Annotated in this window: 52 protein-coding genes and 2 pseudogenes (1 of these 54 running past the window's edge); 32 read left to right on the forward strand and 22 right to left on the reverse strand. The window is 71.6% G+C overall.

All coding sequences use genetic code 11. From position 1 onward, the window contains the following. The 3 genes and pseudogenes from ACLHRZ_RS31275 to ACLHRZ_RS31285 form a co-directional block, all read left to right on the forward strand. Positions 1-212: pseudogene (locus tag ACLHRZ_RS31275) on the forward strand (flavodoxin-dependent (E)-4-hydroxy-3-methylbut-2-enyl-diphosphate synthase); the annotation flags it as partial. Positions 213-362: 150 nt separating this feature from the next. Beyond that, on the forward strand, positions 363-1,208 hold the full coding sequence (locus ACLHRZ_RS31280; RefSeq protein ID WP_490421954.1) for a GNAT family N-acetyltransferase: 846 nt from the start codon (positions 363-365) through the stop codon (positions 1,206-1,208). Positions 1,209-1,248: 40 nt separating this feature from the next. Next, the gene (locus ACLHRZ_RS31285; RefSeq protein WP_490421955.1) at positions 1,249-1,782 is read left to right on the forward strand and encodes a GNAT family N-acetyltransferase; all 534 of its coding nucleotides are present in this window, start codon (positions 1,249-1,251) and stop codon (positions 1,780-1,782) included. Between the two features lie 94 nt (positions 1,783-1,876). Here the strand turns inward: ACLHRZ_RS31285 and ACLHRZ_RS31290 are convergent, their stop codons facing one another. From ACLHRZ_RS31290 to ACLHRZ_RS31300, 3 genes are read right to left on the reverse strand one after another with little or no spacing between them, the layout of a single operon-like run. Next, positions 1,877-2,794: an aminoglycoside phosphotransferase family protein gene (locus ACLHRZ_RS31290; RefSeq protein WP_490421956.1), complete on the reverse strand. Its 918-nt coding sequence runs from the start codon at positions 2,792-2,794 to the stop codon at positions 1,877-1,879. A gap of 29 nt (positions 2,795-2,823) precedes the next feature. After that, positions 2,824-3,240 carry a ferritin-like domain-containing protein gene (locus ACLHRZ_RS31295; protein WP_490421957.1) on the reverse strand — a complete coding sequence of 139 codons (417 nt, stop codon included), beginning with the start codon at positions 3,238-3,240 and terminating at the stop codon, positions 2,824-2,826. Then, entirely contained in the window at positions 3,237-3,767 is a 531-nt protein-coding gene (locus tag ACLHRZ_RS31300) for a hypothetical protein (RefSeq protein ID WP_490421958.1), read from the reverse strand. Before ACLHRZ_RS31300 ends, ACLHRZ_RS31295 begins: the two co-directional genes overlap by 4 nt. A 162-nt stretch (positions 3,768-3,929) precedes the next feature. Between ACLHRZ_RS31300 and rimP the strand changes: the two genes are divergently transcribed. The 10 genes from rimP to ACLHRZ_RS31350 all read left to right on the forward strand — a co-directional run bounded on the left by rimP (position 3,930) and on the right by ACLHRZ_RS31350 (position 18,578). Beyond that, positions 3,930-4,451, forward strand: coding sequence for a ribosome maturation factor RimP (gene rimP, locus ACLHRZ_RS31305; RefSeq protein ID WP_490421959.1), 522 nt, complete (start codon positions 3,930-3,932; stop codon positions 4,449-4,451). Positions 4,452-4,453: 2 nt separating this feature from the next. Then, complete coding sequence (nusA, locus tag ACLHRZ_RS31310; RefSeq protein ID WP_490421960.1) at positions 4,454-5,446, forward strand: transcription termination factor NusA; 993 nt, start codon at positions 4,454-4,456, stop codon at positions 5,444-5,446. Between the two features lie 147 nt (positions 5,447-5,593). Further along, positions 5,594-5,869, forward strand: a complete 276-nt coding sequence (locus ACLHRZ_RS31315) for a YlxR family protein (RefSeq protein ID WP_490421961.1) — start codon at positions 5,594-5,596, stop codon at positions 5,867-5,869. Positions 5,870-6,046: 177 nt separating this feature from the next. Continuing rightward, on the forward strand, positions 6,047-9,103 hold the full coding sequence (infB, locus tag ACLHRZ_RS31320) for a translation initiation factor IF-2 (protein WP_490421962.1): 3,057 nt from the start codon (positions 6,047-6,049) through the stop codon (positions 9,101-9,103). Between the two features lie 140 nt (positions 9,104-9,243). Further along, on the forward strand, positions 9,244-9,540 hold the full coding sequence (locus tag ACLHRZ_RS31325) for a DUF503 domain-containing protein (RefSeq protein ID WP_490421963.1): 297 nt from the start codon (positions 9,244-9,246) through the stop codon (positions 9,538-9,540). Between the two features lie 54 nt (positions 9,541-9,594). After that, positions 9,595-10,041, forward strand: a complete 447-nt coding sequence (rbfA, locus tag ACLHRZ_RS31330) for a 30S ribosome-binding factor RbfA (protein WP_490421964.1) — start codon at positions 9,595-9,597, stop codon at positions 10,039-10,041. Continuing rightward, positions 10,038-10,940, forward strand: coding sequence for a tRNA pseudouridine(55) synthase TruB (gene truB / locus ACLHRZ_RS31335; RefSeq protein ID WP_490421965.1), 903 nt, complete (start codon positions 10,038-10,040; stop codon positions 10,938-10,940). The genes rbfA and truB overlap by 4 nt, the downstream gene beginning before the upstream one ends. Positions 10,941-11,162: 222 nt before the next feature. After that, positions 11,163-15,647, forward strand: a complete 4,485-nt coding sequence (locus ACLHRZ_RS31340; RefSeq protein WP_490421966.1) for a trypsin-like peptidase domain-containing protein — start codon at positions 11,163-11,165, stop codon at positions 15,645-15,647. Positions 15,648-15,697: 50 nt separating this feature from the next. Then, a complete protein-coding gene (locus ACLHRZ_RS31345; protein WP_490421967.1) occupies positions 15,698-16,663 on the forward strand; it encodes a bifunctional riboflavin kinase/FAD synthetase in 966 nt (321 codons plus the stop codon). Between the two features lie 130 nt (positions 16,664-16,793). After that, a complete protein-coding gene (locus ACLHRZ_RS31350) occupies positions 16,794-18,578 on the forward strand; it encodes an acyl-CoA dehydrogenase (protein ID WP_490421968.1) in 1,785 nt (594 codons plus the stop codon). A gap of 61 nt (positions 18,579-18,639) precedes the next feature. Here the strand turns inward: ACLHRZ_RS31350 and ACLHRZ_RS31355 are convergent, their stop codons facing one another. The 3 genes from ACLHRZ_RS31355 to eccE all read right to left on the reverse strand — a co-directional run bounded on the left by ACLHRZ_RS31355 (position 18,640) and on the right by eccE (position 23,754). Further along, complete coding sequence (locus tag ACLHRZ_RS31355) at positions 18,640-21,342, reverse strand: SCO5717 family growth-regulating ATPase (RefSeq protein ID WP_490421969.1); 2,703 nt, start codon at positions 21,340-21,342, stop codon at positions 18,640-18,642. A 316-nt stretch (positions 21,343-21,658) separates the two neighbouring features. Continuing rightward, positions 21,659-22,393 (reverse strand): hypothetical protein, encoded by a 735-nt coding sequence (locus ACLHRZ_RS31360; RefSeq protein WP_490421970.1) that lies wholly within the window; start codon positions 22,391-22,393, stop codon positions 21,659-21,661. Then, complete coding sequence (gene eccE / locus ACLHRZ_RS31365; protein ID WP_490422003.1) at positions 22,393-23,754, reverse strand: type VII secretion protein EccE; 1,362 nt, start codon at positions 23,752-23,754, stop codon at positions 22,393-22,395. Before eccE ends, ACLHRZ_RS31360 begins: the two co-directional genes overlap by 1 nt. 169 nt (positions 23,755-23,923) lie before the next feature. Between eccE and eccB the strand changes: the two genes are divergently transcribed. The 5 genes and pseudogenes from eccB (at position 23,924) to ACLHRZ_RS31390 (ending at position 28,817) form a co-directional block, all read left to right on the forward strand. Further along, entirely contained in the window at positions 23,924-25,498 is a 1,575-nt protein-coding gene (gene eccB / locus ACLHRZ_RS31370; protein WP_490421971.1) for a type VII secretion protein EccB, read from the forward strand. 18 nt (positions 25,499-25,516) lie between these two features. Next, entirely contained in the window at positions 25,517-26,746 is a 1,230-nt protein-coding gene (gene mycP, locus ACLHRZ_RS31375) for a type VII secretion-associated serine protease mycosin (RefSeq protein ID WP_490421972.1), read from the forward strand. Positions 26,747-26,777: 31 nt separating this feature from the next. Continuing rightward, positions 26,778-27,578, forward strand: coding sequence for an outer membrane protein assembly factor BamB family protein (locus ACLHRZ_RS31380; RefSeq protein ID WP_490421973.1), 801 nt, complete (start codon positions 26,778-26,780; stop codon positions 27,576-27,578). 54 nt (positions 27,579-27,632) lie between these two features. Continuing rightward, positions 27,633-27,914: pseudogene (locus tag ACLHRZ_RS31385) on the forward strand (hypothetical protein); the annotation flags it as partial. Positions 27,915-27,989: 75 nt separating this feature from the next. Further along, positions 27,990-28,817: an outer membrane protein assembly factor BamB family protein gene (locus ACLHRZ_RS31390; RefSeq protein ID WP_490422004.1), complete on the forward strand. Its 828-nt coding sequence runs from the start codon at positions 27,990-27,992 to the stop codon at positions 28,815-28,817. A gap of 40 nt (positions 28,818-28,857) precedes the next feature. Here the strand turns inward: ACLHRZ_RS31390 and ACLHRZ_RS31395 are convergent, their stop codons facing one another. Then, entirely contained in the window at positions 28,858-29,103 is a 246-nt protein-coding gene (locus ACLHRZ_RS31395) for a DUF397 domain-containing protein (RefSeq protein WP_490421974.1), read from the reverse strand. 172 nt (positions 29,104-29,275) lie between these two features. Here ACLHRZ_RS31395 and ACLHRZ_RS31400 point away from each other — a divergent pair, with 172 nt between their 5' ends. Genes ACLHRZ_RS31400 through ACLHRZ_RS31420 form a run of 5 tightly spaced genes read left to right on the forward strand, consistent with a single transcriptional unit; the run spans position 29,276 to position 33,265 of the window. After that, positions 29,276-29,722, forward strand: a complete 447-nt coding sequence (locus ACLHRZ_RS31400; protein WP_490421975.1) for a DUF2563 family protein — start codon at positions 29,276-29,278, stop codon at positions 29,720-29,722. 14 nt (positions 29,723-29,736) lie between these two features. Then, positions 29,737-31,275, forward strand: coding sequence for a WXG100 family type VII secretion target (locus ACLHRZ_RS31405; protein WP_490421976.1), 1,539 nt, complete (start codon positions 29,737-29,739; stop codon positions 31,273-31,275). A 35-nt stretch (positions 31,276-31,310) separates the two neighbouring features. Next, a complete protein-coding gene (locus tag ACLHRZ_RS31410) occupies positions 31,311-32,522 on the forward strand; it encodes a S8 family serine peptidase (RefSeq protein WP_490421977.1) in 1,212 nt (403 codons plus the stop codon). Positions 32,523-32,573: 51 nt separating this feature from the next. Further along, on the forward strand, positions 32,574-32,924 hold the full coding sequence (locus ACLHRZ_RS31415) for a WXG100 family type VII secretion target (protein ID WP_490421978.1): 351 nt from the start codon (positions 32,574-32,576) through the stop codon (positions 32,922-32,924). A gap of 35 nt (positions 32,925-32,959) precedes the next feature. Further along, the gene (locus tag ACLHRZ_RS31420) at positions 32,960-33,265 is read left to right on the forward strand and encodes a WXG100 family type VII secretion target (RefSeq protein ID WP_490421979.1); all 306 of its coding nucleotides are present in this window, start codon (positions 32,960-32,962) and stop codon (positions 33,263-33,265) included. Positions 33,266-33,511: 246 nt separating this feature from the next. On the opposite strand, the gene ACLHRZ_RS31425 is transcribed toward ACLHRZ_RS31420, so the two are convergent. After that, positions 33,512-34,000 carry an ATP-binding protein gene (locus ACLHRZ_RS31425; RefSeq protein WP_490421980.1) on the reverse strand — a complete coding sequence of 163 codons (489 nt, stop codon included), beginning with the start codon at positions 33,998-34,000 and terminating at the stop codon, positions 33,512-33,514. 282 nt (positions 34,001-34,282) lie between these two features. Here ACLHRZ_RS31425 and ACLHRZ_RS31430 point away from each other — a divergent pair, with 282 nt between their 5' ends. Next, complete coding sequence (locus ACLHRZ_RS31430; RefSeq protein WP_490421981.1) at positions 34,283-35,134, forward strand: helix-turn-helix domain-containing protein; 852 nt, start codon at positions 34,283-34,285, stop codon at positions 35,132-35,134. A gap of 232 nt (positions 35,135-35,366) precedes the next feature. Here ACLHRZ_RS31430 and ACLHRZ_RS31435 read toward each other — a convergent pair whose 3' ends face one another. The 8 genes from ACLHRZ_RS31435 to ACLHRZ_RS31470 form a co-directional block, all read right to left on the reverse strand. Beyond that, positions 35,367-35,867: a hypothetical protein gene (locus tag ACLHRZ_RS31435; protein WP_490421982.1), complete on the reverse strand. Its 501-nt coding sequence runs from the start codon at positions 35,865-35,867 to the stop codon at positions 35,367-35,369. 44 nt (positions 35,868-35,911) lie between these two features. Further along, positions 35,912-36,403 (reverse strand): hypothetical protein, encoded by a 492-nt coding sequence (locus tag ACLHRZ_RS31440; RefSeq protein ID WP_490422005.1) that lies wholly within the window; start codon positions 36,401-36,403, stop codon positions 35,912-35,914. A 35-nt stretch (positions 36,404-36,438) separates the two neighbouring features. Continuing rightward, positions 36,439-37,746, reverse strand: a complete 1,308-nt coding sequence (locus tag ACLHRZ_RS31445; protein ID WP_490421983.1) for a hypothetical protein — start codon at positions 37,744-37,746, stop codon at positions 36,439-36,441. Positions 37,747-37,784: 38 nt separating this feature from the next. After that, positions 37,785-38,258, reverse strand: a complete 474-nt coding sequence (locus ACLHRZ_RS31450) for a hypothetical protein (protein ID WP_490421984.1) — start codon at positions 38,256-38,258, stop codon at positions 37,785-37,787. Between the two features lie 457 nt (positions 38,259-38,715). After that, positions 38,716-39,552 (reverse strand): M55 family metallopeptidase, encoded by an 837-nt coding sequence (locus tag ACLHRZ_RS31455; RefSeq protein WP_490421985.1) that lies wholly within the window; start codon positions 39,550-39,552, stop codon positions 38,716-38,718. A 30-nt stretch (positions 39,553-39,582) separates the two neighbouring features. Then, positions 39,583-40,359 (reverse strand): TetR/AcrR family transcriptional regulator, encoded by a 777-nt coding sequence (locus ACLHRZ_RS31460; protein WP_490421986.1) that lies wholly within the window; start codon positions 40,357-40,359, stop codon positions 39,583-39,585. Positions 40,360-40,380: 21 nt separating this feature from the next. Beyond that, on the reverse strand, positions 40,381-40,794 hold the full coding sequence (locus ACLHRZ_RS31465; protein ID WP_490422006.1) for a thiol-disulfide oxidoreductase DCC family protein: 414 nt from the start codon (positions 40,792-40,794) through the stop codon (positions 40,381-40,383). A 5-nt stretch (positions 40,795-40,799) separates the two neighbouring features. Next, entirely contained in the window at positions 40,800-41,231 is a 432-nt protein-coding gene (locus tag ACLHRZ_RS31470; protein ID WP_490421987.1) for a hypothetical protein, read from the reverse strand. 273 nt (positions 41,232-41,504) lie between these two features. On the opposite strand from ACLHRZ_RS31470, the gene ACLHRZ_RS31475 reads away from it, so the two are divergent. Then, the gene (locus ACLHRZ_RS31475) at positions 41,505-41,870 is read left to right on the forward strand and encodes a hypothetical protein (RefSeq protein WP_490421988.1); all 366 of its coding nucleotides are present in this window, start codon (positions 41,505-41,507) and stop codon (positions 41,868-41,870) included. A gap of 88 nt (positions 41,871-41,958) precedes the next feature. Here ACLHRZ_RS31475 and ACLHRZ_RS31480 read toward each other — a convergent pair whose 3' ends face one another. The 4 genes from ACLHRZ_RS31480 to eccCa all read right to left on the reverse strand — a co-directional run bounded on the left by ACLHRZ_RS31480 (position 41,959) and on the right by eccCa (position 48,071). Beyond that, a complete protein-coding gene (locus ACLHRZ_RS31480; RefSeq protein ID WP_490421989.1) occupies positions 41,959-42,486 on the reverse strand; it encodes a DinB family protein in 528 nt (175 codons plus the stop codon). 80 nt (positions 42,487-42,566) lie between these two features. Then, on the reverse strand, positions 42,567-43,379 hold the full coding sequence (locus ACLHRZ_RS31485) for an SAM-dependent methyltransferase (RefSeq protein WP_490421990.1): 813 nt from the start codon (positions 43,377-43,379) through the stop codon (positions 42,567-42,569). Then, entirely contained in the window at positions 43,376-44,053 is a 678-nt protein-coding gene (locus ACLHRZ_RS31490) for an HAD family hydrolase (protein WP_490421991.1), read from the reverse strand. Before ACLHRZ_RS31490 ends, ACLHRZ_RS31485 begins: the two co-directional genes overlap by 4 nt. A 58-nt stretch (positions 44,054-44,111) precedes the next feature. Then, on the reverse strand, positions 44,112-48,071 hold the full coding sequence (eccCa, locus tag ACLHRZ_RS31495) for a type VII secretion protein EccCa (RefSeq protein ID WP_490421992.1): 3,960 nt from the start codon (positions 48,069-48,071) through the stop codon (positions 44,112-44,114). A 184-nt stretch (positions 48,072-48,255) separates the two neighbouring features. Between eccCa and eccD the strand changes: the two genes are divergently transcribed. From eccD to ACLHRZ_RS31525, 6 genes are all read left to right on the forward strand, one after another. Next, complete coding sequence (eccD, locus tag ACLHRZ_RS31500; protein WP_490421993.1) at positions 48,256-49,680, forward strand: type VII secretion integral membrane protein EccD; 1,425 nt, start codon at positions 48,256-48,258, stop codon at positions 49,678-49,680. A 255-nt stretch (positions 49,681-49,935) separates the two neighbouring features. Continuing rightward, positions 49,936-50,223, forward strand: a complete 288-nt coding sequence (rpsO, locus tag ACLHRZ_RS31505) for a 30S ribosomal protein S15 (protein ID WP_336417128.1) — start codon at positions 49,936-49,938, stop codon at positions 50,221-50,223. Between the two features lie 263 nt (positions 50,224-50,486). Next, positions 50,487-52,709 carry a polyribonucleotide nucleotidyltransferase gene (locus tag ACLHRZ_RS31510; protein WP_490421994.1) on the forward strand — a complete coding sequence of 741 codons (2,223 nt, stop codon included), beginning with the start codon at positions 50,487-50,489 and terminating at the stop codon, positions 52,707-52,709. After that, positions 52,706-54,082 carry a M16 family metallopeptidase gene (locus ACLHRZ_RS31515; protein WP_490421995.1) on the forward strand — a complete coding sequence of 459 codons (1,377 nt, stop codon included), beginning with the start codon at positions 52,706-52,708 and terminating at the stop codon, positions 54,080-54,082. Before ACLHRZ_RS31510 ends, ACLHRZ_RS31515 begins: the two co-directional genes overlap by 4 nt. Positions 54,083-54,123: 41 nt before the next feature. Further along, on the forward strand, positions 54,124-54,876 hold the full coding sequence (gene dapB / locus ACLHRZ_RS31520; RefSeq protein WP_490421996.1) for a 4-hydroxy-tetrahydrodipicolinate reductase: 753 nt from the start codon (positions 54,124-54,126) through the stop codon (positions 54,874-54,876). 4 nt (positions 54,877-54,880) lie between these two features. Next, positions 54,881-55,333, forward strand: a complete 453-nt coding sequence (locus ACLHRZ_RS31525) for a hypothetical protein (RefSeq protein ID WP_490421997.1) — start codon at positions 54,881-54,883, stop codon at positions 55,331-55,333. Positions 55,334-55,432: 99 nt separating this feature from the next. On the opposite strand, the gene ACLHRZ_RS31530 is transcribed toward ACLHRZ_RS31525, so the two are convergent. Together ACLHRZ_RS31530 and ACLHRZ_RS31535 are read right to left on the reverse strand one after the other, a co-directional pair. Next, the gene (locus ACLHRZ_RS31530; protein ID WP_490421998.1) at positions 55,433-55,978 is read right to left on the reverse strand and encodes an SCO5741 family PH domain-containing membrane protein; all 546 of its coding nucleotides are present in this window, start codon (positions 55,976-55,978) and stop codon (positions 55,433-55,435) included. 116 nt (positions 55,979-56,094) lie between these two features. Next, complete coding sequence (locus ACLHRZ_RS31535) at positions 56,095-56,340, reverse strand: hypothetical protein (RefSeq protein ID WP_490421999.1); 246 nt, start codon at positions 56,338-56,340, stop codon at positions 56,095-56,097. A gap of 219 nt (positions 56,341-56,559) precedes the next feature. On the opposite strand from ACLHRZ_RS31535, the gene thyX reads away from it, so the two are divergent. Continuing rightward, positions 56,560-56,576, forward strand: the 5' end (the start) of a protein-coding gene (thyX, locus tag ACLHRZ_RS31540; protein WP_490422000.1) for an FAD-dependent thymidylate synthase. It continues 733 nt past the right edge of the window; the window shows 17 of its 750 coding nt (coding positions 1-17); it begins with the start codon at positions 56,560-56,562; the stop codon falls past the right edge of the window.

Consider the following 56,576-nt stretch of genomic DNA (forward strand, 5'->3'; position numbering starts at 1 on the left):
GTGTCGTCAATGGTCCGGGCGAGGCCCGTGAGGCGGACCTGGGTGTCGCCTCCGGCAATGGCAAGGGGCAGATCTTCGTCAAGGGCGAGGTCATCAAGACCGTGCCCGAGTCGAAGATCGTCGAGACCCTCATCGAAGAGGCGATGAAGCTCGCCGAGCAGATGGAGAAGGACGGCGTCGCCTCCGGCGAGCCCGAGGTCAGCGTCGGCTGACGCTCCTCCCGTACGCACCGGTGCCCCGCCCCCGTGGCGGGGCACCGCCATATCCGTACACAAGGGAGGTGCACGGAGGAGACGGGAGGTACAGTTCCAGGACCTGTTTCCCCTGGCCTCCGGCCCCGTGACGGTGAGGCAATCCGCGAAGTGCTGACGACGACCACCACCAAGGTCCTGGAGCCCGGCGAGCTCGACGCCGCACTGGGCGTGCTCGACCGGGACCCCGTCGCCAACGCCTTCGTCGCAGCCCGCGTCCGCATCGCCGGACTCGACCCCTGGCGGCTCGGCGGCGAGATGTGGGGCTGGTACGCGGGCGGCCGCCTGGAGTCCATGTGTTACGCGGGCGCCAACCTCGTCCCCATCGGCGCCGGCCCCGAGGCCGTACGGGCCTTCGCCGACCGCGCCCGCCGGGCCGGCCGCCGCTGCTCCTCGATCGTCGGCCCCGCGGGCCCGACCGCCGAGCTCTGGTCGCTCCTCGAACCGCACTGGGGCCCGGCCCGCGAGGTCCGCTCCTGCCAGCCGCTGATGGTCACCCGCGGCATGCCCGCCGGCATCGAGCCCGACCCGCTGGTGCGCCGCGTGCGCAGGGACGAGATAGACGTCGTCATGCCGGCGTGCGTGGCCATGTTCACCGAGGAGGTCGGGGTCTCCCCGCTCGCCGGGGACGGCGGCCTGCTCTACCAGGCCCGCGTCGCCGAACTCGTCGGCTCCGGGCGCTCGTTCGCCCGCTTCGAGGACGGCCGGGTGGTCTTCAAGGCCGAGATCGGCGCCGCCACGCCCCAGGCCTGCCAGATCCAGGGCGTGTGGGTGGCCCCCGAACACCGCGGGCGGGGGCTGTCCGTGACAGGCATGGCAGCCGTGCTCCGTTACGCGCTGCGCGAGGTCGCGCCCGTGGTGAGCCTGTACGTCAACGACTACAACACCGCGGCCCGGGCCGCGTACCGGCGCGTGGGCTTCGAGGAAGTCGGCGCGTTCATGAGCGTGCTCTTCTGACCGCAGGTCCCGGGCCGTACGGGCGGGTAGCCTCCCGGACATGGATGACATCGCGGTCGGACCCCTCGACCTCGCCGCGCGGGTGGACGACGCGCTGGCCGTACAGGCGGTCGCCTTCGGCCTCAGCGTCGAAGAGGTCGGCGTACGGCGCCACATCGTGCTCAGGCACCTCACCTGTCCCGGTGCGCGTGCGCTGGGGGCCACCACCGGGGACGGCCGGCTGGTGGGCTTCGTCTACGGCATGCCGAACGACCGCATGCACTGGTGGTCGACGGTCGTCGAACCGTATCTGCGGGGGACCGGGTGCGAGGACTGGCTCGACGACTCGTTCGTCATCACCGAGCTGCACGTGCTCCCGGCGTTCCAGAACCGGCGGATCGGGCGGACGCTGATCACGTCCATCACGGGGGACGCGGACGAGCCGCGGTCGATCCTGTCCGCAATCGACCGCGAGAGCCCGGCGCGGGCGCTGTACCGGAAGCTGGGGTATCACGACTTGGCGCGCCAGGTGATTTTTCCGAGCGCGCCGATGCCGTATGCGGTGATGGGGGCGAAGTTGCCGCTGCTGGGGTGACGGCTCCCCTGCGGGCCGGTGGGGCTGATCGCGCCCACGCGGCAGAGCCGCATGATTCAACAGCCCCGCGCCCCTTACGGGGCGCACCCCCGGGCTACAGCAACCCCGCGAATTCCAGCAGCAGTTCACCCTGTGCCCGGTAGCCCGCGGCCAAGCCGCGTACCCCCGCCTCCGCCGACCGGAACACCGCCCAGCCGCGCAGGCGTTCACGGTCGACGTCCAGGGAGTCGGCCAACTTCGCCACCCTGCGCCGCGCGGCGGCCGCCGCTCCCGGCGAGGCCAGCAGCGTGTCGAGCCGGTCCCGCACCATCCACGCCACGTCGTACGCCCGCTCCCCGACCACCGGTCGGGGAGCGACCGTCAGCCACGGCGCCCGGTCCCCGGCGAGGACCTTCCCCTGGTCGAAGGCGCCGTGCAGCAGCACGGGTTCCTCGCCGGCGTCGCCGGCCAGCGCCTCGCGCAGCGACAGCGCCTCGTCCACCACCGCCCACGGCTCCTCGCAGAGTTCCCGCAGGCCGCCCGCCAGGGCCCCCGTGTGCTCGGCGACCCCCGCGAACGGGTGGCCGGAGGGCGCCGGCACCCACAGCCGCTGCAGTGTCGCCGCGGCCTCCAGCTGCGCCTTCGGCTCCGCCAGCGACCGCAGGCTCACCTCGCCGTGCAGCCGCTCCAGCAACAGCGCCCCGGCCGCGGGGTCCGCGTCCAGGACCCGTACCGCGCAGCGGCCGTCCCAGTGGACGAGGGCCGCGTGCTCGCGGACGGGCGTGCCGTCCGGCAGGCCGAGCTTGAGCGCGGCGGGCGTGCCGTCGGACCGGCGTACCAGGACGACCAGGCTCGTCCGCCCGCCCGGTGTCCGTACCCGTTCGGGCGTCAACTCCCAGCGCTCCAGATACTCCTGAACGGTGATCGGCAGCCGGGCCAGCCACTGCTGTGCCGCCTCCCCGTACGCGGGGTCGGAACTCAGGGTGCGAACCAGCCGCTCCGGCGGTTCGAGGCGGTCGTGCACGTTTGCCATCCCTGGGCTGTCCTTTTCGTCTTCGCTGGTCAGGCCCGCTCGGCGAGCCCAGGGAAGGTTACGCTGCCGCCCCGCCAGCGCGCCGCGCGCACCGCCGCCTCGCGCAGTGCCGCCGCCGCTTCGGCCCGCAGGGAGCCGTCGGCGGCGCGGACGAGATCGGCGTAGACGCCCGCGACCCGGCTCTCCAGGTCGGTCGCGAGCCGCACCGCCGCCGGCGCGTCCTGCACCGGGAAGGGGAGGGAGTACGCGGCGGACGCCGCCTGCGGGGTGCCGCCGAGGTCCCGTACGGCGCGGTCCATGGCGTCCCGCCGGGCGCGGTGCGCGTCGTAGGCCTCGCGGGCCTCCGTGGCCCGGGACTCCTCGACGCGGCTGCCGACCACCCCGTACCCGTACACGGCGGCGTGCTCGGCCGCGAGCGCGGCCTGTGCCGCTTCGAGCGCGGTCACGCCGCACCACCTCCGGAGCCGAGCAGGTAGGCGTGGACCGCGCCGGCCGCGGCGACGGAGGCGAGCAGCCGGGCGAGTTCCGGCGGGGCCGTGACGAGCGCGGCGGTCCGGGCGTCCGCGGTTCGCCGCTCGGCGTCGGCGAGGGCGGCCAGGGCGGCCTTCTCGTCCGCGGGGACCTGCACCCGCGGGGCGGCGGCGGAGGGGGACGGCGACGGAGTCGGCCGCGGTCCGAACGCCTCGGCGTGCCGGGCCACTTCGGCCCGCAGCGGCCGCAGCCGCGCCGCCGGCCCGGGATGGGCGGCGATCGTCGCGTCGTACCGCTCCAGCAGCGCCGCGGAGTCGCGCCCCGCGCGTATCCGCAGTCGCTCCGCGGCCGAGGTGTGCTCGGCGTCCGGGCCGCCGGCGCAGCCGCCCAGCAGCGCGGCGGCGCCTCCGGTCAGCAGGGCCGCGGCACCCCCCGCCAGTACCCTGCGTCTGTGCGGGCCGACTGCGCCTCGCGTCGTCGTCGTGAGCGGCACGGTCCTCATTTCCGGCTCGTACGGGCCTGGTCACCGCACGCGAGCGTACCGGCGCGCGGCAGGGCGGCCGCGGACCGGGCACCGAATCGTCAGCCGGCTGCCGGAACAGATAGGCTTTGACCTGACACGCGACTTTCCCACAACAGCACACGCGGCCGAGGAGTCACCCGGATGAGCACCACCCAGAGCGAGAGGCTGCGCGAGCTGCTGGCCCCTCTCGTCGACGCGCGAGAGCTGGATCTGGAAGAGGTCGAAGTGACTCCGGCCGGCAAGCGGCGTGTGCTGCGCATCGTGGTCGACGCCGAGGACGGCGTCCAGTTGGACGAGTGCGCGGAACTGAGTCGCGAGGTCTCCGCGAAGCTCGACGAGTCCGATGTCATGGGTGGCGCCCCGTACGTCCTGGAGGTCACCTCTCCCGGCGCCGACCGCCCCCTCACCCAGCACCGCCACTACGTCCGTGCCACGGGCCGCCTGATGAGGGCGCAGCTCACGGAGGGCGGTGAACTCGTCGCACGGATCCTCTCCGTGGACGAGGACGGGCTCGATCTGGAGGTGCCGGGCGTGAAGGGCCGCAAGCCCACCGCCCGCAGGCTGGCCTTCGGCGAGATCGCCAAGGCCCGGGTGGAGATCGAGTTCAACCGCAAGGTCGCGGAAAAGACCGAAACGACCGACGACATTCAAGAGGAGGCGTAGCCGTGGACATCGACATGAGCGCCCTGCGGGGTCTGGTGCGAGAGAAGGAGATCTCCTTCGACCTGTTGGTCGAGGCGATCGAGTCGGCCCTCCTCATCGCCTACCACCGCACCGAGGGAAGCCGCCGCCGGGCCCGCGTCCAGCTGGACCGGTCGACCGGGCACGTGACGGTCTGGGCCAAGGAGGACCCGCAGGATCTCGAAGAGGGCGAGGAGCCCCGCGAGTTCGACGACACCCCGTCCGGTTTCGGCCGGATCGCCGCGACCACCGCGAAGCAGGTCATCCTCCAGCGTCTGCGCGACGCCGAGGACGAGATCACTTTCGGTGAGTTCGCCGGCCGCGAGGGCGACGTCGTCGCGGGCGTCGTGCAGCAGGGCAAGGACCCGAAGAACGTCCTGGTGGACATCGGCAGGCTGGAAGCCATCCTGCCGGTCCAGGAGCAGGTGCCGGGCGAGGAGTACAAGCACGGCATCCGCCTGCGGACGTACGTGGTCCGGGTGGCCAAGGGTGTCCGCGGCCCGTCCGTGACCCTCTCGCGCACCCACCCCAACCTGGTGAAGAAGCTCTTCGCCATGGAGGTCCCGGAGATCGCGGACGGTTCGGTGGAGATCGCCGCCATCGCCCGCGAGGCCGGCCACCGCACCAAGATCGCCGTCCGGTCCACCCGGTCCGGCCTCAACGCCAAGGGCGCCTGCATCGGCCCCATGGGCGGCCGGGTGCGCGCGGTGATGGCCGAGCTGCACGGCGAGAAGATCGACATCGTCGACTGGTCGGACGACCCGGCCGAGCTCGTCGCGCACGCCCTGTCACCCGCACGGGTGAGCAAGGTCGAGATCGTGGACCTCGGGGCGCGCTCCGCACGGGTGACCGTGCCCGACTACCAGCTCTCCCTGGCCATCGGCAAGGAAGGGCAGAACGCCCGGCTCGCGGCACGGCTGACCGGCTGGCGGATCGACATCCGCCCGGACACCGAGCAGCCGGCCGAGCAGGCCTGACGGCGGACGGAAGCAGCAGGGGGCGCACGGTGCGCCCCCTGAGCCCGTCCCCGGGCCCGGAAAACTGGCCGATCTTGGCCGAAACGCATACGCGCGCGATCACTGCCCCAAAGGGGTGAGGTCCGCGCGGGGAGGTAGACTTAATCAGTGTCTGGCCGGACGCATGCCCGCGCATGCCCTGAGCGCACCTGCGTGGGGTGCCGGGAGCGAGCGGCCAAGGGCCAACTGCTGCGGACCGTGGTGATCGAGGGCGTCGTCGTCCCCGACCCTCGCGGTACGCTGCCCGGCCGGGGTGCATCCGTGCATCCCACACCGGTCTGCCTCGATCTGGCGGTGCGCCGCCGGGCGTTCCCGAGGGCGTTCAAAGCCTCCGGGGTGCTCGACACCGCGGAGCTGCGCCGGTACATCGAACGGACCGGCTGACGGCCGGCAGCACCGGCAGGCAACACCGTAAGAAGAACGGCACGGGCGACCGTGCGGTCAGGTACCTCGCGAGTTGGAAGTAGGTCGAGATTGCGATGAGCACTCGATGAGTACGCGATGAGTACGCCCATGAAGTAGCGACGGTCCGGTGGACACCCCGGACCTAGAAGGAGCGAAGTGGCTAAGGTCCGGGTATACGAACTCGCCAAGGAGTTCGGAGTGGAGAGCAAGGTCGTCATGGCCAAGCTCCAAGAACTTGGTGAATTCGTCCGTTCGGCGTCCTCGACGATCGAGGCGCCGGTCGTCCGTAAACTGACTGACGCGCTGCAGGGTCCCGGCGGAGGCGCCGGCAAGCCCTCTGCGAAGCCCGCGGCGCCGCGCAAGGCTGCCGCGAAGCCGGGCGCGCCCACTCCGGGCGCCCCGAAGCCCGCCGCCCCGGCCCCCAAGCCGGCCGCGGCCCCCACCACCCCCAAGCCCGCAGGCGCTGCGCCCGCGCCGGGTCCGCGTCCGGGTCCCAAGCCCGCTCCGGCGGCCCCGGCCAAGCCCGCCCCGGTCACCCCGGTGCCCGCCGCGGAGTTCTCCGCGCCGGCCCCGGCCGCTCCCTCGCAGGAGCGTCCGGCCGCGCCGCGTCCCGGTGCCACGCCCGGCCCGCGCCCCGGCGCCCGTCCGGGTCCCGCCGGCCAGCGCGAGGGCGGCCGTCCCGGCGGCCAGCGTCCCGGTGCTCCGGGCGAGCGCGCCCCGCGTCCGGGCGGCCGTCCGGCCGGTCCGCGTCCGGGCAACAACCCCTTCACCTCCGGTGGCTCCACCGGCATGGCCCGTCCGCAGGCCCCCCGCCCGGGTGGCGCCCCGCGTCCGGGTGCTCCCGGCGCCCCCGGTGCCCCCCGCCCGCAGGGTGGTCCCGGCGGTGCCCCGCGCCCGCAGGGCCAGGGTTCCCGTCCGACCCCCGGCGGCATGCCGCGTCCGCAGGGTGCTCCCGGCGGCGCGCCGCGTCCCGGCGGTGCTCCCTCCGGCAACCGCCCGAACCCGGGCATGATGCCGCAGCGTCCGGCTGCCGGCCCGCGTCCGGGCCCCGGCGGCGGCGGTCGCGGTCCCGGCGGCGGTGCCGGTCGTCCCGGCGGCGGTGCCGGCCGTCCCGGCTTCGCCGGTCGTCCGGCCGGTCCGGGCGGCGGCGGTCGTCCGGGCGGTGGCGGCGGCGGCTTCGGCGGCGGTCGTCCCGGTGGCGGCGGCCCCGGTGGCGGCGGCGGCTTCGGCGGCGGTCGTCCGGGTGGCTTCGGCGGTCGTCCGGGCGGTCCGGGTGCCCGTGGCGGCACGCAGGGCGCCTTCGGCCGTCCCGGCGGTCCGGCGCGTCGCGGTCGCAAGTCCAAGCGCCAGCGTCGCCAGGAGTACGAGGCCATGCAGGCCCCGTCCGTGGGCGGCGTGATGCTGCCGCGCGGCGGCGGCGAGACGATCCGTCTCTCCCGTGGTGCCTCCCTCACCGACTTCGCGGAGAAGATCGGCGCCAACCCGGCGTCGCTCGTCGCCGTGATGATGAACCTCGGCGAGATGGTCACGGCCACGCAGTCCGTCTCGGACGAGACGCTGCAGCTCCTCGGCGGCGAGATGAACTACCAGGTTCAGATCGTCAGCCCCGAGGAGGAGGACCGCGAGCTGCTCGAGTCCTTCGACATCGAGTTCGGTGAGAACGAGGGCGGCGAGGAGATGCTCGTCGCGCGTCCGCCGGTCGTGACCGTCATGGGTCACGTCGACCACGGCAAGACGCGACTGCTCGACGCGATCCGCAAGACCAACGTGGTCGCGGGCGAGGCCGGCGGCATCACCCAGCACATCGGTGCCTACCAGGTCGCGACCGAGGTCAACGACGAAGAGCGCAAGATCACCTTCATCGACACCCCGGGTCACGAGGCGTTCACCGCCATGCGTGCCCGTGGTGCCAAGTCGACCGACATCGCGATCCTCGTGGTGGCGGCCAACGACGGTGTCATGCCGCAGACGATCGAGGCCCTGAACCACGCCAAGGCGGCCGACGTGCCGATCGTGGTCGCGGTCAACAAGATCGACGTCGAGGGCGCCGACCCGACCAAGGTGCGCGGTCAGCTCACCGAGTTCGGTCTGGTGGCCGAGGAGTACGGCGGCGACACGATGTTCGTCGACATCTCCGCCAAGCAGGGTCTGAACATCGACAAGCTGCTCGAGGCCGTCGTCCTCACCGCCGACGCCGCGCTCGACCTGCGCGCCAACGCGGAGCAGGACGCGCAGGGCATCGCGATCGAGGCCCACCTCGACCGTGGCCGCGGCGCCGTGGCCACCGTGCTCGTCCAGCGCGGTACCCTCCACGTCGGCGACACGATGGTCGCCGGTGACGCCTACGGCCGTGTCCGCGCGATGCTCGACGACAAGGGCCAGAACGTGGAGGAGGCGGGTCCGTCGACCCCGGTCCTCGTCCTCGGTCTGACCAACGTCCCGGGCGCCGGCGACAACTTCCTCGTCGTCGACGAGGACCGCACGGCCCGCCAGATCGCCGAGAAGCGCGCTGCGCGCGAGCGCAACGCCGCCTTCGCCAAGCGCACCCGCCGGGTGTCCCTCGAGGACCTCGACAAGGTGCTCAAGGCCGGTCTGGTGCAGGATCTCAACATCATCATCAAGGGCGACGCGTCCGGTTCGGTGGAGGCCCTCGAGTCCTCGCTGCTCCAGCTCGACGTCGGCGAAGAGGTCGAGATCCGCGTGCTGCACCGCGGTGTGGGTGCGGTCACCGAGTCGGACATCAACCTGGCGACCGGCTCCGACGCCATCGTCATCGGCTTCAACGTCCGCGCCGAGGGCCGTGCCACGCAGATGGCCGAGCGCGAGGGCGTCGACGTCCGTTACTACTCGGTCATCTACCAGGCGATCGAGGAGATCGAGGCGGCCCTGAAGGGCATGCTGAAGCCGGAGTACGAAGAGGTCGAGCTCGGTACGGCGGAGATCCGCGAGATCTTCCGCTCGTCCAAGCTGGGCAACATCGCGGGTGTCCTCATCCGCTCCGGCGAGGTCAAGCGCAACACCAAGGCGCGCCTCATCCGCGACGGCAAGGTCATCGCGGAGGACCTCACCATCGTCGGTCTGCGTCGCTTCAAGGACGACGTCACCGAGATCCGCGAGGGCTTCGAGGGTGGTATCAACCTCGGAAACTTCAACGACATCAAGATCGACGATGTCATCGCGACGTACGAGATGCGCGAGAAGCCGCGCGGCTGATCGCTCTGACCGTATCCGGGGCCGGTCGGCGGATGTGAATATCCGTCGATCGGCCCCGGCCGTTGCGTGTACGGTGCTTGGAGTCCTGTGCACCAGGCGCAGGCGCCACACGCCTCCCGGGTGGGCTTCACCCGTCACATATGTATGTAGGGACGCTGTCCTTCGACCTCCTCCTCGGCGACGTCCGGTCGCTGAAGGAGAAGCGCTCCGTCGTCCGCCCGATCGTCGCCGAGCTGCACCGCAAGTACGCGGTCAGCGTGGCGGAGGTCGGCGACCAGGACCTCCACCGCAGGGCCGTGATCGCGGTGGCGGCGGTGTCCGGGGACGCGGGGCACCTCACGGACATACTGGACCGCTGCGAGCGCCTGGTCGCCGCACGGCCCGAAGTGGAGCTGCTGTCGGTCAGGCGGCGGTTCCACGGCGACCACGACGACTGAGCACGTCGCGGGCGCCGACAGCACAATGGTGAAAGACGAGAAGGAGTAGGACCAGTGGCCGACAACGCGCGGGCGAAGAGGCTGGCGGACCTCATTCGCGAGGTGATCGCCAAGAAGCTCCAGCGCGGAATCAAGGACCCGCGGCTGGGCACGCACGTGACCATCACGGACACCCGGGTCACCGGCGACCTGCGGGAGGCGACGGTCTTCTACACGGTCTACGGCGACGACGAGGACCGGGCCGGCGTGGCCGCCGGGCTGGAGAGCGCCAAGGGCATCCTGCGCTCCGAGGTCGGGCGCGCGGCGGGCACCAAGTTCACGCCGACGCTGACCTTCGTCCCCGACGCCCTGCCGGAGAACGCCCGGACGATCGAGGACCTCCTCGACCGTGCGCGCTCGTCCGACGCCAAGGTCCGCGAGGCCTCCTCGGGCGCGAAGTACGCCGGCGAGGCCGACCCGTACCGCAAGCCGGACGAGGACGGGGACGCAGCCGCCGAATGAAGCACAAGAACACCCCTCCGGACGGGCTGGTCATCGTCGACAAGCCCGCCGGGTTCACTTCGCACGACGTCGTGGCGAAGATGCGCGGCATCGCGAAGACCCGTCGCGTGGGCCACGCCGGGACCCTCGACCCGATGGCCACCGGCGTGCTCGTCCTCGGCATCGAGCGGGCCACCAAGCTCCTCGGCCACCTCGCGCTGACCGAGAAGGAGTACGTCGCGACGATCCGGCTCGGCCAGAACACCGTGACGGACGACGCGGAGGGCGAGATCACCTCGTCGACGGACGCCTCCGAGGTCACCCGCGAGGCGATCGACGCCGGGATCGCCAAGCTCTCCGGCGACATCATGCAGGTGCCGTCGAAGGTCAGCGCGATCAAGATCGACGGCGTGCGCTCGTACAAGCGGGCGCGCGAGGGCGAGGACTTCGAGATCCCCGCCCGCCCGGTGACCGTCTCCTCCTTCGCCCTGCACGCCGTGCTGCCGGCCGAGGCCGAGGACGGCACCCCGGTGCAGGACCTGCTGGTCTCCGTCGTCTGCTCCTCCGGCACCTACGTCCGCGCCCTGGCGCGCGACCTCGGCGCCGACACCGGGGTCGGCGGGCACCTGACGGCCCTGCGGCGCACCCGCGTCGGGCCGTACCGCATCAACGACGCCCGGACGCTCGACCAGCTCCAGGAGGAGCTGACCGTGATGCCCGTCGCGGAGGCGGCTGCTGCGGCCTTCCGGCGCTGGGACGTGAACGAGGAGCAGGCCCGGCTGCTGGGCAACGGCGTGCGGCTGCGGCTGCCGCTCTTCGAGGGCAGCGGCCCGATCGCCGTCTTCGGCCCGGACGGCCGCTTCAAGGTCCTCGTGGAGGACGAGCAGGGACGGGCCAAGAGCCTGGCCGTCTTCGGCTGACACCTCACCGTGGGACGGGGAGGTGTCACCGGACGCGCTCCCCGCCCCACGATCCCCCTCCCACAGCTCTCTATCCATGCCGGTCGCTTGATTCACCCCAACGGGCAGGCGCTCGGAGTGAACCAGGGGGGTGGAAGGGGGCGCGTTCAGGATGTGATCTGGCCTCGCCGATCATCCGCTGCCTACCGTCGTGTGTACGAGCACGGCGGGGAGGTTCGACGGATGAACGGTCGGCGGGCCGACGCGGAAGACTCTCTGGTGCGTATCCGCGATCTCGCCGGGCGCGTGCGGGGCACGGGATTCCTCGCCGACGACCGCGGCACGCTGGTCACCAGCCACGAGGCCGTCGACGGTCTCGCCCGTCTCGTCCTGCACGCTCCCGGCGAGCTGACCTGCGTGGTCGGCGCGGAGGACGTCGTTCCGCTGCCCCAGTGCAACCTGGCCCTGGTCCGCACGGAGGGGCTTCCCGTCCCCCCGCTGCCCATCGCGGCCGCGGAGCGCGTCGCGGGCGGGGCGGAGGTCCGGCTGCGGACGAGCCGCTGGCAGACGGCCAGGGTCGTCGGCCACGCCGAGATCACCTACACCGCGACGGACCGCTTCCACCTCCTCGGCTCCGCGCTCGAACTCTCGCTGCCCGGCCGCGCCCAGTTGCGCCTCGGCGAGGAGGCCACCGGAGGGCCGGTCCTCGACGCCGCGACCGGCGCGGTGATCGCCGTCCTCGGCACCGCCCACCACTCGGACCGCCGCGCGGGGGGCTTCGCGATCCCGCTGCGCGCCGCGGCCCGTACGGCGTCCGGCGGGCCGCTGGCGGACCTCCTGGAGCGCAATGCGGCCACCGTCCCGGCCTACGGCAGCGAGCTCAACCTGGCCGGCGCGCTGCACCTCACCGCCACCTCGCTGGGCTCGGTCGTCACCCCGCGGCCCTGGCGCGAACCGGTCGAGCGGCCGGACGCGGAGCGGGAGTTCGCCCGCTTCCTGGACCGCGGGCCGGACACCCCGGACGACCCGGGCGGCCCGGCGCACGTCTTCGGCCTCGTCGGCGATCCCGGTACCGGCCGGACCACCGAGCTGGGCGCACTGGCCGCACGGCGGGCGCGCGGCGCCGAGCCCGCGCCCACCCTCTGGCTGCGCGGCGCCGACCTCCAGGTGGGCGACGAGAGCGTGCGCGACGCCGTCGCGCGCGCCCTGGACGCGGCCGGCCGGATCGTCGCCGCCTCCGCGGGCGCGGCGGGCCTGGTCGGCGGGATGGCCGCGCCCACCCCGGAGGCCGTCGCCGAGCTGGGCCACCGGGTGGGGCGCCCGTTGCTCGTCCTCCTCGACTGCCCCGAGGAGATGCCGCCCGTCCTCGCCCACGGCCTGGCCGCCTGGACCGAGGCCACCGCCGGCTGGCTGGCCGCCACCGAGACGCGGATGGTCGTCGCCTGCCGCCCGGAGCACTGGGAGATGGCCGGCGCCCTGTTCCCGCCCGGCATGCTGCACACCCCGGAGCGCGGCCCGGAGGGGGACGACCCCCGCGCGCTGCCGCCCTGTTCGCGCATGGGCGGGCTCAACTCCGGCCAGGCCACCGCGGTCCTCGCCTCCTACGGCATCCCGCCGGACGCGATCGACCCGGCCGACGCCGGGCACCCGCTGGCGCTGCGGCTGCTCGCCGAGGTCCGCGCCGCCCTGCCGGACGGCACCGCGGGCGGCGACGGCACGGGCGAGGCCGCGCCGGACCGGTGGGAGGTCTTCTCCGGCTACCTCGACCTGGTCTGCCTGCGGATCGCGGTCCGGCTCGCGGCTGCGCGCCGCCCGCCCCTGCGCGGCACGGCGGTGCGCCGGCTGGCGGCCCGGGTGGCCGGGCAGGTCCACGAGGCGGCCCGGCGGTGCCTCGGCCCAGGGCAGGGCGAGCTGGAGCGGGAGGCCTTCGAGGAGCTCTTCCCGTGGCGCACGGGCTGGGCCTCGGCCGTCCTCACCGAGGGCCTGCTCGTCCCGGCGGGCACCGGGTACCGCTTCGCGCACGAGGAGTTCGCCGACTGGCTCCAGGGCGCCCACCTCGACCTGGACGCCGCGCTGTACGCGCTCGTCCACCGCTGGTACGAGCCGGAGGGGCCGCCCGCGGAGGCGCCCGTCCGGCTGCCGTCCCGGCCGGGCAACGGCCCGGCGCCCGCGGGGCACGTCCCGCCCCCGCCCGGCTCCTCGCCGCGCCCCACGGCTGCCCGCCGCAGGCGGCGCGGCGACCCGCCGGAGCCGCCCAAGCCGCTGCCCGTGCCGCGGCACCGGATCGGCCCGGTCATCCAGGCCCTCCTGCTGCTGGCCCGCCGCTCCGGGCCCACCGAGCTCTCGCGCCGGCTGACCGCGCTGGTGCACGCCGTGGAGACGCTGGCCGGCGGGCGGCGCGGCGGCCACGCCAAGGCCGTCAGCGATCCGTCCTGGTGGGCGGCCCATCTGCTGGGCGAGGCGCTGCTGCGCGTCCCGGACGCGACGCCCTACATGGGCGTCCTGCGGCTCCTCGCCGAGCGCATCACGGCCCTCTCCCGGGCCGCCGGGGGCTTCGACAACGACCGGGACCGCACGCTGGGCGGCCTCGCCGAGTTCGGCCCCTGGTTCTGGCTGCGCCTGAAGCTCGACCTCGCCGACCGCCTCGACCTGCTCCGCCTGCTCGTCCCCGCGGACGGCCCGCCCCGCGGCTCGGCCCAGGCGGCCGCCGCCCGCGTCCTGGGCGGCAGCACGGCGGCCCACGCGGAGGCGGCCCCCAGGGGGCTGCGCGGGGCGGTGCGGGGCGGTGCCGGTGCGCCTGGCGCCGCGGGGGCGGTGCGGGGCGAGGGACGCGGTACGGGCCTGCCCGGCCCGGCGGGGGCGGCGGGCTCTTCGGGTGCGGCCCCCGCCCCGTCCGGCGCACCGACGGAGGCCCCCGCGGTCCCCCGAGCGCGGACCCCCAAGTGGGAGCGGGTGGGCCGGATCCCGACCCGGGCGGAGGCCGCCGCGGGGGCCACCGCGGCGGAGGTCTCGTCCGACCCGTGGACCCGCAGCCCGGAGGAGGCCGCGGCCGGCCGGACCGGCAGCGGGCCGGGTGCTCCCGAGCCGTTCGCTGCCGGGCGGGCGGCGACGACCGCCGCGTCGTGGCCGTCCGGCGACGGGGCGCAGGAGCCGGTCGCGTCGGGGGCAGGCCATGCCGACTACGGGCCCGCGGGCCCGCAACTGTCCGGCGACGAGCCGCAAGAGCCGACCGCCTCCGCGTCCGACCCCGCCGCTCCGGAGCCGTCCAGCAGCGCCCCGCAAGACCCCGCGGCGCCTGCGGCCGCCCGCGGACCGGCCGCCCCCGGCCGGCCCGGCGACGACGAGCCCGAGCAGGAGTCGCCGGCCACCACCCCGCCGGATGCACCCCGCACCACGCCGCCGCCGGAGGCACCCGGCAAGCGCCCCGCCCCCCAGGCCAACCGTTTTCTCCCCGCCGTCGCCACCCTGCTCGCCCACGCCCCGTTCGCCGCCCAGCCGCTGCTCTGCCGCTGGTTCACCGACGACCGGCCCCTGCAGACCGCGCCCGGCGCCGGGCCCCGGCCCACCGTGGCCACCGCCGCGCAGGCGCTCCTGCACACCCACCGCCGCCGGGCCATCGACGACCTGGCCGAGGCGCTCGTCGACGCCGGCCACCCGAAGGCCGACGAACTCCTGGCCGCCCTGGCCGAGGACGAGCCCTCCGCGCTGTGCCGGGCCGTCGACCGCTGGGCGCACGACGAGCGCATGGAGCGGCACGTGGCCGCGGCCGCGTACGGGCTCAGGACCGCGCACCACGTCACCACGGACGCCGACCGCGAGCTGCTCCGCTTCTCCGCGCTCGCGCTGCTCGCCCGCCCCGCCGAGGGCGCCCTGCACGGGGCCGCGCTCGGCCTGCTCGTCCTGGACCGCGAGACCCGCGAGCGGCACCTGCCGCAGGCCGTCGCCCGCTTCGCCGCAGGCGACCCGCACCTGCCGCCCGACGTCCTCGCCCCGGCCCTGAGCACCCACCCCGAGCCCGTCCTCGCCGCCTTCCGGGCGCGGCTGTACGAGCCGGGGGAGGGGCCCGCGGCCGTGCTGCGCACCCTCGCCCGGGTCACGGCCCCGTCGCTGGCCCGGCACGCCGCCGTGCTCGTGCGCGAGCACGTCGACCACCGCCCCGAGGGCGCGGCGAACGCCGCCGAGTTCATCGACCGGCGCCTGGAGGACGGCCCGCCGGCCCGCGCGGTCCTCTTCCCCCTCGTCGTCTCCCTGCTGCGCACCCGCCCCCCGCAGGTCCGCCGCGCCCTGGCGCCCGTCCTGGCCGCCCCGGGCACCGCGGTCTCGCGCTCGCTGCGGCAGGAGCTGCTGGAGGTGCTGCTGGAGCGCGAGGAGTTCGGGCCGTACGAGCGGGACGTCACGGTGCTCGACGCCCTGTTGCGAGCCGTCGCCGAGGGCGCCCCCGAGCGGCTGGAGCGCCGGACCCGTGATCTTGTTCACCGCACCGGCCTGTTGATGTCCCGCACCCCGGAGGGCGCCGCGTGCTTCGACCGGCGGGTCACGCAGCTGGCCCGGGAGGTGCCGGTGTTCGGCGACCAGGTCCGTGGCTGGCTGAAGGAGGCCCCGGCGATGTGGGCCGTGGTCGTGGGGCCGAGCGCCCGGATCCGGCTCACGGCGGACGCCCGGCGAGTCGAGCAGGAGGCGACCGACCCGGCCGATGCGGGGCGCCGCGAACCGGCATGGCACTCTTAGTTCTGCGTAATCGACAGACAAAGGTTCGGGTTCGGCGAGGAGCGGGCACAGTGCAGCGCTGGCGTGGCTTGGAGGACATCCCCCAGGACTGGGGGCGCAGCGTCGTCACCATCGGCTCGTACGACGGAGTCCACCGCGGACACCAGTTGATCATCGGGCGCGCGGTGGACCGGGCGCGGGAGCTCGGGGTGCCCGCGGTCGTCGTGACCTTCGACCCCCACCCCAGCGAGGTCGTGCGCCCCGGCAGCCACCCGCCGCTGCTCGCGCCGCACCACCGCCGCGCCGGGCTGATCGCCGAACTGGGCGTGGACGCGGTGCTGGTGCTGCCGTTCACGGCGGAGTTCTCGAAGCTGTCCGCCGCCGAGTTCGTGGTGAAGGTCCTGGTCGACAAGCTGCACGCGAAGCTCGTCGTCGAGGGGCCCAACTTCCGCTTCGGCCACCGCGCCGCGGGCAACGTCGACTTCCTGAAGGAGCTCGGCGGCACGTACGACTACGACGTGGAGGTCATCGACCTCTACGTGACCGGCGAGGCGGGCGGCGGCCTGCCCTTCTCCTCGACGCTGACCCGGCGCCTGGTCGCCGAGGGCGACGTCGCGGGCGCCATGGAGATCCTCGGCCGCCCGCACCGCGTCGAGGGCGAGGTGGTGCGCGGTGCGCAGCGCGGCCGCGAGCTGGGCTATCCCACGGCCAACGTGGAGACGATCCCGCACACCGCGATCCCGGCGGACGGCGTCTACGCGGGCTGGCTGAACGTCGGCGGCGAGGCCATGCCCGCCGCGATCTCGGTCGGCACGAACGTCCAGTTCGACGCGACGGAGCGGACGGTCGAGGCCTACGCGATCGACCGGGTCGGCCTCGACCTCTACGGGCTGCACGTGGGTGTGGACTTCCTCGCCTACCTGCGCGGGATGGAGAAGTTCGACTCCATCGAGGCGCTCCTGGAGTGCATGGCGGACGACGTCGACCGGGCCCGCGCACTGGTGGCGGCGCACGAGGCGGCGGTCGCCGCGGGCTGATCCCCGCGCGCCGGGCCGAGGCGCCCTTCCTCGGCCCGAAGTGCCCCACTACGCTACGGACAAGGCTCTCACGAGCGGGCAATACCGGCAGTGCTCAGTACCTCCTGTTGCTGACGTCACGGAAAGCCAGGTGCCTGTGAACCTTCGGGAATTGCTGCGTGGCGCCGATTCCGACGCCATGCACAAGGAGCTCCAGGACGTCTTCCGCAGCAAGGTGTTCTCCCATGATGAGCGCGATGAGCGCGATGAGCGCGGGGACGGGCACGGGCGCGGGGACGATCGCGTGGCGCGGGTGTACGCGCAACTGCGCACCGCCTGCGCCGGGTTGGGCCCGGCGCGTGAACTGGCCCTGTACCCCAGGAAGCTGTCGGGCCTCCTGGAGTGGGCGGCCGTGGCGGCGCCCGACGCCATGCCGGTGTTCCTGCTCCACTACCAGCTGGCGGTCGGCACCCTCCTCGCGCTGGGCGAGGGATGTCCTGAACTCGAGGAGTACCTGGCCGAGTTGGACGACGCGTCCGCGGTGGGCGCCTTCCTGCTGACCGAACTCGGGCACGGAAGCTCGGCCTCCGCTCTGGGGACGAGGGCGGTCCACGACGGCGCGACGGGGGAGTTCGTCGTCGACACCCCGGCCACACGGGCCGTGAAGTTCATGTCCAACCTGGCGTGTCCCGGCATTCCCCGCACCGGTGTGGTGGCGGCCCGGCTGATCGTCGGCGGTGAGGACCACGGCGTCTTCCCGTTCGTCATGCGCCTGCGGGGTCGCGACGGCCGTTCCGTCCCGGGCGTGACGATCGTTCCCCTGCCGCAACAGCCTTTCCCCGGAATGGACAGCGCGGCGGTCTCCTTCGACGGGGTCCGGATCCCGCGGCACAGCCTTCTCACCGGCGGGACGGCCGGTTTTCGCGCCGACGGCTCCTTCCGCAGCGGTCTGCCCGCGCCGCGGGAGCGGTTCCGGCACACGATCGGACAGCTCTACCACGCCCGAGCCGCGCTGGCGGCCGCGTGCACGGCGATGGCGAGGGCGGCCCTGCTCGTCACGCTGCGGTACGCGGCGCAGCGGCGGGTCCAGGGGCCGGGCGGCGGGACCGTCCCGATGCTCGCCTACCGGACCGTGCGGCGGGACCTGTTCACCTGCCTGGCCCGCGTGGTCGCCGACAGCCTGCTGGCGGAGCGCGTCAAGGAGACCGTCTCCGTGCCGAGTCTGGACCGTGCGGCGGACGAACTGTTCGTCATGGTGATCAAGACCCTGTCGACCGAGACGGCCCTGCAGACGGTGCAGGTGTGCCGCGAACGGTGCGGGGCGCAGGGGCTGTTCGCGGTGAACCAAATAGCCGGGTATCTCACCGCCTGCCAGAGCCTCGTCACGAGCGAGGGGGACAACCAGGTCCTGAAGATCACGGCGGGACGGCGGCTGAGCCACCGCCCCGGAACGGCGTCCTCCGACTGCGCGTCGCCGTCGCCGTGGTCCGGGCTCATGGCCGAACGCGAACGGCGCCTGCGCGCGTGCATCCCGTGCCCGTCGGACGGGGGCGACGACTTCGACGTCTGGAACGCACAGGTCCTGCCGGCCGCCGCGCTGACCGACGCCCACGCCCAACGCCTCGCGCTCGACGCCCTGCTGGAGGGCGCCGAACGGTGCACGGAGGCCACGGAGGCCGAAGCGCTCACCCTGCTCGCCGAGCTCTACGCCCTCGACCACGCCGGCCGGCACGGCGGCTGGTACCTGTGCGAGGGGCTGCTGACACCCGCGCAGGCGAGCCGGATCGAGGAGCGGACGACGGAGCTGTGCGACCGGCTGGCGCCTCATGTCCCCGCGCTCCTGGACGCGTTCGACATTCCGGACGATCTGCTGATGGCGCCCATAGCGACAGCGGACTACGTGCAGGCGTGGCGCGATGTCCTGCAGTTGCAGTGACTTCAGCTGTAGTGACTGCAGTTGCAGTGATGGGAGGGCCCCACGGGCCCTCCCATCGTCGTCACTGCTGCGGGTAGTCGTACCCGGGGTGCTGCGGCGGCTGCGGCTGCTGGTGCTGCGGGGGTACGGGCCAGCCGGCGCCCGGCTGCGGCAACTGCTCCGGAGTGTACGGGGCGTACGGGCCCGGGACGGCGCCCTGGCCGGGGCCGGCCGGTGCCTGGTACGTGCCCGGCAGCGGCGGCGCCTGGTGCTGCGGCGCGGTGCCCGTGCCGGTCCACAGCCCCTGTTGCTGCTGGGCCCGGACGAAGTCCTCGGCGACCATGGCCGAGAGGTTGAAGTACGCCTCCCGGGTCTTGGGCCGCATCATCTCCAGGTCCACCTCGGCACCCGCGGCGAGGTGCTCGTCGAACGGCACGACGACGACGCCGCGGCAGCGGGTCTCGAAGTGCGACACGATGTCCTCGACCTTGATCATCTTGCCGGTCTCGCGGACGCCGGAGATGACCGTGATGCTCCGCGAGACGAGCTCGCCGTAGCCGTGCGCGGCCAGCCAGTCCAGCGTGGTGCTGGCGCTGCTCGCGCCGTCGACGGACGGCGTCGAGATGATGATCAACTGGTCGGCGAGGTCGAGCACTCCGCGCATCGCGCTGTAGAGCAGACCGGTGCCCGAGTCGGTGAGGATGATCGGGTACTGCTTGCCCAGGACGTCTATGGCGCGCCGGTAGTCCTCGTCGTTGAACGTCGTGGAGACCGCAGGGTCCACGTCGTTGGCGATGATCTCCAGTCCGGAGGGCGCCTGCGAGGTGTAACGCCGGATGTCCATGTAGCTGTTGAGGTGCGGGATCGCCTGGACGAGGTCGCGGATCGTCGCGCCCGTCTCCCGGCGCACACGGCGGCCGAGCGTGCCGGCGTCCGGGTTGGCGTCGATCGCGAGGATCTTGTCCTGCCGCTCCGTGGCCAGCGTCGAGCCGAGGGCGGTGGTCGTGGTCGTCTTGCCGACGCCGCCCTTGAGGCTGATGACGGCGATGCGGTAGCAGGAGAGCACCGGCGTGCGGATCAGCTCCAGCTTGCGCTGCCGCTCGGCCTCCTCCTTCTTGCCGCCCAGCTTGAACCGGCCCACCGGGTTCTGCTTCTTCGGCTTGGGCTTGCTCTTCAGCAGCCGCTCCGAGGACAGCTCCACGGCGGCCGTGAACCCGAGCGGCGCCCCGTGCACGGACCGCTGCCGCTGCTCGGGCGTCACCGAGGGCCAGCCGCCGGACCTCGGGTCGACCGGTCCCTGCGGTGCCCCTTGCGGCATTCCCTGCGGGGCTTCGGCGGGCGGCGGGAACGGGCCGCCGGGAGCGGGGTATCCGTAACCGCCGCCGGGCTGCGGTGCCTCGCCGTGCGGGGCCGTGGGCGCGGGGGAGTCGGGGTAGCCGTAGCCACCGGGCGCCGGTGCGCCCGGCGGGGTGGCGGGGGCCGGCCCGTTCGGGTACCCGTAGCCGCCGGGCGGCGTGGGGACGGCACCGTACGGGCTCGCATGACCGTACGGCCCCTGCGGCGCGGGGCCGCCCCACGGCGCGTTCGCCGGGGCGGCGGCCGCCTCGGCGCCGGGCCGGTCGTGAACGTCCTGCGGGGCAGGCGGGGTTACGGGCTGTGCGGGCGCGACCTGCGGGGCGGCGGGCGGCAGCTCCGCGGGTTCCTGGGTGCCGGGCGGGCCGAAGGGGGGCGGAGGGGGCGTCGGCGCCTGGGCGTTGTCGCCGAGCGGGGCGGGGGCGGGGACGGCCGTGGGCTGGGGTGCGCTCGTCGGCGCAGGCGTGTCCTGCGCGGTGGCGGGCAGCTGCGCCGCGGGTTCCTGGGCGCCGGGCAGGCCGAACGGGGCCTGCGGGGCCGCCGACGCCTGGACGTTGTCGTCCTGTGCGGTGGCGGGCGGCTCGGTGGTGTCGTCGCCGTCGGCCGTGGCTGCCGCAGTGGACTCCTGGGCAGCGGTCAGGTCGAACGGGTCCCGCGGGGCAGCCGGGGACGTCGTGTCATCGCCGTCCGCAGGGGCTGCGGCCGTGGGCTCCGGGGCGTCCGGGGCTTCGGTGCTGTCGGGGGCGTCCTGCAGGGCAGGGGCAGGGGCGTTGGCGGCCGTCGCCGACTCGTCGCCCTGCGGCGCGGGGGCGACGTCCGGCGCCACTGGAGGCGCGCTGGGAGGCAGAAGGTCGTAACCGTCCTGCTGCGCAGGAATGTGCGGCACCGGCACGCCGGGAACCGCGGGCGCGGGCGCCGGTGCGCCGGGGTAGCCGTAACCACCCTGCGCAGCCACCTGGTTGGGGGCGGGAACACCCGGCGCGGCCGGGGCGCCCGGGTGCCCCGGGCCGTATCCGTAGCCGGCCGGCGGAGTGACCGGACCCTGCGGGAAGCCCGGCGGCGGCGTGGCCGGCGCCGCGGGCGGGAAGTTCGGCGGCAGCGGCGGCAACGAGGCCTGCGGCGCGCCCGGAACGCTCCACCCCTGAGGGGCGGAGGGGGCGCCCGGCGCCGGCTCCGGCTCGCGCGGCGTCACGCCGGGGAACCGCATCGTGGACGGGCTCTGCCCGCCACCGCCCTGCGCGGCGGGCGCAGCCGGGGCCGCCCCCGAAGCCCCCGCAGGGGACTGCGTGTACCAGGCGGGCGGCGTGTAGTCGATCGTGAACTCGCCCGTGTGCTCCGGTTCCAGCTCGTGCTCGGGATCGTGCCCGGCGCCGGACAGGCCCTCGCCGGCTGTGGTCCCGGCCGCGCGGATCTCGTCCCGATCGCTGCTCACAATGCCTCCTGCTGGTGTGGTCCGGCGCCCATGATTCCTCGTCGGGGCCGACCTGTTCCTGTCGTCCGACTGTCCGGGATTGCCCCGTCTGCTACGCGACAGGCCCCGGTGCCGGGGATTCTCCACGTGCGTACGCCCACCAAGACTAAACGCCGTCCGCATCGCGGGGGCAGGCCTGCCCCCGGCGCATCGGCGGTCCCCCGGGTCACCTGCCCCGAATCACCGATTCCATGTGACTTCCCCACTCAAGGGCCTCAACACCGCCATATCTGCGCCCGATTCGCTCCGTTTCAGGTGAATGGCGGTGTGGTGTCGGTCACTCCATGCGGCGTGCTGCGCCCAACAGGCCCGTCTCCGCCTCGGTCGGCGTCGTGGCGACGTAGGTCCGCGCCGTCCTCGTGCACCACAGGGTGGTTCCGTCGGGCAGCGTGGACAGCGTCTCGACGTCGTCCGGCGGCAGCGCCAGCGCGCGGCCCAGGCCGCGCGCCTCGTCCGGCGAGACCCGCTGCACGCCCACGAGGTCCGCGCCGGACAGGAGTCGCGGCGTGGTGGGCCCGGGGTAGGGGAGCAGGGTCAGCACGGACTGCCAGGGCGCGGCACCGGCCCGCCCGCGCGGCGGCCGCACGCCGCAGTCGCGGACGACGAGCACGGGGCTGTGCACCGACGGCCCTTGCGGCGGCACGCGGCCGACGTCGTGCAGCGTGATGGACTGCTGCCCGCTGTTGGCGGCCTGCGCCAGGGGCGTCCACAGCTCCCGGCGGCCCGTCTCGACCGCGACCCGGGCGCCCGTGGCGACCGCGCGCAGCGCGATGACCTGAGCGGTCCAGGCGCCGCCCACCAGGACGATCTCGTACGGAGCGGGCCGGCCGATACCGAGCACGGCCGGTATGCCGTGCGAATCGGTGCCGATGACGACCCCGTCGTCGCCGACGGGCAGCTCCAGCGCCTCGAACTGCTCGGGCAGCAGCTCGTGCCTGCCGCGCCGCGGTCCGAGCAGTCCGAAGCCGAGCCGCGGCCTGCGGGCCACGGACACGAGGGGCCTCGCCGCCATCAGTGCGTCCCTCCCAGCGGCAGCGTCGCCAGCACCCCGGGCACCTGCTCGTGGTCCAGGCGCACCAGTCCGGCCTTCACGGCCCGGGAGGCGCGCTCCAACGCGCGACCGACCGTGGCCAGTTCGTCGGCGCTGCGGCCGCATATCCGTATGTGCCCCGCCAGCGTCGGCGCGTGCCGCCCGCCCTGCACGCCGCCGCGCCCGAGCGTGAGGCTCATCGTCGTCGACAGTGCGGGCATCGACGTGAGCAGCGCCGCCAGCTGCGGCAGGGACGCCGCCCCCGGCCCCAACTGCGGCCAGCGGCCCACCCAGTACGTGGCGTGCCAGCGGTCGTCGCAGCGCCAGGCCCGCACGGTCTCCTGCGTCCGCCGCGCGGGCCCGCCCGCATGGCCTGCCTGCCCCGCCTGCGCGGTGGCCGCAGGATTGACGTTCGCGGCCACGGCGAGCGCGGCCGTCAGCCCGTCCTCGGACAGCAGGGACGCGGAGAACCCGGCCCCGCGCAGCCGGCTCGCCAACTGCTCGCCGGCCCGCAGCAGACAGCGCTGCGCACCCTCCAGCCCGCCGCCCCGCGCCGCGACGGCCTCCGGGCACAACTGCGGGTCGAACTTCAGCGCCACCCAGGTGAGCCGGGCGGCCGGAGCGCCCGTCTGCTCCTGCAGCGGTGCGTAGTCGCGGGCGGCCAGCGTCTGCGCGGGCAGGTGGGGAGCGGGCGCGGGCAGGGCGCTCTGCACCACCTGGACCGACTCCAGCAGGATCCCGTCGACCTCCATCGCGTCCCGCAACAGCGAGAGCGGGAGCCCCTTCTCCGTACGGTGCCGCCGCAGCGGCGCGTCCACCGCCTCGACCTGGAGGACGGCCGTCAGGAACGTCCCGTCCCCGACCACGCCGACCGGACGCTGCTCGCGGTCCGTGAACGAGCCCGTGCGCAGGGCCGGTTCGCACTCGGCCACGGGGGCGAAGCGCGGGTCCGTCCCCGGCGGCACCGGCTCCGCGGCGGCCCGGCGGGCCCGTCGTCGCAGCGCGGCCGCTGCGAACAGCCACTCCGCGACGGGCCGGCGGCCGCGGCGCACGAGCGCCAGGAGCAGCAGGCCCGCGGCGACGACCGCGGCGGGCGCCAGCAGCATCGGGCCGGCGATCCAGCCGGCCAGTAACACGGCGGCCGCGAGCTCGACCAGAACGAGCTGTTGCAGCCGCACAGGGCCGATGCTGCCCGCCTGCGCGGAGAGGCGTGGGGTCACCGGGCCCTGCCCTGTCGGCGAGACGGCCGGCGCCATGGCGGACGTACGCGCCCGGCCCCGCCCGGCAGGCACCTGCCCGCCCGCGGCGCCGCGCCCGCTCCGTACCCGCGCAGCGACACCCATCCGCGCCAACGCCCCCTCGAACCCCGAGTCCCGTACCGGGAACCGCCCCCGGCATCGTGTGACGATCACTTACCGGCATAGTAGAGGGTCGGTATGACAGCGGGGCCGGGGGCGGAACCCGTCGGCGGACCGCCGACGAAGGCCGGACAACGGGGAGATACGGCGACAGATGGCATCACGCCGGGACGAGCTCAACGCCTACACGTTTGCGAAGAAACGGACGGTTGCCGCGTTTCTGCAACCCTCGCCCACCGGCACGGAGGAGGGTGCGCCGCGCCCGTTGCGCACCGCCCTGCCCGGCATCGTCGTCGGGGCCCTGCTCGTCGCGGGCTGCGGCGCCTGGGGCATGTTCCGGCCGACCGCGCCCAAGGGCTGGGACGGCCCCGAGGCGCACGTCATCGTCGGCAGCGACTCCACCACCCGCTACGTCGTCCTGAAGACCGACGGCAAGAAGCAGTTGCACCCCGTCCTCAACTTCGCCTCGGCCAAACTCCTCCTCACCCCCGACAAGTCCACCGTCATCAAGGTGAAGGAGTCCGAACTCGACAACGGCCACATTCCGCGCGGCCCGACGCTCGGCATCCCCTACGCGCCCGACCGCATGCCCGCCGCCCCGGAGGCCGGCAGGAAGAAGCAGTGGGCGGTGTGCGAACAGCCCGGCGGCAACGGCAGGACGACCCAGAAGGCCGTCTTCGTCTTCGCCGACCGCGACCCGAAGCTCAAGAAGCTGACGGGCACGCAGCGACTGCACGACAACCAGGCCCTGTACGTCCAGGGGCCGGACGACGCCCGGTACCTCGTCGACCCGCAGGGCACCAAGTACTTGCTGGGCGGCACCGACTGGAAGTCCGCCGACCCCGGCGACCGCAACCTGCTGCTCCGCTCCGTCTTCAAGGACGGCGCCGAGCCGCAGCGTGTCACCAAGGACTGGCTCGACACTTTCACCGACGGTGCCCCCATCGGCTTCCCGGACGTCCCGGGCGAGCCGGGCGCGAAGGCCGGGGTGACCACGCTGCCGGCGCAGGCCGACCGCGTCGGCACGGTCCTGGAGGCCCCGACCGGCAACGGCACCCAGAACTACGTGGTGCTGCCCGGCAAGGTGCAGCGCGTCTCGGAGTTCGTCGCCAAGCTGCTGCTCGACAGCAGGAAGCTCGCCGTCCTCGACCAGGCCGGCCGCCCCGCGCGCGTCGCCGCGTCGGCCTTCACCCCGGACGGCACCGAGTTCGCCGGACGGCAGCACTGGCCGGCCCGCGTGCCTGTCCAGGCCAACTCCGTCGACCCGACGGTGGCCGGCCCCAGGAACACCGTCTGCAGCATCTTGGGCGGCCTCGACGGCAACGGCACGCCCCAACTGGCCACATGGGCCGGCACCGACTACCCGGCCACCACCCCCGACGGTGCCACCAGTGCGTACGTCACCCCGGGCTCCGGCCTGCTGTACCGCCAGGTGACGGGACACCAGACGAAGAGCGGATCGGTCTTCCTCGTCACGGACACGGGTCTGCGATACGCGGTCCAGTCCAACAACGACAGCGGAACGGACAAATCGAAGATCGGCGACGACGGCAAGGGGGCGGACGGGGCGGACGGGGACCCCACCGCGCCGCAGGAGGTCAACCAGGCGCAGGTGCGCCTCGGTTACCGGAACGTCGACCCCGTGCCCGTCCCCGCGAACTGGTCGGCATTCCTGCCGGCCGGACCGCGCCTGGACACCAACAGCGCGCGGCAGCCGCAGGGTTCGTAGGGCGGGGCAGAGACAGAGATGAGGAAGAGGAAAGCGATACTGCTCCTGGCGCTGGTCGCCGTGCCCCTGTCCGCGTCCGGCACGGCGGCAGGACCGGGATCCCACCTGTCCCTGGCGGGCAGGGGCCAGTGCACATACCCCGCCAAACCCATCAAGGGCACGCCCTGGTCGCTGCAGCGCGTCATGCTCGACCGGCTCTGGCAGGACACCAAGGGCAAGCGGCCGGACGGCCGTCCGGTGCGCGTGGCGGTCATCGACACAGGTGTCGACGTCACGAACCCCCAGCTGAAGGACGCGGTCGACGCGAAGAGCGGAGCGGATCTGCTCTCGCAGCCGAACGACGCGGACAAGGGTCCGACGACGGACGTGGTCGGGCACGGCACGAAGGTGGCGGGCATCATCGCGGCCCGCCCGCAACCGGACACGGGCTTCGTGGGCCTGGCCCCCGAATCGGTCGTCATTCCCATCCGGCAGAACGACGAGAAGGGCACGGGCACGTCGAAGACCCTGGCCCAGGGCATCGCCAAGGCCGTGGCCGACGGCGCGGACGTCATCAACATCTCGCAGGACACGACGAAGCCGCTGAGCCCCGACTCGGACCTGGAGCTTGCGGTCAAGGATGCGCTGGCCAAGGACGTCGTCGTCATCGCCTCGGCGGGCAACGACGGCACGGACGGCAGCGTGAAGGAGACGTATCCCGCCGCCTACAAGGGCGTTCTGGCGGTCGGCGCCTCCGACCGCAACAACGAGCGCGCGGTCTTCTCCCAGGCGGGCGACTTCATCGGCGTCGCGGCACCGGGCGTGGAGATGGTCTCGACGGTCCCGAAGGGCGGCCAGTGCGTCGACGACGGCACGAGCTTCTCGGCCCCCTACGTCGCCGGCGTCGCCGCCCTCATCCGCGCGAAGCACCCGGACTGGAAGCAGTACCAGGTCGTCGCCCAGATCGAGCAGACCGCGGAACGGGCCGTCAACGGCCGCGACCGCTACATCGGCTGGGGTGTGGTGGACCCGGTCCGCGCCCTGACGGACGACGGCCGCCCCGTCGACGCGGTGACCCTCCCCGAGGGCCCGGCCCACGACGTCCACCCGCCGGCCCCCGCCCGCCTGGCCCTGGGCGAGACCCCCGAACAGCGTCAGGAACGCCTGGCCACGTACGCGTTGGGCGGGGCGGCGGTGCTCGTCGCGGCGATCACGGGCGTGGCCGTGGTCGTACGCGACCGCAATCGCCGCCGTGGGCCTGCTGCTTGAGACGCTGCATCACACGAAGGAACAGCCGCTCATGACTCATCCCGTACCCCCGCAGGGGCCGGGCGCGCAGCGTCCGCCCCAGGTGTGGGACACGCGCTTCGATCCGCCGTCGTCGTCGGGCCCGTCGTCGGGCCCGTCCGGGCCGCAGGGGTTCGGGCCGGCGACGCCGGTGACGCAGGGCCCGGGCCCGGCCCGCGGACGGCGCAAGACGCTGCTCGTCGTGTTCGCGCTCGTGCTCGTCGCGGGCGGCCTGGGCGGGGGAGGCCGGCTGCTCTGGGGCGGGGACGGGAAGGCGGCGAACCACAATGCGGGGCCTGCTGCATCGGCACGGGTCGACACCCGGCTGGACTGGATGATCCCGACCTCGGAGAAGGAGAAGAACAGCGACGCCCACGGGTCGAACCCGATGACCTGGTTCGCGCACGGCAACATCGTCCGCACGCGGGACCGGCAGATCACGGCCTACGACGTCGAGCACGGCAAGCAGCAGTGGAACGTCCCGCTGGCGGGGGACGTGTGCAAGGCGGCACGCCGGCCCGAGAACGACATGGTGGCGGTGCTGTACGAGAAGGAGAAGTACAAGTGCAACAACCTGATCCTGGTGGACCTCAAGAGCGGGCGTGCGAAGTGGGAGCAGAAGCTTCCCTCGTACTCCAGTGACGGCGAGTACATCGACCCTCAAGTCCGCCTGTCGCGCGGCACGGTCAAGGTCATGGGGAAGGGCGAGTCGGCCACCTTCTCGGTTGCCGGCGGCAAGGTCCTCGACCACCCCAAGACCAATGTCATCTACGACTGCGCGGAAACCGACGCCCCACCGACGGCGAGATCCTGATATCGATCGTCAAATGCGAGAGCAGCAACCGCCGGTTCCGGTGCTGCACCGGGAGCCCTGGCATGGAGCAGGACGCCGAGTACCGAGCCGTCGAAGAATTCCCGCAATGCGTGGGGTACTTGGTTCACACAGACGACGGTGGTGAAGGCGGAACCCGACACGGTCACGTCCTACGACATCAGGACCGGCGAGAAGAAGTGGTCCCTGATCCTGCCCGGCACGCAGTGCGCGGCGTCGCGGGACGTCGACGCGGACCGCGTGCTCATCGCCCTCGGATACACGGACGCCTGTGACGCGATGACCGTCGTCGACATCCGCCGGGGGAAGCTGCTGTGGACACAGCCCATCGTTCTCCTGAAGGCCGACGATCCCGAAATGGACAACTTCAGGCCGGACAAGTGGCCCGCCGACATGGCAGTGTCGGTCAGCCAGGGGCACGGCCTGATCAGCTGGGCCACCGGCGCCCGCATCGTGCGCCTCTCGGACGGCCGGCTGATCGGCGACACGGGAAAGCAGGACGCGTGCACCGACGTCGGCACGGCCGGCGGAGCCCAACTCCTCACCCAGCGGTTCTGCGGGCACCGGGCCACGCTGCGTTCCCAGAACCTGAAATCGCTGGCAAAGGCCAACTGGCAATGGGACGGCCCGGAAAACCAGACGATCTCCGACATCCTCTCGACCAAACCCGTCGTGCTGCTCATGAGCGACGCGGACGGCAAGAACATCGGCAAGCCCACCCAGCTGATCGTCCTGGGCGATACGGATGGCAAGGAACGGGCACGTATTCCGCTCCAGCACGACCATGAGAACAGCTACTGCACGTCCAGCATGAGCAGATGCGCGGAATACCTGGTCTCGGGAGATGTCGTGTACGTCGCCGGAAAGGGCTCGACGGCTGCATACGACCTGTCCACGGGCCATGAGCGGTGGACGTTCAAGGCGGACGAGAACAGGCTCGCCCTCCCGGTGTCGGCCGACGGCGGGGAGCTCAGCATCTACGTGTCGGCGACACCTGAGCGCGAGGGCAAACTGATACGCGTGTCGACACGGTCGGGCAAGGAACTGCGCACCACGGACAACACCCCCGACCTCCGCACCACCGAATGGCAACTGGCCCACAGCAAGAGCGCGGTGCCGTATCTCGGCGACGGGCGCCGTTTGATGGTCAACGAGGGGCTGCTGGAGTCGCAGGACAACGATGTGATCGTGGCGATCGGGGCACGGACGGGGCGGGGCTGAGGGGGACGGGGGCGTGCGTGAGGAGCACGCCCCCATCGGCTCAGGACTCGGGCACCTCGATGTCGAACTCTCCGTCCCGCGCGCCGAGTACGAAGGCACGCCATTCGGCTTCGGTGTACCGCAGCACGGTGTCAGGATCCTCGGACGACCGCATGGCCACGGCACCGCCCGGCAGATAGGCGATCTCGACCCGCGCCATGTCGGGCGGGCTGTCGGGGGCGCTGAGCCACTCGGCCCCCGAGATGTCCATGGCGTACAACTCGTCTTTTTCCTGTTCGGTCGCCACTGCGCGGGGCTCCTCGATCGACGGTACGGACGGTAGCGGGGCCGACGCTAGCAACCGGTGTCGGGGTGGGACAGGGGTTCGGCCGACTCGGCCGTTATGTGGTGGGGGATCGCCCTTATGGGTGACTAGAGTTGACGGTGGTGCTGGGTAGCACCGTATGGGGAGGGGCGGGGTGAACAACCTGGGTACGGGCGGCGGGTACTTGGCCAAGGAGGCCGAGACACTGACGACGTTCAAGGGACGTATCGACGAGCTCCTGGCCAAGCTGGAGAAGTCGTCGGCGTCGCCGAAGGCGATCGGCGAACGCCGGATCGCCCAGGGGGCGTACGGCAAGGGCTTCGACTCTGCGAGCGATCTTGCTGCGCTCTACGACAAGGTCCATGGACGGCTGCAGGAGCTGTCGAAGCTCTTCGGGGACCAGATCGAGGCGACGGGCCTCGCGGCGCTGATCTCCGACCGCGGGTACGACGGCGTCGACGCGGAGCAGGCGGCGCGCATGCGGGCGATCCAGGAGAGCACGCAGAAGCACTACCGGGGGGCGACGGTGCCCAAGGCTCCTGCGGGGGGCGGCGGACCGCAGCAGCACACCGGCGACGCCGGCGGGGCCGACGGCTTCTAGGGGGAGGCGAAGAGATGAGTGCGGGTGCGGGGAAGTTCGACGGCCTCAGCCACAACGAGCTCTACGCGATGGTGGCCGACGCCAGCCCGAGCCAGCTGACGGAGATGGGCTCGGCGCTGAGCGAAGCGTCCATGGAGCTCAACGCGATCAGCGACCTGCTGCGGCACCACGTGGAGCGGGTCAAGTGGGCGGGCGAGGGCGGCGACGCGTTCCGCGAGTGGGGCGGCGAGATGGTCAAGCAGGCGGCCAAGCTGGCCGACTACACCGTCTTCGCAGGCAGCTACATCAGCCAGGCCGGCGACGGCCTGTCCGAGGTGAAGTCGGCCATGCCGAAGCCGGATCCGGCATCGGAGTGTTTGACCGATCCGGAGAAGGAACAGGCGCGGCTGAAGGTTACGGAGTCGCATCGTCAGGAAGCGATCAACCTGATGAACAAGCTCGACTCTTATTACCGGGTGGCGCATGAGCGGTTGGCGGGGTTGGAGGAGCCGGCGTTCAGGCCGATTCCGTTGGCCGGTGGAGGCTTCGACGAATGGGAGCGCCCCTACGGGGAACGAGACGGTTCTGGTGGCACGGGAATCGGAGGCAGCGGCGCCTATTCCCCTCCGGCCAGTGCCGCGGGTGATCCGACCAGAACTGCACACGCGGCCGGGCCACAGCATCAGGGCAACGCGGTGGGTGCTTCTTCAGGAGCGCTGGGCGATGCGGTAGACGGTGCACACCATCAAGTGCCCTCGCGAGCTGATGTGGTTGCGGGAACAGCCATTGACTCGACCGGGGTCGCTGCTGCGCCATCACACACCGGGATGAGTCCGGGTAACACTGCAGTACCGGATAATCCGAAACACGCTGATGGGATTGGCCCTGTGGGCCCTGTTGCGCCGAGTGCGCCGCTGCCGGGCAGGCCTTCTTCTGGAGTAGGCAGAACCGTAACCGGGCTACCGGGCGGTTCAAGTGCGCTCGGGAGTTCGAAAGTCGGCGTTTCGGTACCACGGTATGGCAGCATCCCACGCACCGGTGTGAGCGACGGAATCGTTGGCGGCACTCCGACACGATCGGGTGGCGACCTCAGCGGTCAGCGCTTGCCACGTGGGACGGTTGTTGGAGAAGAGCACGGGATGATGGGCCGGGGCCCCGTGGGCATGGGGGGACCTTCCGGTGCAACTGGTGGAAGCTCCCCGAACTCGCAGCGATTCGAACCGGGCCGCAGGTTGGCCACGGAGCCGGGCGGCGTTGCGGCTGGCCCGCACGGTAGTGGGCAATTGCCGTCGGCCGGTTCGAGATTGCCACGGGGAACCGTTGTCGGGGCGGAGCACGACACCCGTGGTGGTGCCGCAGACGTGCCGCGTGCACGGCACGGAGAGCGGGCGGACTTCACGCCGGGTGGTTCTGGGCTTGTGCGAGAGAGTCCGGCCCCAGGACCTCTGCACTCGGGTGCATCAGGGAGCAGCGATGGCCGTCGCCGCGTTGTCAGAAGGCCCGATTACCTTACGGAGGACGAGGAAACGTGGGAGGGCGGCCGCCGAGATACTGTCCCACCCGTCATCCAATGATTCCCTGCCCTGCCACGCCAAGGAGAAGCTGACTTATGTCGCTCGTGACCAGAACGGGGCGACAACGTGTCGTGCTTGCGTTGTCGCTACTGGGCGCTGGAGTCATGCCGCTCGGTGTACTGGCTTCCGAGGCAGCAGCGGACGATGTGCGCTCGCGGGAGTGGCACTTGGATGCCATGCAGGCGGATGACATGTGGAAGGTCAGTCGAGGGGAAGGTGTGACGGTCGCAGTCCTCGATTCCGGCGTGGACTCATCTGTTCCTGAGCTCAGGGGGCAAACACTGGAAGGCATTGACCTGTCCAGTGAGTCAACTGGCGCTGACCGTGACGGAGATGGGCACGGAACGAACATGGCGACTCTGATCGCCGGAACAGGGGCTGACGGCGGTGTCCAAGGGCTTGCGCCTGGAGTGAAAGTCTTGCCGGTCAAGACTGCAGGAAAGAATAACCAGCTACTTTCCAACTCTGACGCTGTCTGGGACAGAGCCATCCGCTACGCAGTCGACCATGGTGCCCGGGTGATCAGCATTTCAATGGGCTCTCCTGGGCTCGTCGGTAACTCGACGAGGACGGAGGCAGCGGTGAAATATGCTCTCGACAAAGGGAGCCTGATCTTTTCCGCTGCTGGAAACGACGGAGACGAGGGAAACGTCGAGCAATTCCCGGCCGCGTTTCCTGGGGTCGTCTCAGTAGGCGCCGTCGACAAGGACCGTAAGGTCACGAAGTGGTCGAACAGCGCAAGCCATGTGGCGCTTGCCGCTCCCGGAGACAATATTCCGGAGCGTTGCACCAAGACGTCCGGCTTCTGCGACTCCGGGGGCACCAGCCAGGCCACCGCCCTAGCCTCCGCCTCCGCCGCCCTGATCTGGTCCAAGCACCCTGACTGGACCAACAACCAAGTCCTGCGCGTCATGATGGACACCGCAGGAAAGCCGGCCACCGGAGGAGTGCCGAGCATCTACCTCGGTTACGGTATCGTCCGCCCCCGCAAGGTCCTGGTGGACGGCGAGGGCAACCCCGGCCCCGCGAACGTCAACCCGCTGCTGGCGGCAAGCCAGTCCGCATCGCCGAAGCCCGCTTCCTCCGGCGACCCGAAGCAGTCGGCTCCGACCCGTGACTCCGCGACCGAGTCGAAGCAGGACGAAGGCGGTACGGACATTCCGTGGCCGGGAATCGCCATCGGCGCGGCAGTCGTCGCCGCGGTGGCAACCGGAATCGTGTTCCTGCGGCGGCGCGGACAGCGCTAGCCGCACAGGGAATCCGCAATCAAGTACGCAACTCGTGGGGGAAGGTGAACCATGTCGGACAAACAAAAGGTAACCGACGCCAGTTTCAATGCCTTTAAGAGCTCGATGGAAGAGTCCAGCCAGGCTTTCACGGCCAACCTGCGCACTCTCGTGAACGCCATCGAGAACGTCAGCGGCAGGTGGCAGGGCCGGGCGCACGACGCGTTCGTGCGGGCACAGACGGAACTGAACGATGAGCACGACGCGGTGCGGCGACTCATCGACCACGTCCGAGAGGCTGTCGCCCTCACACACAAGAACGCCTCGGCCAACGATGGAGACATCGCTTCGCGTATCAAGGGCGTCGACGTGAGCGGCGGTGCGCAGGCAACGTCCGGTGAGAGCGCGCTCAATCACTTCTGAGTCATCCGTAGGCAACGCCACGGGGAGTGGGGAACATGTCGGAGAACTTTGGCGACCTCGTCGTCACTTACGGCTCGCTGCAGGACACGGCCAGGGACATCAAGGCCGCCGGCGCGGTCATCAAGCGTGAGCTCGAGGCCATGAGCAAGGCAGTCAAGGACGTTTCGCACGGCTGGGAAGGTGAGTCGTTCGCGGCGATGACGGACGCACAGAACCAGCTTGCGAACCGGGCCGCGCGCATCCAGGAGGTTCTGGACCGCGTATCGACCCTGATCGTGACGGGTAGCGACGACTACCAGCACACGGACCGGAAGTCCGCCGGGCTCTTCAGCGGCCACTGACGAGCGGCGCTGGAGTGGGGTGGGCACCGACGGGATGCCCACCCCGCTGCCGTCGACGGCCAAAATCGAGGTTTCCGCCACCGGAAGGCCAAAGAGCCCTATCTTCCGCCCCTTTTCACCCTGTATGTCGCATGGTAATCGCCGGAACAAGTCATTCCGATGGCGAAAACCTCGACCGGCTGATCTGCTCGCCGGAGGGCGACTCATGGTGCGGGCGCCGACGGGATGCCCACCCCACTCGCGCGCTCACACAGCGGCGTAGGCCCGCGCCGCCTCCCGCGAAATAACGACCCACGTCTTGCTGCCGGCGAGCGGGCCGCCTGCCTCGTCCAGGCCGACGATGCCACCACATGTGCCGACCACGGTGTCCAGTGTGGAGAGCGCCTCGCGCCTCCGCGCCTGGCACGCCTGCTGAGCTCTCCTCGAATGTGCAGGGTGCTCATCGAACACGGTCAGCCGCAGAACTCCGTAGCGCCACCGCATGGACAGGCTGGCATTCCGACCCGGGGTGAACTGATAGGCGTTCGCGAGCAGTTCCGACGCAGCGAAGGTGCCGAGCTCACTCATATCGGGAAGTCCGTGGTCGGTGAGCAGGCGTCCCACGACTGCCCGTGCCATCGAGAGGCAGTACGCCCCGGTCGGCAGACCGAACGAGTAGTCGAGGTTGGCGGGGATCGGTGTCAGCCACGTAGCGGGTGTCTCTTCGGGCAGGCACGAAGGCGGATTGTTGCTCATGCGCGGCCACTCCAGGCGCTTGGCAGGTGGTGGGGGATGCCTCGCACGCGCAGCGGAACCGGTGGCCTGCCTCCCCGGGCGCGGGCGCACCTCACCCAGGGATGGTGGGCACGCTCGCGCGGTGCTCTTCCGGCTCCACGGCGTGTGAGCTAAGCGACACCGAACGTAGCGCAGCATGGAAACCCTGTGCTACCTACTCGTCGGAAACCCCGTGCTACGGGTGACTCGCTGGATCCCACTGCTCCCTCGCGGCAGACTGTTGCCGACTTCAGGGAGGGGACCATGCCGCCGAGGAGCAACCCGACGATCCGCCAGCGACGACTGGGAGCCGCACTGCGGCAGTTGCGTGAGCAGGCAGGCATGTCGGCGTCCGATGCGGCAGCCCTGCTGGGAGTGGACCGGACCCGCATCTCCAACACAGAAGCCGGCCGCTTCGGGATCAGCACATCGCGCGTGCGTACGTTGGCCTGCAACTACCGTTGTCCTGACCCTGCCTTGGTCGACGCTCTCGCCGGCATGGCCCAGGAGCGAACGAAGGGCTGGTGGGAGGAGTACCGGGGTTTGCTCCCCGCCTCCTTCTTGGATGTGGCCGAACTCGAATGGCACGCCGTCAGACTGCGCAACGCGCTGACGTCACACATCCCAGGGTTGCTGCAGACGGAAGGCCACGCGCGGGCGCTCTTCGGCATGGTGATCCCGGGGCTCCCGGCCGAGGAGGTGGATCTCCGGGTCGCCCAGCGGACGCAGCGTTGCCAGGTCCTCGACCGCGACGATCCGCCGGCCTACGAGGCGGTCGTCCATGAGAGCGCCCTGCGGATGCAGTTCGGAGGCCGAAAGGTCGCACATACGCAGCTGGTGCACCTGTTGGAGGTCGGTGAGCGAGAGGGCGTCACCCTCAAGGTGATCCCGTTCTCAGCCGGTGGCTTCCCGGGTGCAGGTCAGACGATCCTGTACGCGTGCGGGCCGGTGGTCGACCTGGATACGGTTTCGCTCGACACGTCCCACGGATCTGTCTTCATCGACTCCGCGATGCAACTTGCCAATTACCGGCGGCTCCTCGACAGGATGGAGGACAACGCACTTGACGAGTGTGACTCGCGCAAGTTCATCCATGCAATTGCTCAGCAGATCTGAGAGGTTGACATGCCTGAGATCCAGTGGCAAGAGCCGTTCTGCGGGAATAGCGGGAACGCCTGTATACAGATCGGTCATACGGCTGATGGCACACCCATACTTCGCGAAACCACCCGCCCTCGCGAGCTACTGATCACCACGCGAGACGGTCTCCGCAACTTCATCGAAGCCGCCAAACGTGGCGAGCTCGACCACTTCATTGTTCAGGGGTCGGCGTGACCAAATCGGTTGATCACCACTTGCTCATGCGCATCACTCCGCGCCAGGTCCATCCCGCGCCGAGGACCGCGTCCCGCAAGGGGTTTTTCATGTCTCGGGTGTCGTAGCGGAACGTTTCGACCTTGTGCCGGCGGCCGTCGGGCCCGCGCTCGTAACCCCCCTCCCAAGAAACCTCGATGACCTGCCCATGGCTGTACGCGCGCGACTCGGCCCATACGCCAGGGTTCCCCGACCACGTCACCGTCCACTGCTCGTCGATGGACTGCACTTCGCGGTTCGAGGGGACGAAGCGCATCCGGACCTTGAGTTTCCGCTCGACCTGCTTGCGAGAGGACGAAGACCCGTAGGCCGGCTCCCAGACATGCCACTCCGCCACCAGATCGGCCTTCTCCGCGGGCTGGGCCTGGCGCACGACGAACGGTGCATCCGGACCATTGATCGCGAGCAGCGAGTCCCGCAGCTCCAAGGCGGGAAGTGGTGTGACACCGCTGTCGGGGTACTTGGTGCCGGTCACCTTGTCCCGGATGCCGTCTATCTTCTTTCGAAGGCTGCCCATTGCTAAGCCCCCGACACGGTGTTCGGGCGCACCGTGCGCACGAGGTCCTGGAAATCGCCCAGGGCGCTCTCATGCTGGGCTGCGGTGGCGGTCAGAGCCAACCGGATCACCGCACGCTTGTCCGGCTCTTTGATATCCGACATGGACAGATACACCTGGGACTGTACGAGGTCGCGGCGGGTGGTGCCGACGACGGCCGAGAAGGTCAAATACTGGGTCAGGGCAGGTGCGTCGGCAGAGCCGGTCTCACGGCGGTCGGCCACCACCACCGACTCGGCGATCTCGCGCAGACGCTCCACCGATTCGTCGGCGAGTTCGGCCAGTGGTGCTGCGTCCGGCCGGTATTCGCCGTCGACGGTGATGTTGGCGGTGAACCCGTCGTCCGGCTGTGTACGCACCGCGGCGAAGGCGATGCCTGTGGAGTCGAATCCCTCCGGACGGGCCGGGAGCCAGTCCTCCGGCAGGCGGAATTCAATAGGCACCGGCAATTCCATGGCCACCCCGGGCCCTCCTTCCGTGGAGAAGTACATCAGAACCAACTACTGACGGTGTGCTTGACGGAGCGAGCGGCGTTGCCGACCGCGTCGGCCACTTCGTCGGCGGCCTTGCCCAGCTTGCGTGGATCGACGGTGATCTCGAGTCCCAATCCCGCGCCTGCCTCAGGGGAGACGCCCGCTTTGCCGCCGAGCTTCCACACCCCGGTCTCCGTATTCTTCTTGAGGCCCCACCAGGCCTCCGCACCAGGGCCCTCCCACTCCTCGGCTGTGGCGCCGATCCCGATACCGGCAGCCTCCAACCCCCCGGTTATGCTGGTCTTCTTTCCAGCGAACGCCTTTGCGCCGGCGGTGAACTCCTCTTTGTTGGCCTTGGCGTTGAGCACGGCTTCGGCACCGCTGAACCCTTCGGCCCGTCCGTAATATCCGACCTGTCCGTACTCGGCCCGGCCCTCGGCCATGGCCCGGTCCCCCACGGACATCTCAGCCTTGGCAGCCGCGCCCTTTTCGTTGAAACCGTAGTTCGCGGAAGCCCTGGCTCCCGTGTAAACATCCGCGGACCCCGAGAGCTTCAGCGACCCGTTGGTGGCGGAGCCTTGCGCGGTGATGTGGAAGAGGTCGGCATACGCCTTGACCGAGCCCTCCTTGCCGGACTTGGGGCCGTCGGAGACGGAGAATCCGAGGGCCGGCCCAGTCGTCGTGACCTTGCCCTCGGTTTTCCACCCATCGGTTTGCGTAGCAACCGCATCCGGCACCCCGGCTTTCATCAAGTCGCCCTCGGCATGCGCGTTGAACCCACTGAAGGCGCCGACCGCCGTGGAAGGGTCGGTCACGGCGCGGCTCAACGCCCGCTTTGCGCCCTGGTCGGCTTCGTCCACGGAACGCACCGCCTTGGCGATGGTGTCGGTCCACTCCTGGGCCGCCTGCTGGGCCTGCGCCGTCAGCGTGGGGTAGTCCGGGTCATGCTGGAGGGCGTACCGGTCCTGTGCGGAGAGCTTCTCGAAACCGACGTAAGCGGCTTTGCCCGAGCTGTCGACCTTGAAGTCTTTCGCCTCGGCCTCGGCAACCAGATCCTTCACGGCTTTCTGCAGCACGACCAGCTCGGTGTGCGCCTGTCTGAGGAGGCTGGCAACAGCCAACGCCTCTTTCTCAGCCCCCGCATATTCGGAAGCCGTAGCCGCCGAACTGTTTTGATGCGCGGCAAATGCCTCCCCCTGCCACTTCCCGTTGGCCAGGGCGCGCTGCACGTGCTTCTCGTAGTCGCCCTTCAGCTCGCCGAAGCGCTTGCCCATGTTCTGCCACGCTTCGGACACGTCCAAGAGCGGCGACAGATCGGTGGTCATCACGTCCTGATAGCTCAGTGACACGGTCAAACCTCCGATCAGTACTGGTCGAGACGGCTGCGGAGCGAGGAACCCTGTCCGGCGCCCGTCGAGTTGAATTGCGCGCCGATGGCGCCGTCCTGGCCCTGGAAGAGGGTGTTCGTGCTGCGCAGTGCGTCCAACTCCCGATGCAGCCGGTCCATCAGCCGGTTCGCCTGTCCCTGCCAGAGGGACGTCGCTTTGGACAGCCCCTCGGCCGTTGCCCACGCGGACAGTCCGTGCAGCCCTGTGTCCGGCTTCAACAGACTCGACCGCAGAGTTCCCGAACCGACCAAGGGTGGCTGCGCCTTGCCGCCGCCTTCTCCGAGGCGGCCGGCGGCCTGGGTGTCCGGCAGCAGGTGCTGCTGCATGAACGTTACGGCGTGCTGCTTGTCGCTCGCCGAGCTCGCCAATACCCCCTGGCTGCCGTCCAGTCCACCGGCATTCGTTTGGTCGAGCTGCAGCCGCTGTTCCGCAGAGCCCCCGGAGCTCATGGGTGAATCCCCCCTCGCGCTTGCGCCCCTACCTGCCGGCACCGAGCGGGCGCACCACAGGTTCCTGGCGTGTACCTTACAGACACCGCCCGGCGGTTCCTGCCCGTCAGCTCCTGCCCGTCAGCGCCTTCCTGCCTCGTACCGTGGCCTGTTCGAGGCGACGACGACATATCCAACGGTGAGGGCCAACCCCAGAATCCCGATTCCGATGAAGCCGAGGACGCCCAGCACCGCGGCCCCTGCGGAAATCCCCCCCGACGGTACCCACGACCCCGGCCACCGTCCCCAGAATCCCCATCACGAGCGTCCGATGGTTCCCGAAAACCACATAGGCGGTCGGCCGCTCCGCCCCGGCGGTGCTATTCCCTGGCGCATTGCGTGCTGCTCCTCACTTGCGGGACCGAGCGGTTGGACCCTCTTCCTCAATAGTCGGGCGTGTCGCCGAGGAAGTGCGCCCTCACTCCGCAATCCCCCGCGTCAGCATCACCACAGCAACGAACCTCCGGTACAGCCGGATCGGGTCCTCGTCCGTCATCCGGACCGTCACGGCGTCCGCGTCCGCGCGCTCGACGTCCGCGATCCACGTCGCCATCTCGGCCAGGTCCGGATTGCGGAACCGTACGGTCAGAGTCGCCGGCAGGGTGATGTGCGGCGGTGCGGCCCCGGACGCGCCCAGGACCGCTTCCCTCGCCGTCTCGTGGATCAGTTCGCGGGCCGCAGCCGGGTGGAGGCTGTCGGCGGCGAAGCGCGACACAGAGGACTTGACCACGGCGCTGCGGATGCCCGGGCAGAAGGGCTCGATCTCGGCGGCCGTCGTGTCGTCGCCGGTGATCAGCACGACCGGGACGCCGTGGCCCAGGGCCACCAGCGCGTTGATGCCGCTCTCGCCGGCGGTCACGCCGTTGAGGTGTACTTCGCTGATCGCCAGGGGGTTGTACGTGTGCGAGAGCGTGGCCGGTGCGCCCGTCATGGAGCCGTGGTACGAGACGAAGAAGACGGCGTCGAAGGAGGCGTCCAGCCCCTGCATCATGTAGAGCGGCTTGTGCCGTCCGGACAGGTAACGGGCGCGGCCCGCAAGGGTGTCGGGGCGCAGGTTGGCCATCTTCGAGTGCGCGTCGTTGACGAGGAATCCGGTCGCACCGGCCGCCCTCGCGCCCTCGATCGCGGCGTTGACCTCCTGCTGCAGCAGGTCCCGGTAGTACGCGTAGTCGCCCGCGGTCTCCGCGGGCCGGCACTGCGACCAGTCGACGACGCCTGCGGTGCCCTCCATGTCGGAGGAGAGGAAAATTTTCACCCCCACACCAGTGCCCCGGCCGGGGAGCTCCTACCGGCCATCCTCCGGGCGTTTCCCCGCTTTCCCCGCTTTCCTCGCCTTCCCTGCGGTCACCGTCTGCGCCATCCCCGGCAGGAAGTCCGTGAACAGCTCGTGCACCTCGTGCACGAGCGGCCGCAGCACCCGGAACCTCGCCAGTGACACGCCCCGCGTCGTCAGACGGGCGCCGCGGTCCGCCAGGCGGCGGCTGCGTTCGCGGCCGGGGGAGCGGTCGAAGACCCAGTAGAGGACCAGGCCCATCTGGGACAGCCACATCAATTCGGGGAGGACGTCCGCGAGTTCGTCCGGGACCTTCGCCTTGGAACCCGCCAGGGCCTCGCGGTGCAGCGCGATGGACGCCTGCCGCGCGTGCTCCGACTCGGCGGAGAAGGGGCTCAGAGGGCTGTCGGGATCCGCGGCGTTCTTGAAGAACTGGGCCGCGAACTCGTGGTACGGCTCCGCGATGTCCAGCCACGCCAGCAGCACGCCGGACAGCCGGGCGTGCAGGTCGGTCTCCCGCTCCAGGACGGCGCGGGCCGCCGTCTCGTGTTCCGCGCCGATCCGGTCGTAGAAGCCCTGGATCAGGTGCTCCTTGCCCGCGTAGTAGTAGTACGCGTTGCCGACGGAGACCCCGGCCTCCTTGGCGATGGCCCGCATCGTGGTCTTGTCGTAGCCCCGCTCCTGGAAGAGCCGCATCGCGGTCTCGAGGATCAGGGTGCGGGTCTGTTCGCTCTTCTCGGTCGCCCTGGGCGCAGGTTTCGTCTGCCGGGGTTCGTTCTCTGCTGGCACGGTGCCGAGCCTAATCCGCGGTCAATCCGCGGGCGCACAGCCGGTGGCCCCGCAGCGTGCCGGACGCCGTGCCGCGCGGTACCTGGCCGCCGCCAGCACCGCACCCCGCGCCAGGCGGAGCCCGGACGGGGTGCTGAGGCGGTGCGCGAGCGGGCGGTGCTCGGCGAGCGCCCACAGGCAGGCCACCCAGGCCGCCGCCCCGCGGTAGACCTGGCCGCCGTCGCCGACGACGGTGATCTCCTCGGAGGCGGCGGCGTGGTCCAGCCCGGGGAAGCGGCGCCGGGCCTCCTCCGACCCCACCGGCACCAGGTCGAGCGGCACCAGCTGCCGCTGCCGCGCGAGCCAGTTGCGCAGGTGGGTGCAGAGCGGGCACTGCGCGTCGTACAGCACGGTGAGCCGGCGGACCGGGACTGCGGCGGTGGCCATCGCCGGCATCCCGCTCAGTGCCCGGTCGGCGCGGCCCACGGACCCTGCGGGCCGGGCGCCGCCCAGCCCTGCGGCGGGACCGGCGGGACCTGCTCCCGGTCCATCATGCCGCGGCGGCGGAACTTGTTGAGCGCGAAGACGTTGCCGAGGTGCATCACGCCCAGGACGAGCAGGACGACGCCGAGCTTCTGCGACAGCGCCTCGAACACCCCGCGGGCGTCGACGATCTTGTCGTCGTCCTGCAGGTACAGCGCGATGAACCCGAGGTTCACGAGGTAGAAGCCCACCACCAGGAGGTGGTTGACGGCCTCGGCGAGCTTCTCGTTGCCGTGCAGCACGTCGGCGAGGAAGACCTGCCCGTTGCGGCTGAGCGTGCGGGCGACCCAGACGGTGAGGCCGACGCTGATCAGCAGGTAGATGACGTACGCGACGACTGTGAGGTCCATGACTTGTCCCCACCCTTTCTTGAACACGTTCAAAACTGCGTCGGTCAGGACTGTAGACCTGTTTTTGAACGCGTTCAAGCCGGCGGGGGCAGAGGTGACCCGAGGGTCAGGAGTCCAATTTCGATCCTGGTCAAAAGACTTGGTGTGCGGTTGCGGCCGGCGGGACATTGGGGCTGCCCGAGGACGCCCCACTCGCCCCGGGCAAACCACGAATCAGGCACGAACCAGGCACGAACAGGCACGAACGAAGCACGATCCCAAGGGGGAATCACCATGCGCAGGACGCTGAAGGCCGCCGCGGCACTCGCAATCGCCGTCGGCGCGTTCACCACGGTCGGTGCGACCACCGCCTCGGCCCGGCCCGCGGACGCCAGCCACGGTTGCCCCTCCGGCGACGTGTGTCTCTACCCCGGCGCCGGGTGGAACAACGACCAGCCGTCCCAGACGTACTACAAGTACGGGACCTACAACCTCAGCAACATGTACGGGACGTACCGCATCTTCAACAACCAGACCGGCGGCGCGACCATGCGCACCTGCACGGGCTACAACGGCTCGGGCTGCCAGGGCTATCTGCCCGCCGGCTGGTACATCGACAAGGACATGACGCCTATCAACTCCATCACCCTGGAACCGTAGGCGACGGCTTCTGCAGCGCCACATCATGTCCGAGCGGGCCGGTCCTCCTGTCGGGGAGGGCCGGCTCGCGGCTCATACGCTCACACGCTCATACGCCGGTCGTGCCGTCGATGCGCTCACGGATCAGGTCCGCGTGACCGTTGTGCCGCGCGTACTCCTCGATCATGTGCATCATGATCCAGCGCAATGAAACGTCCCGGAAGCCGATCTCCGCGGCGTCCAGCTCGGGGAGCCGGCCGGTGTCGTCCAGCGAGGCGCCGGCCGCCGTCGCCCGGCTCGCATCGGCCTCCGCGCGCCATGCGGCCAGCGCCTCGTCCATGCCGAGTTCGGGGGCCGGCGCGAACCCGAAGGACTGCTCCTCGCCGTACGGCAACGGCGTGTCGCGACCGGCCAACACCTGCTGGAACCAATGCCGTTCGACGACCGTCATGTGCCGGACCAGGCCGAGCAGGGTCATCGGCGACGGCTCCGCCGAGGCGCGGCGCGTGAGCGCGTCGTCGAGCCCCGTGCACTTCAGTACGAGCGTGGCACGGTGGAACTCCAGCCAGCTCTCCAGCATGGCGCGTTCACCGGCCTGCGGGGGCGGGACCGTACGTCCGTCCGGTGTCTTGGTCATGGTCGTCACCCTGCCACGCCCCGTCCGCCATCGACAGGGTGCGGTCGTCCGTCGGTTCGGCGGTGCGCGGTGGTGCGCGCTCAGCTGCGGACGGACACGTGGAATCCGGCCATGTCCGGGCCCGTTCCCGTCCAGGACCGCCCGTAGCGGGCGGCCACCGTGTCCAGCGGGTGCGTCTCGACGTGCCAGCCGTGCCGGCCCAGCCAGTCGCCGAGCCCGGTGCCGAGACCGCCCTTCCACAGCGAGGTGAGGTGGGCGACGCTCGGATCGGCGGCGGCCGCCGCCGAGATGTCCCGCCCGCGTTCGTGCGCGAGCCGGCTGCCGGGGGCGGCGAGCTTGCCCAGGGCGTCCAGCAGGCCGGCGGCCTGCTCCTCGGTGAGGTAGATGAACAGCCCCTCGACCAGCCAGGCCGTCGGCGCCTCGCGGTCGAAGCCCGCCGCGGTCAGCCGGGCGGGCCAGTCCGCAGCGAGCAGGTCGACGTCCAGCGCGGTCCGTTCGCAACGGGGACCGGCGCCCTGCCCGCCCAGGACGCGCTCCTTGAACTCCAGCACCGGCGGCAGGTCCAGCTCGTACAGCCGCACCCCGTCCGGCCAGGGCAGGCGGTAGGCGCGGGTGTCCAACCCGGCGGCCAGGAGCACCACTTGACGTATGCCGTCGGCGGTGGCCCCGAGCAGGTAGTCGTCGTAGAAGCGGGTGCGGATCACCGCGTAGTGGGCCAGCGCCAGGGCGTACGGGCCCGGCTGCCGGCCGGTGGTGTACCCGGCGGCGGTGACGAACGCCCTCGCGTACGGGTCCGTGAAGAGCCCGCCGGGGCGCTCGCTCTCCAGGGCGCGCACGTGGGCGACGGACAGGGCCGTCCTGCTGACGGGGCTCAAGGGACCGGGAGTTGTCATGAGGACCGAGAGTACGAGGCCTCGGCCAGCAGTGTCGGCAGCTTGCGCATGTCGTCGAAGACGACCGTGCCCGGGCCTTCGAGCCACTGCGCAGGGATCATCCCGCCCGCGTATCCGAGGGAGCGCATGCCCGCCGAACGGGCCGCCTGGACGCCGTACTTGCTGTCCTCGACCACCACGCACGCCCCGGGCGCCACGCCCATCGCGGCCGCCGCGTGCAGGAACAGGTCGGGCGCGGGCTTGCCGTGCGCGACCTCGGTCGCGCTGAAGATGCGGCCCTCGAAGCGGCCGTACAGGCCGGTGATGCCGAGGGTGTGGCGCATCTTCTCGTGCGTGCCGCTGGAGGCGACGCACGTGGGCAGGCCCGTCGCCTCGACCGCGTCGAGGGCCTCGGCGATGCCCGGGACCGCGGTCAGCTCGGCGTCCATCGTCTCGTTGTGCAGCGCCCGGAAGCGCTTCTCCCAGACGGTGGCCTTCTCCTCGCCCATCTGCGCGACGATGTCTGCCCGGATGGACGCGGCCGAGCGGCCCATGAACCGCTCGACGACCTCCTCCTCGCTGAGCGGCCACCCGAGTTCCGCCCCGAGGCGGACGTTGACGCGGGCGGCGATGAGCTCACTGTCGACGAGCACGCCGTCGCAGTCGAAGATGACGAGTTCCACAGGGTCGATCATGTGGGTCACCGTACGTCAGGGGACGAACCCCCGAAGGGGCGTGGCACCGGGCCGGCCCCTACTCCTCCGCCACCCACCCCACCTGCACCAGCGGCGTCCCCCTCTTCCGGGACACGAAGAACCCCCGCCCCGGCGGCATCGGCCGCGGCCGTACGCCGCCCAGGATGTCGCCCTCGCCGGGGTCGCCGGACAACACCACGCCCTGCGCGCCCAGTTCCTTGATGCGTTGCATGAACGACTCGAACATCGAGCGCGACGCACCCGCCGAACTCCGCGCGACGATGAAGCGGATACCGACGTCCCGGGCGAACGGCAGGTTCTCCGTCAGGACCGCCAGCGGGTTGTTGCCGCCGGCCGCCACCAGTTCGTAGTCGTCGACGATGACGAAGAACTGCGGGCCCTTCCACCAGCTGCGCTCCCGCAACTGCTGCGGTGTGATACCCGGCTGCGGGGCCCGCCGCTCCATCAGACCCTTCAGCGCGTTCGCGTGCACCGTCAGTGACGAGGCGATCGGCGCGTACTCCAGCAGGTGCGACGGCGGCACGACGTCCAGCAGCGTGCGCCGGTAGTCGCCGACGACGATCTTCGCCTCGTCGGGGCCGTACCGCTCCGTGATCTGCTTCGCCAGCAGCCGCAGCAGGGCCGTCTTGCCGGACTCGCTCTCGCCGAAGACCAGGAAGAAGGGGTCGGTCTCGAAGTCCACGAAGACCGGTTCGAGCCGGGTCTCGTCGAGGCCGATGGCCACGCCGCGCTGCGGGTACTCGGAGCCCTTGGGCAGTTCGGCCGCGTCGAGCCTGCGGGGCAGCAGCCGCACGTGCGGGGCGTGCGGGCCGGACCAGGCGTCGCGCACCGCGCCGGCCAGCGCCGCCGTGGCCTCCGTCATGCCGCCCGGGTCGTCGCCCCCGTCGATGCGCGGCTGCGCACCCATGAAGTGCAGTTTCTCGGGCAGTTGGCCGCGGCCGGGCACCCCGGCGGGGACGTTCGCGGCGACCTTGCGGTCGAACTCGGAGTCCATCGTGTCGCCGAGCCGCAGCTCCAGCCGGCCCAGCAGCTGGTCCTTGAGCGCCGGGCGGACCTCCATGTTGCGGGAGGCGGTGATGACGACGTGCACGCCGTAGCCCAGGCCGCGGCCCGCGATGTCCGTGACGACGCCCTCCAGCATGTCGTACTCCTGCTTGAAGGCGCCCCAGCCGTCGACGAGCAGGAAGACGTCGCCCCAGCCCTGTTCGGCGAACTCGCCCAGCGCCCGGCGCCGCCGGTACGAGGCCATCGAGTCGATGCCCCGGTCGCGGAAGAACTCCTCGCGCCGCGCCAGGATCCCCGCCACCTCCGCGACCGTGCGCCGCACCCGCTCCGGGTCCAGCCGCGACGCCACCCCGCCGACGTGCGGCAGACCGGCCACCGCGCTCATCCCGCCGCCGCCGAAGTCGAGCCCGTAGAACTGCACTTCGGCCGGGGTGTGCGTCAGCGCGAACGAGGACACCAGCGTGCGCAGCAGCGTCGACTTGCCGGACTGCGGGCCGCCGACGACGAGCATGTGGCCCGCCGCGCCAGAGAAGTCCCGGTACAGCACGTCACGGCGCTGCTCGAAGGGCTTGTCGATGAGGCCCAGGGGCACCACCAGGCGCCCGGGGCGCGGGTATTCGGCGGCGGTCAGGCCGCGGCCCGGCACCACCGACAGCGGCGGGAGCAGCTGGTCCAGCGACGGCGCCTTGTCCAGCGGCGGCAGCCACACCTGGTGGGCCGGCGGGCCCTGGCCCTCGATCCGGCGCACGACGACGTCGAGGACGGTGTCGGCGAAGGCGTCGTCCTCCCCGCGCCCCGGCGCCGTACGCAGGGCGGCCGGGTCGGGGGCGGCGTAGGTGACCGGGACCGGTTCCGCCGTGAACAGCACCGGACGCCGCTCGACCGGCAGCACCCCGCCGTCGCCCGCCGCGGCCGCCGTGGCCGAGCGGTAGGTGCCGGAGACGTACGCGGCCTTGAAGCGCGTCATCTCGTCGGTGCCGAACTTCAGATAGCCCGAGCCCGGCACGGACGGCAGGTGGTACGCGTCCGGCACGCCCAGCGCCGTCCGCGACTCCGCCGCGGAGAAGGTCCGCAGGCCGATGCGGTACGACAGGTACGTCTCCAGACCGCGCAGCCGGCCCTCCTCCAGGCGCTGCGAGGCCAGCAGCAGGTGCACGCCCAGCGAGCGGCCGATCCGTCCGATCTGGATGAACATGTCGATGAAGTCCGGCTTCGCCGTCAACAGCTCGCTGAACTCGTCGATCACCAGGACGAGTGATGCCACCGGCTCCAGCGGGGCACCGGCCGCGCGCGCCTTCTCGTAGTCGTGGATGTTCGCGTAGTTGCCCGCCGACCTCAGCAGCTCCTGGCGGCGCTGCAGTTCGCCGGTGATGGAGTCGCGCATGCGGTCGACGAGCGTCAGGTCGTCCGCGAGGTTGGTGATGACGGCGGCGACGTGCGGCAGCCCGGACATGCCCGCGAACGTCGCACCGCCCTTGAAGTCCGCGAGGACGAAGTTGAGCGTCTCCGAGGTGTGCGTGACGGCCAGGCCCAGCACCAGCGTGCGCAGCAGCTCCGACTTGCCGGAGCCGGTCGCGCCGACGCACAGGCCGTGCGGACCCATGCCGTCCTGCGCCGCCTCCTTGATGTCGAGCATCACGGGCGCACCGTCCTCGCCGACCCCGATCGGCACCCGCAGCCGCTCGGCCGCCGAGCGGGGCCGCCAGGTGCGCGACACCTCGACCGAGCCCGCGTCGCCCAGGCCCAGCAGATCGGTGAAGTCCAGGTTGGCGAGCAGCGGTTCGTCGCCGTCGCCCCCGCCCGTGCGCAGCGGCGCCAGCTGCCGCGCGAGCGCCTCCGCGGCCTCGGGGGAGAGCGTGTCCGGCACGCCGTCGTACGCGGCGACCTGTGAGAGCAGCTGCAGCGCACCCGGCCGCACGACCACGGACAGCCCGCCGCGCGGCTCGTCCAGCCCGCCCTGCACGAGCTCCACGATCGTCACGCCCTGCAGCCCCTCGGGAGCCGCGAACACCGAACCCGGCGGCACCATCGCGCCGTCCAGCACCACCACGACGTGCGGCTGGTCGAGCACCGGCTGCCCGTCCCGGCTGAACCGCGTACGGCCCTCCAGCCGCGGCATCAGCAGCTCTTCGAGCTCGCTCAGGTCGTCACCGATCAGCCGCCGCGGGCCCGCACCGTCCACGGCGCCCGGAACCTGCACGTGCGGCAGCCACTTGGCCCACTCCCACTGCGCCATCGCCCCGCGTGCCGGCACCACCGCCACGACCAGGTCCTCCGGCGAGTGCAGTGTCACCAGTTGCGCGACGAGCGCACGCGCCGTGCCCTGCACCGTCTCCGGTTCGCCCGACACCGTCACGTGGTAGAAGGCGCGCAGCGACAGGGCGACCGGCATGCCGTCCAGCGACGCGTGCGTCGCCAGGAACTGCTGCATCGCACCGGCCGTCAGCGGCTCCAGCTCGTCCACCGGCGCGGTCTCCGGGGCCACCAGGGGAGTGGCCAGCTGCTGCGCGCCCAGCCCGACGCGCACCTGCGCGAAGTCGTCGTCGGTCGCCCGCCGCTCCCACAGCCGGCTCCCCTCGGCGACCACCGACCACAACTGGTCGGGGGAGGGGTGCAGGTAGAACTGCGCATCGCGCTGCGCCCGGGCGGTCCGGCGCACCGTGCGCCGCGTCTGCGCGAGGTACTTGAGGTAGTCGCGGCGCATGTCCGCCAGCCGCCCCTGCGAGCCCTGACGGTGCCTGACGAGCATCGCGACGGTCATGCCGAGCGTCGAGAACATCATCATGACGCCCATGATCTTCATCATGGGCGCGGCGCCGGGCATGAAGAAGTACACCATCGACGAGGCCATGCCCAGCGTGGGCAACAGCTGCATCAGCATGCCCTCTTGAGGGCCGCGCGGCAGCTCCGGTGGCGGCTCCAGGCGGAGTTCCTCGCTGGGCACCTCCGGCGGGTAGGCCCGCGGCTGGCGCTTGACGACGACCTGGCTCACCGGATCCCTCAACCCCTCCGCGCGGTGGGGAACAGTGCCGCGCGGACGCCCCAGTGGCGCCGGCCTCCCCCCGCGAGACGGCGATCCTACCGACGCGCAGGTCCGCGGCCCCGATAGGGTGACCGCCGCGCGCATGCACGAGCGAACGGCATGCGCAGTTGTACCGATTCAGGGGGCCCACAAGGTGAACACGTCCGCTGCGACCGGATTCTGCAGGGTGACCGTCGTCGCCCCCGACAGCCGGATCGACGTCGCCCTCCCCGACGACATCGCCGTCGCCGACGTGTACCCGGAGATCCTGCGCCTGACCGGGCAGACCCAGTCCGCCGGCACGCCCACCGGCTACCACCTCGTCCGCCGCGACGGCACCGTCCTCGACGGTGCCCGTTCGCTGCTCGCCCAGCGCGTCCTCGACGGCGAACTGCTGTCGCTGCGGCCCTTCGCCGAGTCCCTCCCGCCCGCCGTCCACGACGACGTCAGCGAGGCGGTCGCCTCGGCGGTCACCCGGGGGAACGACCTCTGGAGCGACCAACTGCTGCGCGCAGCGGGTCTGTTCGGCGGCGCACTGCTGATCGTCCTGATGGCGTTCGTGCTGTGGTTCGCCGACCCGGTGCGGCACGACATGCACGGCCTGCCGGGCGTGGCCGCCGCGGCGGCAGGCGTGTTGCTCGCCGCGTTCGCGGGCGTACGGGCCCGGGTCTACGGCGACCGCGGCGCCGCCGTCGCCCTGGGGCTGGCGGCCCTGCCGCACCTGATGACCGCGGGTTCCGGGGTCCTCGCCCCGGACCCCGGGCAGGGCGTCGGGCGGCTGCAGTTCCTGCTGGGCTGCGTGGCCGTGCTCGTCGGCTCCGTCGCGCTGACCGCCGCGATGCCGGGGGGCGACGCCCCCTTCGTCGCCGCCGTGGTCGCCTCGGCCACCGGCACGCTGGCCACGTTCGGGACGATCCTCACCGGGGCGGCGCCCGCGGGGGCCGCGGCGGTGTGCGCGGTCGTCGCGATCGGGGCGCTCGCCTTCCTGCCCGGTCTCTCGGCGCGGGTCGCCCGGCTGCCCGTCGGCTACGCGGCGCCGCACTCCGCGACGACGGACGGCGAGGGCTACCGTGCCGAGCCGGTCGACGCGGAGCGCATCGCGGTGCAGGTGCGGCGCGGGCACGAGCTGCTGCTGGGCCTGGTGGGCGGCTGCGCGGCCGTCGCCGTGGGCGCAGTGGCCGTACTGTCCTTCTCGGCCGGCCCCTGGGCGCAGGCCCTGGCCCTGGCCTCCGGCCTGGCGCTGCTGCTGCGGGCCCGGCTCTTCCGCTACACGGCCCAGGTCGGCGCGGTGCTCGGGGCGGGCCTGGCGGCCCTGGCCCTGCTGGTCGCGGGCATGGCCCTGAACCCGCCGGCGCACGGCTCCCCGGACGTCCGCACACTCTGGCTCTCCGCGGCCACGGCGGCGGTGGCCGCCCTCCTCACGGGCACAGCCCTGATCGTCCCCCGCAAGGGCCTCTCCCCCTTCTGGGCCCGCTTCACGGAGCTGGCGGAGAGCGCACTGCTGCTGGCACTGGTGCCGCTGTGCCTGGGGGTGCTGGACGTGTACGGGACGGTGCGGGGGCTGACGGGGGCCCCGTAAGGGGGGCGCCCCGAAGGGGCGCGGGACTGTGTTGCTCCATGGGGCTCCGCCGCGTGGGTGCGACCAGCCAAAGACGGCCCGCACCGGCCCCACTCCCCGTACCTGGTAAGGTTCCGGGTGGTCGTTTGTGTACGCGCCCCCGGAGTCACCTCTGAAGGCCAGCGCCCAGCGATCCCGCCTCCCGAGTAACGGAAGCTCCCCTGAGACACAGACCAGGGGCACTCGATGGCCAAGAACACCCAGAAGGAGTATCGCGTGTCGCTCGACGCCGCTACGAAGAAGCAGATCATGGCCGAGTTCGCCACCAAGGAGGGCGACACCGGTTCCCCCGAGGTCCAGGTGGCGATGCTCACCCGTCGGATCACCGACCTGACCGAGCACCTCAAGACCCACAAGCACGACCACCACTCCCGTCGTGGTCTGCTGCTCCTGGTCGGTCAGCGCCGCCGCCTGCTGCAGTACCTGGCCAAGAAGGACATCACGCGCTTCCGCGCCCTGGTCGAGCGCCTCGGCATCCGCCGCGGTGCTGCCGGCGCCAAGTAAGACGCCATGAAGGGAGCGGTTCCCACCCAGGGGAACCGCTCCCTTTGCGTATCTCGTGGGAAGCAGAAGCTTTGTAGTCTGGTCCCACAACGCAAAACCTGACGAGGAGGAGCGCCGGTCTCTCCGCCGGTCCTCGGTAGTGGCCCCCGGAACAGGGAATTCCGGGTGCTTCGATCGAAGACCGGCCCGCACGGAGCACGAAGCGCCCTCCGCCACCGTCCCCCGCCACACGGGCAGGGGACGCAGACGAGGAGATAACCCTGGTGGAGAACGAGACCCACTACGCCGAGGCCGTCATCGACAACGGCGCCTTCGGCACCCGCACCATCCGCTTCGAGACGGGCCGCCTGGCCAAGCAGGCCGCCGGTTCCGCCGTGGCGTACCTGGACGACGACACCATGGTGCTGTCGGCCACCACTGCCTCCAAGACCCCGAAGGACCAGCTGGACTTCTTCCCGCTGACCGTCGACGTCGAGGAGCGCATGTACGCGGCCGGGAAGATCCCCGGTTCCTTCTTCCGCCGTGAGGGCCGCCCCTCCGAGGACGCGATCCTCACCTGCCGCCTGATCGACCGCCCGCTGCGCCCGTCCTTCAGGAAGGGCCTGCGGAACGAGATCCAGATCGTCGAGACGATCATGGCGCTCAACCCCGACCACCTCTACGACGTGGTCGCGATCAACGCCGCCTCCTGCTCCACGCAGCTCGCGGGCCTGCCCTTCTCCGGCCCCATCGGCGGCACCCGCGTCGCCCTGATCAAGGGCCAGTGGGTGGCGTTCCCGACCCACACCGAGCTCGAGGACGCCGTCTTCGACATGGTCGTGGCCGGCCGTGTGCTGCCCGACGGCGACGTCGCGATCATGATGGTCGAGGCCGAGGCCACCGAGAAGACCATCCAGATGGTCAAGGACGGCGCCGAGGCCCCGACCGAGGAGGTCGTGGCCGCCGGTCTCGAGGCCGCCAAGCCGTTCATCAAGGTCCTGTGCAAGGCCCAGGCCGACCTCGCCGCCAAGGCCGCCAAGCCGACCGGCGACTTCCCGGTCTTCCTGGACTACCAGGACGACGTCTACGCGGCGCTGACCGCTGCGGTGCGCACCGAGCTCGCCCAGGCGCTCACCATCGCGGGCAAGCAGGAGCGCGAGGCCGAGCTGGACCGCGTCAAGGGTCTGGCCGCCGAGAAGCTGCTGCCGGACTTCGAGGGCCGCGAGAAGGAGATCTCCGCCGCGTACCGCTCCCTGACCAAGGCCCTGGTCCGCGAGCGCGTCATCAAGGAGAAGAAGCGCATCGACGGCCGTGGCGTGACGGACATCCGCACGCTCGCCGCCGAGGTCGAGGCCATCCCGCGCGTCCACGGCTCGGCGCTGTTCGAGCGCGGCGAGACCCAGATCCTGGGTGTCACCACGCTGAACATGCTCCGCATGGAGCAGCAGCTCGACACGCTGTCGCCGGTGACGCGCAAGCGTTACATGCACAACTACAACTTCCCGCCGTACTCCGTCGGTGAGACCGGCCGCGTCGGTTCGCCGAAGCGCCGCGAGATCGGCCACGGCGCCCTGGCCGAGCGTGCGCTCATGCCGGTGCTGCCGACGCGCGAGGAGTTCCCGTACGCGATCCGCCAGGTGTCCGAGGCCCTCGGCTCCAACGGTTCGACGTCCATGGGCTCGGTCTGCGCCTCCACCATGTCGCTGCTGAACGCCGGTGTGCCGCTGAAGGCCCCGGTCGCCGGTATCGCCATGGGTCTGATCTCCCAGGAGATCGACGGCAAGACGCACTACGTCGCCCTCACCGACATCCTCGGTGCGGAGGACGCCTTCGGTGACATGGACTTCAAGGTCGCCGGCACCAAGGAGTTCGTGACCGCGCTCCAGCTCGACACCAAGCTCGACGGCATCCCCGCCTCGGTCCTGGCCGCCGCGCTGAAGCAGGCCCGCGACGCCCGTCTCCACATCCTCGACGTGATGATGGAGGCCATCGACCGTCCGGACGAGATGTCCCCGCACGCCCCGCGGATCATCACCGTCAAGATCCCGGTCGACAAGATCGGTGAGGTCATCGGCCCCAAGGGCAAGATGATCAACCAGATCCAGGAGGACACCGGCGCCGAGATCACGATCGAGGACGACGGCACCATCTACATCGGTGCCGCCGACGGTCCCTCCGCCGAGGCCGCCCGCGCCACGATCAACGGCATCGCCAACCCGACCATGCCGGAGGTCGGCGAGCGCTACCTGGGCACGGTCGTCAAGACCACGACCTTCGGTGCGTTCGTCTCCCTGCTCCCGGGCAAGGACGGCCTGCTGCACATCTCGCAGATCCGCAAGCTTGCCGGCGGCAAGCGCGTGGAGAACGTCGAGGACGTGCTCGGTGTCGGCACCAAGGTCCAGGTCGAGATCGCCGAGATCGACCAGCGCGGCAAGCTCTCCCTGATCCCCGTGATCGAGGGCGAGGACGACAACGCCGACGAGAACAAGGACGAGTCCGCCAAGTGACCCGTAGTTCCCGGAAGACGGCCCGCACCTCCTCGGAGGGGCGGGCCGTCGCCCGTACCCAAACGCTTCTCAAGGGCGAGAACGGCATCGGCACGGTCCGCCGGACCACCCTCCCCGGCGGCCTGCGGGTCGTCACCGAGACGCTGCCGTCCGTGCGCTCCGCGACCTTCGGCATCTGGGCCAACGTCGGCTCCCGCGACGAGACCCCGACGCTCAACGGCGCCACGCACTACCTGGAGCACCTGCTCTTCAAGGGCACGGCCAAGCGCAGCGCGCTCGACATCTCCGCCGCCATCGACGCGGTCGGCGGCGAGATGAACGCGTTCACGGCCAAGGAGTACACCTGCTACTACGCGCGGGTGCTCGACACGGACCTGCCGCTGGCCATCGACGTCGTGTGCGACATGCTCACCGGCTCGCTGATCGCCGCCGAGGACGTGGACGCCGAGCGCGGCGTGATCCTCGAAGAGATCGCCATGACCGAGGACGACCCGGGCGACTGCGTGCACGACCTGTTCGCGCACACCATGCTCGGCGACACCCCCCTCGGCCGCCCGGTGCTGGGCACCGTCGACACGATCAATGCGCTGAGCCGTGACCGGATCGCCCGCTTCTACAAGCGCCACTACGACCCGACCCACCTGGTCGTGGCCGCCGCGGGCAACGTCGACCACGCCAAGGTCGTCCGCCAGGTCCGGGCCGCCTTCGAGAAGGCCGGCGCCCTGACCCGTACGGACGCGGAGCCGGTCGCCCCGCGCGACGGCAGCCGCACGATCCGCACCGCCGGCCGTGTGGAGCTGCTCGGGCGCAAGACCGAGCAGGCGCACGTCGTCCTCGGCGTCCCCGGCCTGGCCCGCACCGACGACCGCCGCTGGGCGCTCGGCGTGCTCAACACCGCCCTCGGCGGCGGCATGAGCTCGCGGCTCTTCCAGGAGGTCCGGGAGAAGCGCGGACTGGCCTACTCCGTCTACTCCTACACCTCCGGCTTCGCCGACTGCGGCCTCTTCGGCGTCTACGCCGGATGCCGCCCCGGCCAGGTCCACGACGTCCTCAAGATCTGCCGCGACGAGCTGGACCGGGTCGCCGCCGAGGGCCTGCCGGAGGACGAGATCGCCCGCGCCATCGGCCAGTTGTCCGGCTCCACGGTCCTCGGCCTGGAGGACACCGGTGCGCTGATGAACCGCATCGGCAAGAGCGAGCTGTGCTGGGGCGACCAGATGTCGGTCTCCGACATGCTCGCCCGCATCGCCGCCGTCACCCCGGACGAGATCCGCGAGGTGGCACGCGATGTACTGGGGCAGCGTCCTTCGCTGTCCGTCATCGGCCCGCTGAAGGACAAGCAGGCAGCCCGCCTGCACGAGGCCGTTTCGTAAGCCGTTTCGCAATCCGAGGGCAAGCAAGGGAAGCAGGGACGATGAGCAAGCTGCGCGTGGCCGTCATCGGCGCCAAGGGCCGCATCGGCTCCGAGGCCGTGAAGGCCGTGGAGGCCGCCGAGGACATGGAGCTGGTGGCCGCGCTGGGCCGGGGCGACAGCCTGGAGACCCTGACCGGGGCGGGAGCCCAGGTCGTGGTCGAGCTGACCCACCCCGACTCGGTGATGGACAACCTCGAGTTCTGCATCGCCCACGGCATCCACGCCGTGGTCGGCACCACCGGCTGGACCGAGGAGCGCCTCGCGCAGCTGAACTCCTGGCTGGACGCCAAGCCGGGCACGGGCGTGCTCATCGCCCCCAACTTCTCCATCGGCGCGGTCCTGACCATGGCCTTCGCCCAGCAGGCGGCCCGGTTCTTCGAGTCCGTCGAGGTCGTCGAGCTGCACCACCCCAACAAGGCCGACGCCCCCTCCGGCACCGCCACCCGCACCGCGCAGCTGATCGCCGCCGCGCGCCGCGAGGCGGGCTGCGCCCCGCAGCCCGACGCCACGACCACGGCCCTGGAGGGCGCGCGCGGCGCGGACGTCGACGGGGTGCCGGTGCACGCCGTGCGGCTGCGCGGCCTGCTGGCGCACCAGGAGGTGCTCTTCGGCGACACCGGCGAGACGCTCACCATCCGCCACGACTCGCTGCACCACAGCTGCTTCATGCCGGGCATCCTGCTCGGCGCGCGGCGCGTGGTGACCACCCCGGGCCTGACCTTCGGTCTGGAACACTTCCTGGACCTGGGCTGAGGGCATGCGCGCAAAGATCGTCTACTTCGCCCTGGCCGCCGTCCTGGTCGTCTACTTCGTCCTGGTCGGCAGCCGCGGCGTGATGCTGATCGAGCAGGGCACGGTGATCACCGTCGCCTTCGGCGTCGCCGTGCTCGTCCTGCCGTTCATCGGTGCGTGGTTCCTCTACAAGACCACCAAGTTCGCACGCGACGCGGACCGCCTGGCGCGGGAGCTGGAGGCGGAGGGCGGCCTGCCGGTGGACGAGCTGGTGCGCACCCCGGGCGGCCGCATCGACCGGGACTCGGCGGACGAGGTGTTCCGCCGCCGCCAGGCCGAGACCGAGGCGGCGCCGGGGGACTGGCGCTCGTGGTTCCGTCTGGCGGTGGCGTACCACGACGCGAGGGACACCCCGAGGGCCCGCAAGGCGATGCAGCACGCGATCGCGCTGCGCGACGGCAAGGCGGGCACTGCGTAAGGCGGGCGCCCCGTAAGGGGCGCGGGGCTGCTACTCCCCCAGCTACCGCTGGGGGTGCCCCCAGAAGGTACCCCCAGCGGCTCCGCCGCGTGGGCGCGATCAGCCGACGACGGCCTGAGCCCGGCCGCCAGGCTCAGCCACCCGCTCCTCCAAGGCTCGGGCGGCCTCCGCAAACGCCTGCGGTCGCTCCAGGAAATCCGCCCCGTGATCGGTGACGAGCACGGGCAACGGCTCCACGACGAGGGCCCGCCCCTCGACGCGCCGCGGCAGCCCGAGCCAGCGCACCGGCTGCCGCACCACGCGCACTTCGCCCACCTCGGACCACGGCAAGGTCCGTGTCGACATCAGCCGGGCTTGCCGCAGGCCTGCCGGGCTGACCCAGATGCCCGTGCGCACCAGCCGCACCGCCACGGTGAGCAGAACGACGGCCACCCCGCCGCACACTCCGGCAAGGAGAAACGCTCCGGCAAAGGCGATGATCACCGCCGAGCAGAGCACGTACGCCGCGAGCAGCAGCACCAGCGCCGTGCCCCCGACCCGCAACGGCCCGGGCCGGTACGGCCGTCGCCACCGGGCGGGGTCCTCGTACACGGACACCGGAGCGGGAGCGGCAGGCGCAGGCGCATCGACAAAGGGCAGGGGCACGACGGTTCCTCACTCACACGCATGCTCGAAGGTCTGTGCCGGGTGAGGTTACCTGCTGATCGAAAAACAGCCGGGCCCCGGAGCGGTAACCGCTCCGGGGCCCGGCTGTTTTTCGATCAGTGGCCGTCCTTGGCCTCGGACTGCTGCGTGTGGTGTGCGCTCTGCGGGCCGGCCGTCTGCAGTGCCGGCCAGCCGAAGAGCAGCGCACCGACCAGCCCCGCGGCCACCGTCAGCCCCACGAGGGCACGTCCGGCGACCTCCGAACGGCTCGCGCGATCCGGGGGCGGCGGCGCGACGTTGCTGCGGTAGCGGTCGGCCTCGGCGACGAAGGCGAACGGTACGGGCTCTCGCCGGCGGAACATTGGTGGGCTCTCCTAGGAACCTCGGCGCGTGTGGTGTCACACATAAGGACGTGCGAACGGCCTTCACGGTGCCCGATTTCCGCGACTTCTGTGAAAAATCTCAACCGGCACCCCTCTTCCCCCGGCTCTCCCGGCCGTGCCGGGCCGTGCGCGGCCCCGTTGTCGGTGGTGGCCCGTAGGCTTGTCGCCGCCCGAGCAATGCAACTGGAAGGACCGCCGGTGACCGACAGCCCCAC

It is taken from the genome of Streptomyces sp. AM25, from assembly GCF_058146165.1.

Excerpts from the sequence above, each read along its gene's own strand:
- ACLHRZ_RS31285 (WP_490421955.1), top strand. The coding sequence starts at position 1,249 with ATGGATGACATCGCGGTCGGACCCCTCGACCTCGCCGCGCGGGTGGAC.
- ACLHRZ_RS31290 (WP_490421956.1), bottom strand. The coding sequence starts at position 2,794 with ATGGCAAACGTGCACGACCGCCTCGAACCGCCGGAGCGGCTGGTTCGC.
- ACLHRZ_RS31300 (WP_490421958.1), bottom strand. The coding sequence starts at position 3,767 with ATGAGGACCGTGCCGCTCACGACGACGACGCGAGGCGCAGTCGGCCCG.
- rimP (WP_490421959.1), top strand. The coding sequence starts at position 3,930 with ATGAGCACCACCCAGAGCGAGAGGCTGCGCGAGCTGCTGGCCCCTCTC.
- ACLHRZ_RS31325 (WP_490421963.1), top strand. The coding sequence starts at position 9,244 with ATGTATGTAGGGACGCTGTCCTTCGACCTCCTCCTCGGCGACGTCCGG.
- truB (WP_490421965.1), top strand. The coding sequence starts at position 10,038 with ATGAAGCACAAGAACACCCCTCCGGACGGGCTGGTCATCGTCGACAAG.
- ACLHRZ_RS31340 (WP_490421966.1), top strand. The coding sequence starts at position 11,163 with ATGAACGGTCGGCGGGCCGACGCGGAAGACTCTCTGGTGCGTATCCGC.
- ACLHRZ_RS31360 (WP_490421970.1), bottom strand. The coding sequence starts at position 22,393 with ATGGCGGCGAGGCCCCTCGTGTCCGTGGCCCGCAGGCCGCGGCTCGGC.
- eccE (WP_490422003.1), bottom strand. The coding sequence starts at position 23,754 with ATGGGTGTCGCTGCGCGGGTACGGAGCGGGCGCGGCGCCGCGGGCGGG.
- eccB (WP_490421971.1), top strand. The coding sequence starts at position 23,924 with ATGGCATCACGCCGGGACGAGCTCAACGCCTACACGTTTGCGAAGAAA.
- mycP (WP_490421972.1), top strand. The coding sequence starts at position 25,517 with ATGAGGAAGAGGAAAGCGATACTGCTCCTGGCGCTGGTCGCCGTGCCC.
- ACLHRZ_RS31380 (WP_490421973.1), top strand. The coding sequence starts at position 26,778 with ATGACTCATCCCGTACCCCCGCAGGGGCCGGGCGCGCAGCGTCCGCCC.
- ACLHRZ_RS31390 (WP_490422004.1), top strand. The coding sequence starts at position 27,990 with ATGGCAGTGTCGGTCAGCCAGGGGCACGGCCTGATCAGCTGGGCCACC.
- ACLHRZ_RS31405 (WP_490421976.1), top strand. The coding sequence starts at position 29,737 with ATGAGTGCGGGTGCGGGGAAGTTCGACGGCCTCAGCCACAACGAGCTC.
- ACLHRZ_RS31410 (WP_490421977.1), top strand. The coding sequence starts at position 31,311 with ATGTCGCTCGTGACCAGAACGGGGCGACAACGTGTCGTGCTTGCGTTG.
- ACLHRZ_RS31415 (WP_490421978.1), top strand. The coding sequence starts at position 32,574 with ATGTCGGACAAACAAAAGGTAACCGACGCCAGTTTCAATGCCTTTAAG.
- ACLHRZ_RS31420 (WP_490421979.1), top strand. The coding sequence starts at position 32,960 with ATGTCGGAGAACTTTGGCGACCTCGTCGTCACTTACGGCTCGCTGCAG.
- ACLHRZ_RS31425 (WP_490421980.1), bottom strand. The coding sequence starts at position 34,000 with ATGAGCAACAATCCGCCTTCGTGCCTGCCCGAAGAGACACCCGCTACG.
- ACLHRZ_RS31430 (WP_490421981.1), top strand. The coding sequence starts at position 34,283 with ATGCCGCCGAGGAGCAACCCGACGATCCGCCAGCGACGACTGGGAGCC.
- ACLHRZ_RS31440 (WP_490422005.1), bottom strand. The coding sequence starts at position 36,403 with ATGGAATTGCCGGTGCCTATTGAATTCCGCCTGCCGGAGGACTGGCTC.
- ACLHRZ_RS31445 (WP_490421983.1), bottom strand. The coding sequence starts at position 37,746 with ATGACCACCGATCTGTCGCCGCTCTTGGACGTGTCCGAAGCGTGGCAG.
- ACLHRZ_RS31450 (WP_490421984.1), bottom strand. The coding sequence starts at position 38,258 with ATGAGCTCCGGGGGCTCTGCGGAACAGCGGCTGCAGCTCGACCAAACG.
- ACLHRZ_RS31465 (WP_490422006.1), bottom strand. The coding sequence starts at position 40,794 with ATGCCGGCGATGGCCACCGCCGCAGTCCCGGTCCGCCGGCTCACCGTG.
- ACLHRZ_RS31470 (WP_490421987.1), bottom strand. The coding sequence starts at position 41,231 with ATGGACCTCACAGTCGTCGCGTACGTCATCTACCTGCTGATCAGCGTC.
- ACLHRZ_RS31475 (WP_490421988.1), top strand. The coding sequence starts at position 41,505 with ATGCGCAGGACGCTGAAGGCCGCCGCGGCACTCGCAATCGCCGTCGGC.
- ACLHRZ_RS31480 (WP_490421989.1), bottom strand. The coding sequence starts at position 42,486 with ATGACCAAGACACCGGACGGACGTACGGTCCCGCCCCCGCAGGCCGGT.
- ACLHRZ_RS31485 (WP_490421990.1), bottom strand. The coding sequence starts at position 43,379 with ATGACAACTCCCGGTCCCTTGAGCCCCGTCAGCAGGACGGCCCTGTCC.
- ACLHRZ_RS31490 (WP_490421991.1), bottom strand. The coding sequence starts at position 44,053 with ATGATCGACCCTGTGGAACTCGTCATCTTCGACTGCGACGGCGTGCTC.
- dapB (WP_490421996.1), top strand. The coding sequence starts at position 54,124 with ATGAGCAAGCTGCGCGTGGCCGTCATCGGCGCCAAGGGCCGCATCGGC.
- ACLHRZ_RS31525 (WP_490421997.1), top strand. The coding sequence starts at position 54,881 with ATGCGCGCAAAGATCGTCTACTTCGCCCTGGCCGCCGTCCTGGTCGTC.
- ACLHRZ_RS31535 (WP_490421999.1), bottom strand. The coding sequence starts at position 56,340 with ATGTTCCGCCGGCGAGAGCCCGTACCGTTCGCCTTCGTCGCCGAGGCC.